At 71.9% G+C, this 57,090-nt stretch carries 52 protein-coding genes (1 of these 52 cut by a window edge); 19 read left to right on the top strand and 33 right to left on the bottom strand.

Features of this window, described 5'->3' with window-relative positions:
* The 3 genes from FS825_RS13990 to FS825_RS13980 all read left to right on the top strand — a co-directional run.
* Positions 1-799 carry the 3' portion of an acyltransferase family protein gene (locus tag FS825_RS13990; RefSeq protein WP_144714042.1) on the top strand. The gene continues 305 nt to the left of window position 1, outside the view, so only the last 799 of its 1,104 coding nucleotides appear in the window; the start codon falls outside the window, past its left edge; the stop codon is at positions 797-799.
* A gap of 73 nt (positions 800-872) precedes the next feature.
* Positions 873-2,987 (top strand): acyltransferase family protein, encoded by a 2,115-nt coding sequence (locus FS825_RS13985; RefSeq protein WP_186377248.1) that lies wholly within the window; start codon positions 873-875, stop codon positions 2,985-2,987.
* Entirely contained in the window at positions 2,984-4,681 is a 1,698-nt protein-coding gene (locus FS825_RS13980; protein ID WP_144714038.1) for a hypothetical protein, read from the top strand. The genes FS825_RS13985 and FS825_RS13980 overlap by 4 nt, the downstream gene beginning before the upstream one ends.
* Here FS825_RS13980 and FS825_RS13975 read toward each other — a convergent pair.
* A complete protein-coding gene (locus FS825_RS13975) occupies positions 4,648-5,826 on the bottom strand; it encodes a glycosyltransferase family 4 protein (protein ID WP_144714036.1) in 1,179 nt (392 codons plus the stop codon). The two genes, FS825_RS13980 and FS825_RS13975, sit on opposite strands and share 34 nt — an antisense overlap.
* A 29-nt stretch (positions 5,827-5,855) precedes the next feature.
* On the opposite strand from FS825_RS13975, the gene FS825_RS13970 reads away from it, so the two are divergent.
* Entirely contained in the window at positions 5,856-6,911 is a 1,056-nt protein-coding gene (locus tag FS825_RS13970) for a lysylphosphatidylglycerol synthase transmembrane domain-containing protein (RefSeq protein ID WP_144714034.1), read from the top strand.
* 57 nt (positions 6,912-6,968) lie between these two features.
* A complete protein-coding gene (locus tag FS825_RS13965) occupies positions 6,969-8,111 on the top strand; it encodes a glycosyltransferase family 4 protein (protein WP_144714032.1) in 1,143 nt (380 codons plus the stop codon).
* 75 nt (positions 8,112-8,186) lie between these two features.
* Here FS825_RS13965 and purE read toward each other — a convergent pair whose 3' ends face one another.
* The 4 genes from purE to FS825_RS13945 form a co-directional block, all read right to left on the bottom strand.
* Positions 8,187-8,699 carry a 5-(carboxyamino)imidazole ribonucleotide mutase gene (gene purE, locus FS825_RS13960; protein ID WP_144714030.1) on the bottom strand — a complete coding sequence of 171 codons (513 nt, stop codon included), beginning with the start codon at positions 8,697-8,699 and terminating at the stop codon, positions 8,187-8,189.
* Positions 8,700-8,708: 9 nt separating this feature from the next.
* Complete coding sequence (locus FS825_RS13955; RefSeq protein ID WP_144714028.1) at positions 8,709-9,845, bottom strand: glycosyltransferase family protein; 1,137 nt, start codon at positions 9,843-9,845, stop codon at positions 8,709-8,711.
* Positions 9,846-9,868: 23 nt separating this feature from the next.
* Positions 9,869-11,890: a glycoside hydrolase family 6 protein gene (locus tag FS825_RS13950; RefSeq protein ID WP_186377247.1), complete on the bottom strand. Its 2,022-nt coding sequence runs from the start codon at positions 11,888-11,890 to the stop codon at positions 9,869-9,871.
* 199 nt (positions 11,891-12,089) lie between these two features.
* Positions 12,090-13,226, bottom strand: a complete 1,137-nt coding sequence (locus FS825_RS13945) for a 5-(carboxyamino)imidazole ribonucleotide synthase (RefSeq protein WP_144714025.1) — start codon at positions 13,224-13,226, stop codon at positions 12,090-12,092.
* Between the two features lie 141 nt (positions 13,227-13,367).
* Between FS825_RS13945 and FS825_RS13940 the strand changes: the two genes are divergently transcribed.
* Entirely contained in the window at positions 13,368-13,922 is a 555-nt protein-coding gene (locus FS825_RS13940; RefSeq protein WP_144714023.1) for a GtrA family protein, read from the top strand.
* Positions 13,923-13,972: 50 nt separating this feature from the next.
* The gene (locus FS825_RS13935; RefSeq protein ID WP_144714021.1) at positions 13,973-15,535 is read left to right on the top strand and encodes a DUF2142 domain-containing protein; all 1,563 of its coding nucleotides are present in this window, start codon (positions 13,973-13,975) and stop codon (positions 15,533-15,535) included.
* Positions 15,536-15,701: 166 nt separating this feature from the next.
* Here the strand turns inward: FS825_RS13935 and FS825_RS13930 are convergent, their stop codons facing one another.
* From FS825_RS13930 to FS825_RS13920, 3 genes are read right to left on the bottom strand one after another with little or no spacing between them, the layout of a single operon-like run.
* Positions 15,702-17,009, bottom strand: coding sequence for a UDP-glucose dehydrogenase family protein (locus FS825_RS13930; protein ID WP_144714019.1), 1,308 nt, complete (start codon positions 17,007-17,009; stop codon positions 15,702-15,704).
* A gap of 36 nt (positions 17,010-17,045) precedes the next feature.
* Positions 17,046-17,594 carry a PH domain-containing protein gene (locus FS825_RS13925; RefSeq protein ID WP_186377246.1) on the bottom strand — a complete coding sequence of 183 codons (549 nt, stop codon included), beginning with the start codon at positions 17,592-17,594 and terminating at the stop codon, positions 17,046-17,048.
* Between the two features lie 4 nt (positions 17,595-17,598).
* On the bottom strand, positions 17,599-18,399 hold the full coding sequence (locus tag FS825_RS13920) for a biotin--[acetyl-CoA-carboxylase] ligase (RefSeq protein ID WP_144714015.1): 801 nt from the start codon (positions 18,397-18,399) through the stop codon (positions 17,599-17,601).
* Positions 18,400-18,473: 74 nt separating this feature from the next.
* Between FS825_RS13920 and FS825_RS13915 the strand changes: the two genes are divergently transcribed.
* Both FS825_RS13915 and FS825_RS13910 read left to right on the top strand, forming a co-directional pair.
* Positions 18,474-20,069, top strand: a complete 1,596-nt coding sequence (locus FS825_RS13915) for an acyl-CoA carboxylase subunit beta (protein ID WP_144714013.1) — start codon at positions 18,474-18,476, stop codon at positions 20,067-20,069.
* Positions 20,070-20,103: 34 nt separating this feature from the next.
* Entirely contained in the window at positions 20,104-20,370 is a 267-nt protein-coding gene (locus FS825_RS13910; protein WP_144714011.1) for an acyl-CoA carboxylase subunit epsilon, read from the top strand.
* 453 nt (positions 20,371-20,823) lie between these two features.
* Here FS825_RS13910 and FS825_RS13905 read toward each other — a convergent pair whose 3' ends face one another.
* The 4 genes from FS825_RS13905 to FS825_RS13890 all read right to left on the bottom strand — a co-directional run bounded on the left by FS825_RS13905 (position 20,824) and on the right by FS825_RS13890 (position 25,317).
* Positions 20,824-21,873 carry a hypothetical protein gene (locus FS825_RS13905; protein WP_144714009.1) on the bottom strand — a complete coding sequence of 350 codons (1,050 nt, stop codon included), beginning with the start codon at positions 21,871-21,873 and terminating at the stop codon, positions 20,824-20,826.
* Entirely contained in the window at positions 21,870-23,183 is a 1,314-nt protein-coding gene (locus FS825_RS13900) for a sensor histidine kinase (protein WP_144714007.1), read from the bottom strand. The genes FS825_RS13905 and FS825_RS13900 overlap by 4 nt, the downstream gene beginning before the upstream one ends.
* Positions 23,184-23,188: 5 nt before the next feature.
* Positions 23,189-23,902 carry a response regulator transcription factor gene (locus tag FS825_RS13895; protein ID WP_144714005.1) on the bottom strand — a complete coding sequence of 238 codons (714 nt, stop codon included), beginning with the start codon at positions 23,900-23,902 and terminating at the stop codon, positions 23,189-23,191.
* A gap of 155 nt (positions 23,903-24,057) precedes the next feature.
* Entirely contained in the window at positions 24,058-25,317 is a 1,260-nt protein-coding gene (locus FS825_RS13890) for a class I SAM-dependent RNA methyltransferase (protein WP_144714003.1), read from the bottom strand.
* Positions 25,318-25,331: 14 nt separating this feature from the next.
* Here FS825_RS13890 and FS825_RS13885 point away from each other — a divergent pair, with 14 nt between their 5' ends.
* Together FS825_RS13885 and FS825_RS13880 are read left to right on the top strand one after the other, a co-directional pair.
* Positions 25,332-26,123: a Maf family protein gene (locus tag FS825_RS13885; protein ID WP_144714001.1), complete on the top strand. Its 792-nt coding sequence runs from the start codon at positions 25,332-25,334 to the stop codon at positions 26,121-26,123.
* Positions 26,124-26,202: 79 nt separating this feature from the next.
* Complete coding sequence (locus FS825_RS13880) at positions 26,203-27,975, top strand: acetyl/propionyl/methylcrotonyl-CoA carboxylase subunit alpha (protein WP_144713999.1); 1,773 nt, start codon at positions 26,203-26,205, stop codon at positions 27,973-27,975.
* Positions 27,976-28,070: 95 nt separating this feature from the next.
* On the opposite strand, the gene FS825_RS13875 is transcribed toward FS825_RS13880, so the two are convergent.
* From FS825_RS13875 to FS825_RS13805, 15 genes are all read right to left on the bottom strand, one after another.
* On the bottom strand, positions 28,071-29,009 hold the full coding sequence (locus FS825_RS13875; RefSeq protein WP_144713997.1) for a hypothetical protein: 939 nt from the start codon (positions 29,007-29,009) through the stop codon (positions 28,071-28,073).
* A 193-nt stretch (positions 29,010-29,202) separates the two neighbouring features.
* The gene (locus tag FS825_RS13870) at positions 29,203-30,864 is read right to left on the bottom strand and encodes a phospho-sugar mutase (protein ID WP_144713995.1); all 1,662 of its coding nucleotides are present in this window, start codon (positions 30,862-30,864) and stop codon (positions 29,203-29,205) included.
* Complete coding sequence (locus FS825_RS13865) at positions 30,861-31,688, bottom strand: purine-nucleoside phosphorylase (RefSeq protein WP_144713993.1); 828 nt, start codon at positions 31,686-31,688, stop codon at positions 30,861-30,863. Before FS825_RS13865 ends, FS825_RS13870 begins: the two co-directional genes overlap by 4 nt.
* A 21-nt stretch (positions 31,689-31,709) precedes the next feature.
* Complete coding sequence (locus FS825_RS13860) at positions 31,710-31,988, bottom strand: PTS sugar transporter subunit IIB (RefSeq protein WP_144713991.1); 279 nt, start codon at positions 31,986-31,988, stop codon at positions 31,710-31,712.
* Positions 31,985-32,440, bottom strand: a complete 456-nt coding sequence (locus tag FS825_RS13855) for a PTS sugar transporter subunit IIA (RefSeq protein WP_144713989.1) — start codon at positions 32,438-32,440, stop codon at positions 31,985-31,987. Before FS825_RS13855 ends, FS825_RS13860 begins: the two co-directional genes overlap by 4 nt.
* Positions 32,441-32,443: 3 nt before the next feature.
* Positions 32,444-33,556 (bottom strand): adenosine deaminase, encoded by a 1,113-nt coding sequence (locus FS825_RS13850; RefSeq protein WP_144713987.1) that lies wholly within the window; start codon positions 33,554-33,556, stop codon positions 32,444-32,446.
* Positions 33,557-33,612: 56 nt separating this feature from the next.
* Positions 33,613-34,902 carry a thymidine phosphorylase gene (locus tag FS825_RS13845; RefSeq protein WP_144713985.1) on the bottom strand — a complete coding sequence of 430 codons (1,290 nt, stop codon included), beginning with the start codon at positions 34,900-34,902 and terminating at the stop codon, positions 33,613-33,615.
* Between the two features lie 5 nt (positions 34,903-34,907).
* Positions 34,908-35,390, bottom strand: a complete 483-nt coding sequence (locus FS825_RS13840; RefSeq protein WP_144713983.1) for a cytidine deaminase — start codon at positions 35,388-35,390, stop codon at positions 34,908-34,910.
* 16 nt (positions 35,391-35,406) lie between these two features.
* Entirely contained in the window at positions 35,407-36,687 is a 1,281-nt protein-coding gene (locus FS825_RS13835) for an ABC transporter permease (RefSeq protein WP_186377258.1), read from the bottom strand.
* Positions 36,688-36,692: 5 nt separating this feature from the next.
* On the bottom strand, positions 36,693-38,051 hold the full coding sequence (locus FS825_RS13830; protein ID WP_395886237.1) for an ABC transporter permease: 1,359 nt from the start codon (positions 38,049-38,051) through the stop codon (positions 36,693-36,695).
* A complete protein-coding gene (locus FS825_RS13825) occupies positions 38,048-39,568 on the bottom strand; it encodes an ABC transporter ATP-binding protein (RefSeq protein ID WP_144713981.1) in 1,521 nt (506 codons plus the stop codon). The genes FS825_RS13830 and FS825_RS13825 overlap by 4 nt, the downstream gene beginning before the upstream one ends.
* 74 nt (positions 39,569-39,642) lie before the next feature.
* Positions 39,643-40,716, bottom strand: coding sequence for a BMP family lipoprotein (locus FS825_RS13820; RefSeq protein WP_144713978.1), 1,074 nt, complete (start codon positions 40,714-40,716; stop codon positions 39,643-39,645).
* 251 nt (positions 40,717-40,967) lie between these two features.
* Complete coding sequence (locus FS825_RS13815) at positions 40,968-41,363, bottom strand: hypothetical protein (RefSeq protein ID WP_144713976.1); 396 nt, start codon at positions 41,361-41,363, stop codon at positions 40,968-40,970.
* Positions 41,364-41,494: 131 nt separating this feature from the next.
* A complete protein-coding gene (locus FS825_RS13810; protein WP_144713974.1) occupies positions 41,495-42,013 on the bottom strand; it encodes an alpha/beta hydrolase in 519 nt (172 codons plus the stop codon).
* 45 nt (positions 42,014-42,058) lie between these two features.
* Complete coding sequence (locus FS825_RS13805; protein ID WP_144713972.1) at positions 42,059-43,174, bottom strand: mannose-1-phosphate guanylyltransferase; 1,116 nt, start codon at positions 43,172-43,174, stop codon at positions 42,059-42,061.
* Positions 43,175-43,429: 255 nt separating this feature from the next.
* Here FS825_RS13805 and FS825_RS13800 point away from each other — a divergent pair, with 255 nt between their 5' ends.
* From FS825_RS13800 to FS825_RS13775, 6 genes are all read left to right on the top strand, one after another.
* On the top strand, positions 43,430-44,668 hold the full coding sequence (locus tag FS825_RS13800) for a glycosyltransferase family 4 protein (RefSeq protein ID WP_260981188.1): 1,239 nt from the start codon (positions 43,430-43,432) through the stop codon (positions 44,666-44,668).
* Between the two features lie 78 nt (positions 44,669-44,746).
* Positions 44,747-45,196, top strand: a complete 450-nt coding sequence (gene sdhC / locus FS825_RS13795; RefSeq protein ID WP_144713968.1) for a succinate dehydrogenase, cytochrome b556 subunit — start codon at positions 44,747-44,749, stop codon at positions 45,194-45,196.
* An 11-nt stretch (positions 45,197-45,207) separates the two neighbouring features.
* Positions 45,208-45,654 (top strand): succinate dehydrogenase, hydrophobic membrane anchor protein, encoded by a 447-nt coding sequence (gene sdhD / locus FS825_RS13790; protein WP_144713966.1) that lies wholly within the window; start codon positions 45,208-45,210, stop codon positions 45,652-45,654.
* A gap of 71 nt (positions 45,655-45,725) precedes the next feature.
* A complete protein-coding gene (gene sdhA / locus FS825_RS13785) occupies positions 45,726-47,519 on the top strand; it encodes a succinate dehydrogenase flavoprotein subunit (protein ID WP_144713964.1) in 1,794 nt (597 codons plus the stop codon).
* 1 nt (position 47,520) lies between these two features.
* Positions 47,521-48,294 (top strand): succinate dehydrogenase iron-sulfur subunit, encoded by a 774-nt coding sequence (locus FS825_RS13780; RefSeq protein WP_144713962.1) that lies wholly within the window; start codon positions 47,521-47,523, stop codon positions 48,292-48,294.
* A 23-nt stretch (positions 48,295-48,317) separates the two neighbouring features.
* Positions 48,318-48,959 (top strand): TNT domain-containing protein, encoded by a 642-nt coding sequence (locus FS825_RS13775; protein ID WP_144713960.1) that lies wholly within the window; start codon positions 48,318-48,320, stop codon positions 48,957-48,959.
* Positions 48,960-49,027: 68 nt separating this feature from the next.
* Here the strand turns inward: FS825_RS13775 and FS825_RS13770 are convergent, their stop codons facing one another.
* The 6 genes from FS825_RS13770 to ptsP form a co-directional block, all read right to left on the bottom strand.
* Entirely contained in the window at positions 49,028-49,633 is a 606-nt protein-coding gene (locus FS825_RS13770; protein WP_144713958.1) for a DUF805 domain-containing protein, read from the bottom strand.
* Positions 49,634-49,722: 89 nt separating this feature from the next.
* Positions 49,723-50,655, bottom strand: coding sequence for an NADP-dependent oxidoreductase (locus tag FS825_RS13765; RefSeq protein ID WP_144713956.1), 933 nt, complete (start codon positions 50,653-50,655; stop codon positions 49,723-49,725).
* Positions 50,656-50,765: 110 nt separating this feature from the next.
* Positions 50,766-51,923 (bottom strand): mannitol-1-phosphate 5-dehydrogenase, encoded by a 1,158-nt coding sequence (locus tag FS825_RS13760; protein ID WP_144713954.1) that lies wholly within the window; start codon positions 51,921-51,923, stop codon positions 50,766-50,768.
* Positions 51,920-52,357: a PTS mannitol transporter subunit IIA gene (locus FS825_RS13755; RefSeq protein WP_144713952.1), complete on the bottom strand. Its 438-nt coding sequence runs from the start codon at positions 52,355-52,357 to the stop codon at positions 51,920-51,922. Before FS825_RS13755 ends, FS825_RS13760 begins: the two co-directional genes overlap by 4 nt.
* Positions 52,358-52,443: 86 nt before the next feature.
* Positions 52,444-53,985 carry a PTS mannitol transporter subunit IIBC gene (locus FS825_RS13750; RefSeq protein WP_144713950.1) on the bottom strand — a complete coding sequence of 514 codons (1,542 nt, stop codon included), beginning with the start codon at positions 53,983-53,985 and terminating at the stop codon, positions 52,444-52,446.
* 65 nt (positions 53,986-54,050) lie between these two features.
* Positions 54,051-55,706 (bottom strand): phosphoenolpyruvate--protein phosphotransferase, encoded by a 1,656-nt coding sequence (gene ptsP, locus FS825_RS13745; protein WP_144713948.1) that lies wholly within the window; start codon positions 55,704-55,706, stop codon positions 54,051-54,053.
* Positions 55,707-55,969: 263 nt separating this feature from the next.
* On the opposite strand from ptsP, the gene FS825_RS13740 reads away from it, so the two are divergent.
* Together FS825_RS13740 and FS825_RS13735 are read left to right on the top strand one after the other, a co-directional pair.
* Positions 55,970-56,740 (top strand): DeoR/GlpR family DNA-binding transcription regulator, encoded by a 771-nt coding sequence (locus FS825_RS13740; RefSeq protein ID WP_144713946.1) that lies wholly within the window; start codon positions 55,970-55,972, stop codon positions 56,738-56,740.
* 71 nt (positions 56,741-56,811) lie between these two features.
* Positions 56,812-57,084, top strand: coding sequence for an HPr family phosphocarrier protein (locus FS825_RS13735; protein ID WP_144713944.1), 273 nt, complete (start codon positions 56,812-56,814; stop codon positions 57,082-57,084).
* Positions 57,085-57,090 lie beyond the last annotated feature (6 nt).

Here is a 57,090-nt window from a genome sequence, read left to right as displayed (position 1 = left end):
CGTCACCGCGTCCTTGCTGGTCGCGCTCGTGCTGTTCCTCCTCGTGCCACGGACGACCGACCCGCACCAGGCCCTCTGGGTGAACGCGCACGACCAGGCGCTCACGCTCCGCAGTCTCTTCGACGACTTCACGCTCATCTCCCCCACCCTGCTGAACAGCCCGCTCTGGTCGCTCACGTGGGAGGTCCTGTTCTCGGTCCTCGTGCCGCTCTTCGTCTCGGTGGCCGCCGTCACGGTCCGTCGCTGGTGGCTGACGGCGATCGCGGGCGTCCTCCTGTCCGCGCTCGGCGAGTACCTGCACGTCCAGTGGTTGATCTACCTCCCGATGTTCCTCATCGGTTCCGCGCTGGCCGCCGGGTGGGAGCGCATCCGCGCGGTCCCGCGCGGCGCCGGGTGGGTCCTCCTGGTCGCGAGTCTCCTCGGCATCTCCAGCCCGGCGTGGTTCCCGCCACCCTTCTCGCACCCGGTCGTCGTGCAGGTCGTGGTCCTCGCGTCGTCGTTCACGATCGTGCTGCTCGCCGGCAAGTGGCTCCCGGCGGAGCGCTTCCTGCTCGGGCCGGTGCCCCGCACGCTGGGGCGGATCTCGTTCAGCCTGTACCTGACGCACGAGCCGATCGCGGTGTCGCTCGCGAACCTGCTGCCGATCGGGTGGTCGCCCTGGTTGACGGTCGTGGTGACGATCCCGCTCGCGATCGGGATGGCGTTCCTCTTCGCCCGCTTCGTGGAGCTGCCCGCCCACCGCCTGGCGAAGGCGATCGCCAGGCACCTGTCCCGAGGGCGGGCCACCGCACCCGCGTGATCGCCCTCGTGCACCCCCGCCCGTGGCGCGTCGGAGTTTCGAGGATCGCGCACGGACTCGTAGAATCCTGCCAGTGAGCACTGCAGCAGGGGCGGCCCGGGGTCCCGCACACCGCGCGAGGGACACGACCCGCTGGGACATCCAGGGGCTGCGTGCGTTCGCCGTGCTCGCCGTCGTCGTGTACCACCTCTGGCCGAACCGGCTGCACGGCGGCTTCGTCGGCGTCGACGTCTTCTTCGTCATCTCCGGGTACCTCATCACCGGGCACCTCCTGCGGGAGCAGCTCTCCCGCGGCGGCATCCGCCTCGCCCAGTTCTGGTCGCGGCGCGCGAAGCGCCTGCTGCCCGGGGCCTTCCTCACGATCCTCGCCACCGGCGCCGCGGTGCTCCTGGTCGTCCCGAGCGCCCTCTGGACGCAGTACGGCCGCGAGCTGATCGCGTCCACGGTCTACGTGCAGAACTGGGAGCTCGCGGCGAGCGCGGTCGACTACCTGGACGCCGACAACCAGGCCTCGCCGTTCCAGCACTTCTGGTCGCTGTCCGTCGAGGAGCAGTTCTACATCGCGCTGCCGCTCCTGCTCCTCCTCGTCACCCTTCTCGTGCGGAAGCGGGTGTCGCCCGTCACCACCGCGCGGATCCTGCTCGGCACGGTCGTCGTGCTGTCACTCGTGTGGTGCATCGTCCAGACCCGCACGAACCCGGGCGTCGCGTACTTCTCCACCGCCACCCGCGCGTGGGAGTTCGCGCTCGGCGGCCTCGCGGCGACCATCCGGCTGCCCGCGGCCCGGACCACCGTCGCGCGCGGAGTCCGGTCCGGGGCCGCCCTCGCCGGTGCGGTCGCGCTCGTGGCCTCGCTCGTCGTGATCACCCCGGCGACGCCGTTCCCCGGCATCGCCGCGGCGCTCCCGGTCGTCGGTGCGACGCTGCTGGTGACGTTCGGCGCCGGGACCGCGTTCGAGCTGCTCGGCTCGGTCCGCCCGATCGCGTTCGTCGGTCGGATCTCGTACTCGCTCTACCTGTGGCACTGGCCGCTCGTCGTGATCGTGCCGATCTGGCTCGCGCACCCCCTGGGGTGGAAGAGCAAGCTCGCCGTCCTCGTCGTCTCGCTGGTGCTCGCCGCGGCCACGACGGTCTGGTTCGAGGAGCCGCTGCGGTTCTCCAGCTGGGTCCGGACGCTCCGCCCGCTCCGGGTCGCGGTCGTCGGCGCGGTCTGCACGGTCCTGGTGGCGGCACTCGGAGTCTCGACGCTGACCGCGGTGCACGTGCAGGAGGTGCAGGCGGCCACGTTCACCAGGGAGCTCTCGCAGGGCAGCGCCCCGTGCTTCGGCGCGGCGGCGGAGATCAGCGCCCCGAAGCCGTGCGTCAACCCGAAGCTCGCCGACGTCCGGGTGCCGGCACCGGCCGCTGCGAAGGAAGACGACCCGAACCGTGCGGCCTGCTGGAGCGGGAAGTTCCAGCCGTGCGTGCTCGGCAAGGCGACCGGGTACTCGAAGCGCCTCATCGTCATCGGCGACTCGCACAGCAACACGCTGCTCCAGGCCTACGACGACATCGGCAAGCTCCACGGGTGGCGGATCGACCTCGCCGGCACGGGAGGCTGCTACCTGACCACCGCGCAGCAGGACGCCGTCAACGACTCGGGGCTCCGCACCTGCAACCACTGGAAGCAGCTGGCCATCGCCTACGTCAAGTCCCACCGGAGCGAGGCCGATGCGCTGGTCGTGGTGCACTCGACGACCCAGATGCCGGTCACCGCGCCCGCGGGCCCCACCCGCGACGCCGCCACGCTGGCCGGCCTCGTCGACGCCTGGAAGCAGGCCGCCGGCGACGAACTGCCGGTCATCGCCATCCGGGACAACCCCGTGCCGCGTCGTGACGTGGTCGCGTGCGTCAGCGCGATGACCGGACCGACGAACGCGTCGTGCGACCAGCCGCGGCAGGCCGCCCTCGGGCAGACCGACTCCTCCGCCGAGGCCGTCAAGGAGTTCACCGCCGGCGGCGGCCGGGCCGCCCTCGTGGACCTGACGCGGTACTACTGCACGGACTCGACGTGCCCCGCCGTCATCGGCGGCGTGCTCGTCTACCGTGACACGAGCCACATCACCGGGACGTGGGCGAAGACGCTCGAGCCCTACCTCGACCAACAGCTGCGCGCGACGCTCGCATCGTTCGACCGGAAGACGACATGACCAACCCGATCCGCCGCACCTGGACCGGCCTGGCCCGCTGGTCGACGACCACCCCCTGGTCGAGCCTCACCGTCTGGGCCGCCCTGGTGTTCGTCCTCGCCGCCTCCGTCGCGCGTGCGTTCACGTACCCGCCGCTGGGCAGCGCCGACGAGCCCGCGCACCTCGACTACATCGTGACCGTCTGGCACGGGCACCTGCCCGTGTTCGAGAACGGGCTCACCTACAAGGTGCCGTGGGGCGTGCAGGTGCCGGTGCAGTGGGTCGCTCAGCACCCGCCCCTGTACTACGTGCTGCTCGCCCCGATCGTCGGGCCGCTCTGGGACAGCGGCCACACCCTGACCGCGGTGATGGCTGGCCGGATGGGGAGCGCCGTGCTCATCGCCGTCGCGGTCCCCGCCGCGGCCTGGGCAGCGTCCCGGTGCTTCCCCGGCGCGCGCCGTCTCCCCGGCGCGACGGCCGTGGTGACCGCGTTCGCCGGCATCGTCATCCAGCAGGGGTCCTCGATCTACAACGACGCGCTCTACTACCCGCTCGTGGTGCTCGCGTGCGGCATCGCGGGCGCTGCGCTCCGCGACGGCATCACCCGGCGACTGCTCGTGGCCGCGACGCTGGTGGTCGCCGCCGGCATGACGACCCGGCTCTCGTTCGGTCTGTGGGCGGTCGCGGTCGTCGTCGCGATGCTCCTCGCGCGGGACGTCCGGCTCGGCCGCGGCGGGGCCGCCTCGCGCGGGCGGTCGGCGCTCGTCGGCCGGATCGTCGCCGCCGCGGCACCGATCGTCGCCGCCGCTGCCGCCTCGGGTTGGTTCTACGTCCGGAACAAGGCCATCACGGGCAACTTCAGCGGCCGCCAGGCGCAGTGGGGCATCGAGCACGCCAAGCGCCACGTCCGCCCGATCCAGGACATGGCGGTGGACGGCGGGGTGTGGCGTGGTCTCTTCGGCATCTACCGCGGTGCCATCGACCCGATGGACTTCCCGACCTGGCTGATCCTGCTCGTCCCGCTCGTCCTCGGCCTGGCGGTCGGGGTGGTCGTGGCCGTCCGCCGGCCCCACCGTGGCCCCACGCTCGCGCAGGACGCCGACCGTCGCGCGCTGCGGCCCCACGGGCTCGCGGCGGCCGACCGTCGTCGTGACCGCCTCGCCGGGACCCTCGTGGTGCTCATGTTCGTCGCCGTCAGCGTGCTGTTGGTGGTCACGCAGCTCGACTACGTCGCGGGCGGCGGATCACCGAACACCCGCTACTCGATGACGGTCCTGCCGATCATCACGATCGTCATGGCCGCCGGGCTCACCGCGTGGCGTCCGGTGTCGGGCCTCCTCGTGACGGCGTGGATCGTCGCAGCGGCGTTCCCGTACTGGACCCTCGTCGACCTCCACGTCACCGGGATGGTGCCGCACGCCGCCGCGATGGTGCGGCTCGCGTTCGCGGTGTCCGTCGTGGCGGCCGTCGGGTGCGCCGTCGGCGCGTTCCTCGACGCCCGCCGGCCCCGCCCAGCCGACGCTCGTGGCCCGCGCCCCGACCAGGACGGCCCGACCGACACCGACCGTGCGGCGGACCGGGACGCTCAGACCGACACTTACCGTTCAACGACCACGAACACGGAGACGGACGCGGACAGGGCCACGGCCAGGGCCTCGGCCACGGCCACGGCCACGGACGGTCAGGCCCGCGCCGCCGCCAGCAGTTCCCGGTAGCGGTCCCCCACCGCGTCGACGGTGTGCGCCGCCGCGGTCTCGGCCGCCGCACGACCGAGCCGCTCGGCGAGCACCGGGTCCGCGAGCAGCCGGTCGACGGCCGCGGCGAGACCGGCGGCATCGCCCGGTTCGACGAGCAGGCCGTTCACGCCGTCCTCGACGACGTCGACGATCCCCGGCACCGCCGAGGCGACGATCGCGCAACCGGCGGACATCGCCTCGAGCAGGGCGACGGGCAGGCCGTCGCGGTCACCGTTGGCGGCGGGCACGGACGGGTAGAGCGCGATCGAGGCCTTCGCGTACTCGGACGCCAGGTCCTCCTTCCCACGCGCCCCGAGGAACGTCACCGCGGATCCGGCCCGCGCCTCGAGCTGGGCACGGAGCGGGCCGTCGCCGACGACGACGACCTCGGCCGGTCGCTCGGTCATCCGGTCGAGTGCGTCGAGGAGGACGATCGCGCCCTTCTTCTCGACGAGGCGTCCGACGAAGAGCACCCGGCCGGGCACCCGGGTCTCGCGGTCGACGGCCCGGGTGATCGGCTCGAGGTCGACGCCCATCGGCACGACGTGCACCTGCTCGTCGCGTGCACCGAGCTTGCCGAGTTCGCGCGCCATGTCGGTGCTCATGCAGGTCACCGACGCGGCGCTGCGGATGACGGACCGCTTGACGGCCTGGAGGAGCGGGTTGCGCAGTGCGTACAGGTCGCCACCCAGCGTGGTCACGACCCGCGGCAGGTCACCGAGCACGAGTCGGCCCACGGCACCCTGCGGGATGATCCAGTGCAGGAGCGCGACGTCCGGCTGCGAGCGGCGTCGTTCGCGGCGGAGCGCCGCGGCCATCGACACGAAGAAGAACGGGACCTGCAGCCAGCGGGCCTTCTTCGCCTTGAGGTTGTCCACGATGGCGCCGTCGGCGAGGTCACGCCAACGCGCCGGGAAGTAGCCGTACCGCCGGACCTCGACGTCGCCGATCCGCTGCGTCGCCCTGGCGCCCTTCGTCATCGGAGCGACCACGACGACGCGGTACTCGTCCGAGAGTGCCAGCGCGAGGTCGAGCACGAACCCGGGCGTGCCGTCGCCGGCTTCGGCCGGGAACGTCGACGCGGCGACGAGGAGGGTCGGACGGAGATCCGGATCGGGTCGCATCCAGCGGGCTCCCTTAGAGTTGTCGGTCGATGGACGCACAACAGCCTACGGGGTCGGCCGCAGGGTCCCCGGACCCGCTCGACGCCCCTGCCGACGCCGTGACGGGCGCCGTCCCGACCACCGGTCGGCGCGCCCGCGTGCTCACGACGGTGAAGTGGGCGGCGGCGATCGTGGCCGTCGCGTTCCTCGTCTGGAGCATCGCGAAGCAGTGGGACAAGATCGTCCACGACTTCGCCAGCCTTGACGTCACGACGGTGACCGTCGGCGTCGTCTTCACGATCGTCGCCCTCGTCGCCAACATGCTCTCGTGGCGGGCGATGATGGCGGCCAGCGGCTACCGGGTCCGGCTGGCCGCGGCAGCGTCGATCTTCTTCGTCGGGCAGCTCGGCAAGTACATCCCCGGCGGGGTGTGGTCGATCGCCGCCCAGGCCGAGCTCGGTCGCGCGCACGGGCTCCAGCGCACCGGGAGCGCCGTCGCCGCCCTGGCCTCGATGCTCGTCAGCATGGTGACGGCCGCGATCGTCGGCATCGTCGCCGTCCTGCTCGCGTCGTCGACGGGCTTCGCGACGTTCTGGTGGCTCATCCCGGTCATCGTGGTCGGGCTCGTCTGCCTGACCCCGCCCGTGCTCGGCCGGCTGATCGCCATCGCGTTCCGCGTGCTCCGCCGTCCGGCGCAGGACACCACGCTCACCTGGTCGGGCACGCTGATGTCGCTCGTCTGGTCGCTCGTCATGTGGCTGGCCTACGGCGCGCAGGCGACCGTCGTGCTCAGGGCCTTCGGCGCGGACTCCCCCGCGCTCTTCCCGGTCGCGGTGGGCGCGTACGCCGTGGCGTGGCTCGTCGGCTTCGTCGTCGTCATCGCCCCCGCCGGCATCGGTCCCCGCGAAGGCATCCTCGTGCTGCTCCTCGGCAGCGTCGCCGGCGGCTCGGCCCCCCTCGCGCTCGCGGTGATCAGCCGCGTGTTCATGACCATCGGGGACGTCGTCCTGGCAGGTGTCGGCGCCGTCCTCGCCGCGCGGCACCGCCGGGTCACCGCCGCAGCAACCCTCCGATCGGGCGCCCCGGTCCCTCCCCGAACCGACTGATATGGTCGGCATCCGACCGCGCAGTGCGCACGGCAGCACCACGAGGAGGCGCACCGCATGACCACACTCCACGTCGTCGTGGACCAGATCGTCGCCCCCGTCCCGGGCGGGATCGGCCGCTACGCCGAAGAGCTGACGCGGCACCTCATCGACAACGCACCGGCGGGCTGCGAGGTCGCCGGCATCGTCTCCGCCGTCAGCAAGGACGAGCTCGCGCACATCCGCACGCTCCTGCCGGGGCTGGCCGACCTCGACCGGTTGGCGCTGCCCCGCCGTGAGCTCTCGCTCGCCTGGCAGGGCGGGTTCGTGGGCAGCGTCGCGCAGGGCATGGTGCACGCGCCGAGCGTCCTGGCACCCCTGGTGAAGCACGACCGGTTCCGCGACGTCGGCCGGCAGACCGTCGTCACCGTGCACGACACCGTGCCGTGGACGCACCCCGAGACCCTGACGCCGCGGGGCGTCCAGTTCCACCGTGCGATGGTGAAGCGCGCGTGGAAGCACGCCGATGCCGTCGTGGTCCCGACCCACGCCGTGGCCAGCGCCCTGAACGCGATCCACCGCTTCGACGAGCGGCTCCGCGTGATCGGCGGCGCTCCAAGCGGGCGGCTCCGCACCCCGGTGGACGCGGACGTCCGCGCCGAGCGCCTCGGGCTGCCGGAACGGTACGTGCTCGCGGTCGGCACCCTCGAGCCCCGGAAGGGCCTGCGCTTCCTCATCGAGGCGATGGCCCACCCGGACGCACCGACGGACATCCCGCTGGTCATCGCCGGCCCGGACGGCTGGGGCGACGTCGACGTGTACGGCACCGCGGAACGCGCCGGTCTCGCCCGTGACCGGGTGAAGGTGCTGGGCCGCGTGGACGACGCCGACCTCGCGGTGGCGTACGACCGAGCGACCGTGTTCGTGTTCCCGAGCCTGGCGGAGGGCTTCGGTCTCCCCGTGATCGAGGCGATGAGCTTCGGGACCCCGGTCGTGCACTCCGACGACGAAGCCGTGCGCGAGGTCGCGTCCGACGCCGGTGTCACCGTCGCCCGGGACCCCCGAGACTCGTACCCGGAACGACTCGCCCAAGCGGTGTACCAGGTCGTGAACGATCCGCTGCTCGCCGGTCAGCTCGCCGTCGCCGGTCCGGACCGGGCGCGGATGTACGACTGGTCGGACTCCGCGGCCGAGACCTGGCAGCTGCACGCCGACCTCTGAGCCAGCCGACCACCGAGCCAGCCGACCACCGAGCCAGCCGACAACCGCGTCAGCGGGAGCCCCGCGCAGCGCGGGTCAGAGCGAGTCGCGGAGCCGCGCTGCCTTCTCCTCGACGAGCCGTTCGAGTCCCTCGGCGTACTCGGCCAGACGAGCGGCCACGCCCGGGTCGGCCGACCCGATGATCCGCGCCGCGAGGAGTCCGGCGTTCGCCGCACCGTTGATCGCCATCGTCGCCACCGGGATGCCGGCCGGCATCTGCACGATCGACAGCAGCGAGTCGAGGCCGTCGAGCCGCGCGAGCTGCACCGGGACGCCGATCACCGGGAGCGTCGTCATCGACGCGACCATGCCCGGCAGGTGCGCGGCCCCACCGGCGCCGGCGATGACCACGCGGATCCCCCGGTCGGCGGCGGCGCGTGCGAACCGGGTCATCTTGTCGGGCGTGCGGTGCGCCGAGACGACGTCGGCCTCGAACGGGATGCCGAGCTCGGTGAGGATGTCCGCCGCGGCGCGCATGGTGGGCCAGTCGGAGTCGGACCCCATGATGATCGAGACGAGCGGCTGCCCTGGTGCTGGGGTGTCGGTCACGCGACGAGCCTAGCCGAGGAGGACGCGCCTCCAGGCTCCGTCGTCGCGTCCGATGGTGCGGTCGGCGGCGACCCACGCGACGGCTGCCGGGTCGGCGTGTCCGCGGTCCACCGCGGTGGCGACCGCGGCACGCCAGGCGGCGGGGTCGTCCGGCACGGCGACGACGCCGAACGTTGACGCCGCTCGGTACGAGGGCCGGTCGGACACGACGGCCGGGAGGTCGAGGGCGGTGTACTCGAGTGCCTTCAGGTCGCTCTTCGCGCGGTTGAACTCCTCGTCGCGGAGCGGTGCGACCCCCGCGCGCCAGCGGTCCCGGTGCTCGACGAGCCAGCGGGCGAAGGCCGGGTAGTGGCCGTCGGGCACCTCGACGCTGCGGTACCAGTCGGCGGTGGTGTCGTCGGTGATGCCGATCACCTCGAGGCGGATCGGGGTGCCGTCGGTGGCGACGAGGTCGGTGAAGACGTCCCGGAGGAGTTCGAGGTCCGAGGCGTGCGTGAGCGTGCCCATGTAGAGCACGCGGTACTCGTGCGGCGGGAGCACGTCCGCACCGTCGTCCGCACCGGTGCCCGGGTCGGCGCGCGGGGTCCACAGCTCGGGGTCGAGGGCGTTCCGGACCACCGCGACCGAGCGGGCGAGCGGCCGCACGACCGCGGCGAGTTCGTCGGTGCTGACGACCACGGTGTCGGCGCCGCGGACGAGGGCGTCGATCGACGCGAGCCGGTCCGGGTCGTACTCGGCGCGTGCCAGCCGCTGCCGGCCGGACGCGGTGAAGAAGTCGTCGTCGACCTCGGCGACCACACGGACGCCCCGATCGGCGGCCGCGGCGAGGAACGGGTCGACCGTCGCACGGGGCAGGATGTCCCGCTGCACGAGGACGGCGGCGTACGGCGTGGTGTCCCGGCCGTCGACGAACGACTCCGGATCGACCTGCTGCACCGTCGCCACGCCCGACGCCGCGAGGTGCTCGGTCCGCCGCACGACCCGGACGTGGGCCGAAGCGGGGTGCGCTCCCCCACCGCCGGCGACGACGTAGCCGACGACGGGCAGCGGGACCGCGGGTGCCCCGGGCGCGGACGTCGCGACCGGCGTGCCGGTCACCGTGCGCCGCAGACGACGGACGGCACGGCGGACGAGATCACGCGGCATGCCGACCATTCTGGTGCACGGCCTCAGCGCACCGCGACCGTGCTGCAGCCCAGCGACCGGTCCCCGCCACTGCCGACGCCCACGGCCGTCAGGCACACCGATCGCTTGCCGCTCGCCGCCGCGACCGTCCCGGAGAACCCGTGCGCCGGGCCGCCCCCGTGGGCCCGGTCGACGTCCGCCCGCGTGCGGTTCGCCAGGAGGGTCCCGGCGCTCCGACCGTCGACGGTGACCCGGACCGTCAGGGCCTTCCGCGTGTCGTCCCGGTCGAAGGTCCACCCCTGGACGGACACCCGCTTCGCAGTGGTCGAGGTCACGGCGTCCCGGTGGCCGACCGGTGCCGATGCCGGCACCGTCAGGGTGCGGCACGGCGTGGACTGCCGGTCGGCGCCGGCCCCGGTGTTCCGGGCGACGACGCAAACGGTGTGCCGTCCGGCGCCGCCGGCGACGGTCGCGGTGAAGCCGTGCTGCGCGCCGGCACCCCACGAGGCGCCGACGTCCGTGCGGGTCCCGTTCGCGGTCGTCCAGGCGACGGTCCGACCGTCGACCCGGACCGCGACGCTCGACGCCGAGGCAGCGGCGTCGCCGTCGAACGCCCAGCCCCGGACCGCGATGCCGGCGGTGGCCACGGTCGCGGCCTCGAGGGCGACGTACGGGTCGTGCCGGTACGCGCGGACACTGCGGCACCCGAGGCCGGTGTCGTCCCCTGCGCCCAGGTCGACGGCGGTCACGCACACGCTGTGCACGCCCTCGGTCACCGGGACCGTCCCGTCGAAGCCGTGCGTGGCGCCGACCCCGTACGTGGTGTCGACGTCCGGTCGGGACGCCCCCGCCGACACCGAGGCGACCACCTTGCCGTCGACGCTGACCCGGACGGTCACGGGCTGGGTGGGGTCGTCCTCGTCGAACGCCCACCCGCGCAGGCGGATCCCGCCGCCCGTCCCGCTCGCGACCTCGATCGCGCCCCGCGGCGCGGTCGACGCCGTCGGCACGCCGAGCTGCGCCTTCGCGACGAGCGTCTGCGCGAACGACGAGAACCACGTGCCGGCCGTCGGGCCGCCCTGGCACGTGCCGTCGCTCGCCCCGGGCGTCTTCACCCACAGCAGCGCGTCGAGCGCGGTGCCGTCGGACACCACGCGGGGGGTCGTCCCGAGTCCGGCGCCGGGGCCGTTGCACCAGGTCCCGCGCCAGCCCTGCCCGTTCCGCGAGGTGTCGATCACGTAGTGCGATCCGCCGGTGGCGGCCGACACCTTCTGCGCGTACGCCTGCTCCTGGGCGGTCGGGTAGTAGTTGGCGACGTTCGTGAAGAAGCCGCGCGCCTGCCGGACGCCGGCGCTGTCGAGACGCGCCGCGATCACGGCCGGCTGGACCCAGTTCGAGTTCCCGGCGTCGAGGTAGGCCGGGACGCCGGCGGCCGTGAACGCGGCGACCTCGCGGGACAGGATCCGGAAGCGCTGCTGGTCGAGGACGGTGCTGCACGCGGTGTTGCTGAGCATCGCGAGCGAGTCCGGCTCGACGATGACGGCCGCCGGGTGCCCGGCGAGCCGTGCCGCGATCTGGTCGACCCACGCGTCGTAGGTCGTCTCGTCGAACCCGCCGGCGGAGTACCCGCCGCAGTCACGGTCCGGGATCGCGTACGTGACGAACACCGCGGTGGTGCCGGACTGCTCGGCGCCCGCGACGGCCGCGTCGATGGTCTTCGCGAGGGTCGTGCCCTGCGTCCAGTCGCCGAGCCAGGTCGCGACCGGGTACCGCGCGATCGTGGTCGCTGCCGCGGCACCGGCCGGGTCCGACCCGGCGAGCGCCGCCGCGGCCTTCGCGGCCTCGCTCGTGGGCGACCGGTACGGGCCGGCACCGTAGAGCGAAGCGGCGGTGGCCGCCCGCATCGCCGACGCGGTGGTCGGCGACGAGCGCGTCGCGGCGGCAGCGACGGCCGGCTCGGCCGGCTCGGCCGCGAGGACCGGCTCGGCGGTGCCGACGACGAGTGCGGCGACGGCGCCGAGCACGAGGGTACCCACGAGCGCGGTGCGCGACGGACGGCGGTGCATGACGGAACTCCCTGGACGATCGACCCCTGACCGATCCATGGCAACACGCGTCGCCGACGCCCGCCAGCCGCCAGAGCGGGTGCCACCCGAGTGGGCGTGGGCACTTGTGCGGACAACTGCGCCCGGACGGACGGGAGGCGCGTGGCGGGCCCGCCACGCGCCTCCCGTCCGTCATCCGCTCACGCGACGGACCGCAGCCTCAGTCGTCGAAGTGCGCGGCCGCGGCACGCGCGCGGTAGGTGACGTCGTCGAGGTCGTCCCCGATCACCGTCACGTGCCCGATCTTCCGACCGGGTCGCGGCGCCTTGCCGTAGAAGTGGTACTTCGCCTCGGGGAAGGCCTCGAGCGCTCCGGGGTACCGGGCGGCGAGGTCGCCGTCGGCCGGCCCGCCGAGCACGTTGATCATCACGGACGCCGGCGCGTGCGCGCCGGTGGCACCGAGCGGCAGGTCGAGGACCGCGCGGAGGTGCTGCTCGAACTGGCTCGTCGTCGCGCCGTCGATCGTCCAGTGCCCCGTGTTGTGCGGGCGCATCGCGAGCTCGTTGATGAGGATGCGCTCGTCGTCCGTCTGGAACAGCTCCACCGCGAGCACGCCCGTCACCCCGAGCTCCGTGGCGATGCGGACCGCGATGTCCTCGGCCATGTCGGCGATCCGTCCGGCGCTGTCCGGTGCCGGCGCGAACACCTCGGCGCAGACGCCGTCGCGCTGCACGGTCTCGACCAGCGGCCAGGCGACGACCTCGCCGGAGGGCCGGCGGGCGACGGACTGCGCGAGTTCCCGGGTGAAGGGCACGAGTTCCTCGACGAGGAGCGCCTGGTCGCCCGCGGCCTCGGCGACGGCGATGAACCAGTCGGCGACGTCGGCGGGGTCGGTGACCACGCGGACCCCCTTGCCGTCGTAGCCGCCCCGGGCCGTCTTCACCACAGCACGACCGCCGTGGTCGTCGAGGAAGTCCTGGAGCTCGTCGGGGTCCTGGACCGCGGCCCAGTCCGGCACGGGCAGGCCGAGCTCGGTCAGCCGCGTGCGCATCGTGATCTTGTCCTGCGCGACGGCGAGCGGCTCCGGGCCGGGGCGGACCGCGACGCCGGCGTCGACGAGCGCACGGAGGACGTCCTGCGGCACGTGCTCGTGGTCGAAGGTGACGACGTCGACGTCACGGGCGAACGCGAGCACCGTGTCGACGTCGTGGTAGTCGCCCTCGGCGGTGGCGGCGATCGACGCCGACATGTCCGGGCCCTCGGCGAGCACCCGGATGTCGAGGCCGAGCTCGACCGCTGCGGGCACCATCATCCGTGCCAGCTGACCTCCACCGATGACCCCGACGCGCAACGCCATGCTGTGTGTTCCTTCCGTCGTTCACACCGTGCGGCGAGAACGCGCTGTCTACAATCGCTGTTCGGGTCGCAGTCCTGTTGCGACCACTGGTCGGCCGTGCGGCGCACGACCAGCCACAACTCTACGGACCCTGGAGAACCCGTGCGGCGACTGGTAGCCCAACTGGCACGCTTCGGCGTCGTCGGCGCGGTCGGCTTCGTGGTCGACACCGGCATCTTCAACCTGCTGCGGGCGACCGTGTTCAACCCGGACGAGGTCCACTCCGGTCCGTTCTGGGCGAAGGTGGTCTCGACCGTCGTCGCCATCTTCGTCAACTGGATGGGCAACCGGTACTGGACCTTCCGCGACCAGCGCCGCGCCGTCGCCACCCGTGAGGGCATCGAGTTCGTCGTCGTCTCACTCGGCGGCATGGTGATCTCCCTCGGCTGCCTCGGGGTCTCGCACTACGTGCTCGGCCTCACCTCGGCACTCGCCGACAACGTGTCCGGCAACGTCATCGGGCTCGTGCTCGGCACCGCGTTCCGCTTCTGGCTGTACAAGGTCTGGGTGTACCACCCCGAGCGGGGCGGGAAGCGACAGAGCGTCGAGACGCACGTGCCGTCGCCGACGACCGCGGCAGCCCCGGCCCCGGCCGCGGCCCCGGCCCCGTCCGCGGCCCCGGCAGCCGGGACCGGCCCGGTCCGCTCCGGCCACTAGGCTCGTCGGGCCGCCGACCGGGCGGCGCCGCCGAACCGGGAGCCCGCTCGATGCCGCACGCAGCACACCCTGTCGTCTCCCGGCGCGAGGGGCTGTGGGTCGCCGTCCTGACGGCCGTGTTCGGCCTGTGGCTGGTGGTGTGGGCGCTCGTCGTCCCCGCGTTCCAGGCTCCGGACGAACCGGCCCACTTCGACGCCGCCGTGCACGTCGCCACCGGGTCGGGCTGGCCCGCGCCGGGCACCCTCCACGTGTCGAACGCCGTCCAGGCCGCGCAGCAGGAGCAGGCCGCCGGCGACGCCTCGACGTGGTCGACGACGAGCGAGCTGCTCGCGGCGCACCCCGGCGACTCCGCCACGGTGAACCAGATGACCCAGCACCCGCCGACCGCGTACGCGCTGGACGCCCTCGTGCTCCGGGCGGTCCACTACGGCTCGCTCCGCTGGGACCACGCGCTCCTCGCGCTCCGGCTCGTCGACGCCCTGCTCGTCATGCCGCTCGCACTCCTCGCCTGGGCCGCCGTCCGTCGCGTCACGCGGTCGCCCCGCGCGGCGCTCATCGCCCCGCTCGCCCTCTTCGCGACGCCACAGCTCGCCTCGATCGGTGCGTCCGTCACGAACGACGCACCGGTGCTGCTCCTCGGCGGCGTGGTCGTGTGGCTGGCGACGCGTCTGCTCACGGGCGACCTCCGGACGCGGACCCTCGTGGCGCTCGGCGTCGTCACGGCGGCGCTCGTCTGGACGAAGGGCACCGGCCTGCCCGCCGTGCCGTTCACCGCCGTGGTCGCGCTCGTGTCCGGCGCCGGCGTCCTCACCCTCGGACGGCGAGCCCTGCGCACGGCGCTGCTGCTCGCCACGACCGCGGTCCTCGGGTGCTGGTGGTGGCTGCACAACCTCGTGACGTACCACCGGCTGCAGCCCGACGGGTACGCCGCGATCCGGCCGCACGCCGACTTCCCGCCCGGCGAGCACCCGTCGGTGCTGCACTTCCTCGACGTCAGCTGGGGCACGGTCGCCCGGACGTTCTGGGGCAGCCCGGGTCAGCGTGCCCAGGTCAGCATCGGCGACCTGCTCACCGCCGTCCTGACGATCGTCGCGGTCCTCGTCGTGCTGCTGTGGGCGTTCCGCCGGCCCCGCACCGGCCCGGACACCCGAGCGGCCGCGTGGTCGCTCGCGGTGTTCCCGGCGCTGCTGCTCCTCCTGCAGACCGCGAGCAGCGCCCGGGCCTACCTCGACACGACCCAGGTCGCCGGCACGCAGGGCCGCTACGTGTTCCCCGCGCTCCTCGCGCTCGTCGTGCTCAGCGCGCTCGCGTGGCGGCGGATGCCCCGCACCGCCCGCGGACGCGACATCCTCGCGACGGGGCTCGCCGTCGTGGCGCCCGCGATCGGGCTGTACGGGCTGGCGGTCGTGTCGAGCTGGTTCTGGAACGCCGCTCGCGGCCCGCTGACCGCGTCGGGCATCGCCCGGTACGAGGCGTGGGGGCCGGTGCCGTTCGTCGTCGTCGCGGGCATCGCGGCGCTCGTCGCGGTCGGCCTGGTGGCGTCCGTCGTGCAGGTGGTCCGGACACCCCGTCCAGGAGGCGCGGTGCCGGTCGACCGGTCGGCGCACGTCTGAGCGCGGTCGCGTCGCCCGCGCTCTCGCCCCCTCGCGCCGCCCCGGTCTCCCCCCGCCCCCGGACTCCCCCGCAGCGGAACCTGGTTCCGGACCTCATCGAGCCGGGGCGCGGCGGGTCGGGGCGGGATGGGGTCGCGTCGGGGCGGGTGGGGTCTGGCGGGACGGGTCAGCGACCCATGCCGCGATAGGTGAACCCGGCCGCGGTCCAGGCGTCGCGGTCGAGGCAGTTGCGGCCGTCGATCACGACCGGGTTCGACACCAGCGCGGCGACGGCCTGCGGGTCGAGCTCCCGGAACTCGTTCCACTCGGTGAGCACGAGCACGAGCTCGGCATCGCGGAGCGCGTCCGTGGCGCTCTCGACGTACTCGAGCTCGGGGTGGATGCGGCGCGCGGTGACGACCGCTTCGGGGTCGTAGGCGGCGACGACGGCACCGTGGCCGAGGAGCCGCGCCGCGATGTCGAGCGCAGGGGAGTCGCGGACGTCGTCGGAGTTCGGCTTGAACGCCAGACCGAGCACGGCGATGCGCTTGCCGGTGACGACGCCGCCGAGCACCTCTTGTGCGAGCTCCACCACGTGGTCGCGCCGGCGCAGGTTGATGGCGTCGACGTCGGCGAGGAACGCGAGCGACTCCGGCACGCCGAGCTCGTCCGCGCGAGCCTGGAACGCGCGGATGTCCTTCGGCAGGCAGCCGCCGCCGAACCCGAGGCCGGCGTTGAGGAACTTGCGTCCGATCCGGGCGTCGTGGCCGATGGCGTCGGCGAGCGCCGTGACGTCGGCACCGACGACCTCGGCGATCTCGGCCATCGCGTTGATGAAGGAGATCTTGGTCGCGAGGAACGCGTTCGCACTGACCTTCACGAGTTCGGCGGTGGGCAGGTCGACGACGAGCCGCGGGGTGCCCTCGGCCAACGTGGTGGCGTAGACCTCGTCGAGGAGGGCGACGGCGCGCTCGCCGGTCTCCCCCGACGGGACGCCGTAGACGAGGCGGTCCGGCGAGATGGTGTCCTGCACGGCGAAGCCCTCGCGGAGGAACTCCGGGTTCCAGACGAGCGAGGCACCCGGGACCGCGGCTTCGACCTCGGCGGCGAGGCGAGCGGCGGTGCCGACCGGGACGGTGGACTTGCCGACGACGAACTCGCCGGCGGCCAGGTACGGCGTGAGCGCGGCCACGGCGGCGTTCACGTAGGTGAGGTCCGCGGCGCCGGTCGGGCCCTGCGGGGTGCCGACGGCGAGGAAGTGCACCTGGGCGCCGGCGACCTCGGCCATGTCGGTGGTGAAGCGGATGCGACCGGAGTCCAGGGCCTCGGCGAGGATCTCGGGCAGACCCGGTTCGAAGAAGGGGGCCTCGCCCGCGGCGAGTCGCTCGATCTTGCCCGGGTCGACGTCCACTGCGACGACGTCGTGCCCGAGCTTGGCCATGGAGGCGGCGTGCACGGCACCGAGGTAACCGCAGCCGATGACAGAGATACGCACGGGACGACGGTACCGGGTTCTCGTCGATCTTCCACGTCAGGGGCGGACGTCGCCCCACTGCGGTCGGTCCGTGCCGCCGACGATCTCGTCCCAGTCGGGCTCGCGGTGCCGGCGGCGGGCCTCGTACGCCTCGACCATGTCGTGCAGGACAGCGACCACCAGGTCGGCGTGCGGGACGTCGCCGAGCACCAGGGCGGGCTCGTCCCCCGGGAACACGAGCACGTCGCCGGAGCGGAACAGCCCCTGCAGCCCGCGCCGGCGGACGGTCACGTCGTACCCCCGCGAGTGCAGCAGCTCACGCCGGGTCCGGGTGCCCAGCCCGCGCACGACGACGAGCCGCCGTGTGGTCACGACGTACCGCTCGGACATCCAGCGGAACAGGGGCATCGCGCCCCCGACGAGCACGAGGAGGAGCACGAGCACCGCCACGACGGCGTTCAACCAGGCGAGCTGCGCGCGGAACACCCCGAAGCCGAACCCGCCCGCGAGCATCACCAGCACGACGAACACCGCCGGTCGCACGAGCCGACGAGCGTGCGGCCGCAGGCGTGCGACGACGCGTTCGGGCGGGGGCTCGTCGGTCATGCCGTCATGCATACCGCAGGTGGGTGACGTCCCCCACCGCGACGCCCCTGAGGACACCCTGTCGATCCCGGATCGTGATGCACCCGTCGTCGTCGATGCCGGTCGCGTCGGCCTCCGTGACGGTGCCGTCGGGGAGTTCGACCCGGACGCGCCGCCCGATCGTCCCGCACACGGTCCGGACGTGGGACCGGACCGCCTCGGCAGCCGCACCGCCCGTGACCAGGGCGGCCACCGCCTCCAGGACGGCGCCGTGGAACCGGGCGAGCACCGCGTCGGCGAGCGTCGCGGCGGAACCGGACGCGCCGGCGACGGCGAGCGACGTCGAGGTGGGCGTCGGCAGCCGGTCGGCCGGGATGGTGAGGTTCACGCCGGCGCCGACCACGACGCTGCCGTCGGCGGCGACCTGGCCGAGGATGCCACACACCTTCGCGCCGTCGACCAGGACGTCGTTCGGCCACTTCACGACGACCTCCCGCTCGTCGGGCAGGGTGGGCGCGATCGCGTCGCGCATGGCGGCGCCGGCGACCAGCGGCAGCCAGCCGCGGTCCCGGTCGTCGAGGTCCGCGCGGACGAGGAGGCTCGCCGCGAGCGTCTCGCCCGCCGGCGCCGACCACGTGCGGTCGAGCCGGCCCCGACCCGCGGTCTGGTCGAGCGTCGCGAGGACGCTGCCGTGCGGTCGGTCGGGCGCCCCGGCGAGGAGGTCCGCGTTGGTCGACCCCGTCGTCGGCGGTGCCGCGAACACCGCGCCGACGGCGTCCACAGCGGCTCGGCTCAGCGGGAAGGTCGGCGACGCGGGTGTGGACATGCACGCAAATGTACGGGCAGGAACCGTGGGGGTCCTCCAACCGACCCCGTCGTCGCCGCCGGTAGGGTGAGCGGGTGACTTCAGGAGACACCCCCGATCTCTCGACGACGGCCGGACGGCTCGCCGACCTCCGCGAGCGGTACCACGAAGCAGTGACCGCCGCGGGTGAGTCCGCGATCGCCAAGCAGCACGCCAAGGGCAAGGGCACGGCGCGCGAGCGGATCGAGCAGCTGCTCGACGACAACTCCTTCGTGGAGTTCGACGAGTTCGTCCGCCACCGCACCACCGCGTTCGGCATGGACGCCAAGCGGCCCTACGGCGACGCGGTCGTCACCGGCGTCGGCACGATCCACGGCCGGAACGTCGCCGTGTACGCCCAGGACTTCACCGTCTTCGGCGGGTCCCTCGGCGAGGTGGCCGGCGAGAAGATCGTCAAGGTCATGCAGCACGCGCTGAAGACCGGCGTGCCGATCATCGGCATCCTCGACTCCGGCGGCGCCCGGATCCAGGAAGGCGTCGTCGCGCTCGGCAAGTACGGCGAGATCTTCCGTCTCAACACGCAGGCGTCCGGGGTCATCCCCCAGCTCTCGATCATCATGGGCCCGGCAGCGGGCGGTGCGGTGTACTCCCCGGCCCTCACCGACTTCGTGATCATGGTCGACAAGACGAGCCACATGTTCGTCACCGGACCGGACGTCATCAAGACCGTCACCGGCGAGGACGTCGGCTTCGAGGAGCTCGGCGGCGCGCAGACCCACAACGCGGTCTCCGGCGTCGCCCACTACCTGGCGGAGGACGAGTCCGACGCCCTCGACTACGCCCGGTCGCTCATCGGCTTCCTGCCGGACAACAACCTGTCCGACGCCCCGGCCTACGACGTCGTCCCCGAGCTCGAGACCACCGACGCCGACCACGAGCTCGACGTCGTCATCCCGGACTCGACGAACCAGCCGTACGACGTCACGACGATCATCGAGCACATCGTCGACGACGGCGAGTTCCTCGAGGTCCAGCCGCTCTTCGCGCCGAACATCCTCATCGGCTTCGGCCGCGTCGAGGGCCGCACGGTCGGCATCATCGCGAACCAACCGCAGGCGATGGCCGGCACCCTCAACATCGACGCCGGCGAGAAGGCCGCGCGCTTCGTGCGGTTCTGCGACGCGTTCGGCATCCCGATCCTCACGCTCGTCGACGTGCCCGGCTACCTGCCCGGCACCGACCAGGAGTGGACCGGTGTCATCCGCCGTGGCGCGAAGCTGCTGTACGCCTACGCCGAGGCCACCGTCCCGCTCGTCACCGTCATCACCCGCAAGGCCTACGGCGGCGCGTACATCGTGATGGGCTCGAAGCAGCTCGGCGCCGACATCAACCTGGCGTGGCCGACGGCCGAGATCGCCGTGATGGGCGGCCAGGGTGCGGTGAACATCCTCTACCGTGCCGAGATCAAGCGCGCCGAGGAGTCCGGCGAGGACGTCGCCGCGGTGCGCGCCAAGCTCGCGAACGAGTACACCTACAACGTGGCGTCGCCGTACCTCGCGGCCGAGCGCGGCGAGCTCGACGGCATCATCCAGCCGCACGCGACCCGCGTCTCGGTCGTCAAGGCGCTCCGGGCACTCCGGGGCAAGCGCGCGACGCTGCCGCCCAAGAAGCACGGGAACATCCCCCTGTGAACGCGCAGCCCGGTCGCCGGACGGACGGACGCTGATGGGTCGCCACGCAGCGGCCGTCCCGCCGCTCCCCGCGGACGAGAACGTGTCCGCCGCTGCCGACGTGCACGTGGTGTCCGGCGACCCCACACCCGAGGAACTCGCCGCGGTCATCGCCGTGCTGCAGCGTCAGGCAGACGAGGCCGCTGCGCTCGGACGTGCCGAGGTGACGGTGTCGCCGCGCTCCGGCTGGGACGTCTCGGCGCGCGGTCTCCGTCGCCCGCTCGAGCACGGCGCTGGTGCCTGGGGTCGTTCGCTCCGCTAACCGCGTGATGCGGACCGCTGCTCCTTGCGCGGGCGGGTCACCTCGGGCGACCATGTACCCCTGGGTATCGAACGCACCGAAGCGTTGCAGGGTGCACTTCCCGGTCGGTCTCCCCTCAGACGGGGGACAGATGTCGCCGAGGAACTCCGAATCTGCAGAATTTGTCCCCCATAATGACGACTGACAGACGTGTTGACCGCAGGCATAGTTGTACGTGTTCGGTGTCCTTCAGCGAAGAACATCGCAGGTCGGTGGCCGACTAGGGTACGACGCCACCACCAGCTACGAGTCAGGGCGATATTCGGGTTGTCGCTCAGACTCGGGTCGTGAACGGGCCGGTCGGGTTTCCGACCGGCCCGTTCCCCGTTTCCGGGGCAGGTCCCCACACCGGATCTCCGCCGGGTCCGTTCCCCGTTTCCGGGGCAGGTCGACACGCGCGGGTCCGGGCGCCGCTCAGACGGGCTCGTGCCGCGGGATCTCCAGCCACACCACGACCGAGTCGTCCTCGTCGCCGTCCTCGTCGTCCATGCCCGCCCCGAGCGCTGCCGACTCGCTCGCGGCCAGGTCCAACCGGAGCCCGACGACCGTCACCGCCGACGCCGACCCTTCCGACACCGTGCGCACGATGACGTTGTCGGCCTCCCGCGCCTGACGCAGCGCTTCGGCGATCCGGGCGTGCACGCGTCGCAGGTCGTCGATCTCGAGGTCGTCGAGCCCGCCGTCGTCGTGGAGCTGCACCGTCGCCCCGCGTCGACGCAGCCGCATCACCTCGTCGCGGACGTCGTCCGACAGCAGCGACCGTCCGCGGATCTCGTCGCGGATCGCCTGTTCGAGGTGCAGGCACTCGGCCCGCTCGGCGTCGTCGAGGTCACCGCCGGTGTCGATGATCCGCTGCAGCATCGGCAGCGCCATCCGGGTGGTCTGACTGAGCCGGAACTGCCGCTCGAAGACGTGCGCGTCCTGGGCCGCCTGCCAGTCGGCGGTCTCCTGCTCGGCGCGCACGAAGTCCCGCGTGACCCTGGTCGCGCGACTCATGGCGGCCGCGAACCCCGTGGCGATCGCGACCCACGACACGCTGCCGAGCACCCCGAGGGAGCCGAGCGCCCCGAGACCCGCCCAAGCGACGGTGTGCACGGCGAGGAAGCCGACGCCAACCCACGCGAAGGGACCCCGGCCGCGGACGACGAGCACGACCATCAACGTCCCGACGGCTGCGATCCACCACGTGCTGTACGAGGGACCGGGCTGCAGTTCGACCACCGGGGCGGCGACGACCGGCATCACGACGGCCGTGGCGAGCGAGAAGCACGTCGCCCACACCGGCAGCACACGACCGGGGACGAACAGCGCCACCCCGGTCGCGGCCGCGTAGAGGACCATGCACGCGACGACCGGCCCGACCTCGAGGACCCGGGGCAACGACGTCGCGGCCAGGAGCAGGTGGTAGACGGAGAACAGTGCGGCGAGGCCGATCGCGACGCCGGCCGGGATCGAGACCTTCACCGCTGCGCTCCCGACTGCGGCGCCCAGTCCAGCAGCACCCGCGTGCCGTCACCCGGCGCGGTGACGACCTCGGCGCGACCGTCCACTGCGACGACCCGCTCGATGATCGACCGGCGGACGCCGAGCCGCTCGGCGGGGATCGCTGCGACGTCGAACCCGGCGCCGCGGTCCCCCACCTCGACGTGGACCCCCGCGCCGCGCTGCTCGACGAGGATCCACCGGTCCACGTCCGGACCGCCGGCGTGCTGCACGCTGTTCACGGCCGCCTGCAGGGCCGCCGAGGCGATCGCGTCGGCGACGGTCGCCGGGAGGCGGATCGAGCCGACGTGGCCCTCGTGGACGCGGACCGGTGCTGCCAACGCGCCGACGGCGTCCGCGATCCTGGTCCGCAGGTCGGTGAGCGACACCGGTGGCGCGTCGCCGGGGCCGTCCGACGCAGCGGCCTCGAGGTGGTCGATCGCGTTCCTCGCCATCCGCGCGGCGAGCATCTCGGCGTCGCGGGTCTCCGCCCGGGCGGCGGAGAGCAGGGTCGTGAGCACGCTGTCGTGCACGATGGCGTCGACCTGGACGCGCTCGACCTCGGTCGCGTGCTCCCGGATCGCGTGCGAGTACCGGCGGACCGCGGTGGCCTGCGCGGCGTCGACCGCGGTGGCCGCCCGGCGCAGGACCACCGCGATGACGAGGACCGCGCCGCTGAGGATCGCGGTGTACACGCCGTCGAGCAATGCGCGGACACCGGCGTCGCCGCCGACCGGGGTCAGGCGGATGAGGACGTAGACGGCGGGCACGAGCGCGGTGTACACGGTCGCACGCCAGGACGCGAAGCCCATCGCGGCGGCCGTCGACCCGACCGTGCAGAGCCACCACGGCCACGGCACCTGACCGGACGGGATCGCGTGCTGCACGGTGAGCGGCCACGTCACCAGGGCGACGAAGAACATCAACGCGCAGGTGATCTGCGCGAACTGCGCCAGCCGCGGGACGAAGACCGACGCCCCGACGAAGAGGAACGACGCCGCGAGTGCGCAGACCACGACCGGACCCCACAGCGGGTCGAGGAAGGGCAGCTGGTCGAGCACGGCCGGCACGGTGGTGGCCCCGAAGCCGAGCGCGGCCACGGCGATGAGGATCGCGAACGCACGCTCCACGGACGCCTGGGTGATCGAGGCGCGGACGCTCCGTGCCGGGTCGGCTCCGAACGGCGCGGGCTCGTTCCGGTCCGGCTCGGTCCGACCGGGCTGGACCCGGCCGGTGGCTGGACGCGCCGACGCCGCCGACCCGGCGCCGGGCGCAGCGTCAGCGGTGGCCATGCCGCTCAGCGACCGTCCCCGTCGGGATCGATGCCGGAGTCGAGCCCGGGGAGGATCCCGTCCTCGACCGCACGGCGGAGGAGGTCGACCTTCGTCGGGGCGGGACGACCGACCTCGACGTACTTCACCCGGATCCGGTCGAGGTACTCCCGCGCCGTCGAGTACCCGATGCCGAGCTGCTGCGCCGCCAGCTTGAGGGGCAGGCCGGATGCGTAGAGGTGCAGGATCTCGCGCTCGCGGCGGCCGAGCTGCGCCTTCGCGAAGTCGCGGTCCGCGTCGATGGCGCTCGCCCACTCGAGGTTGTTGAGCACGTCGCCCCGGGCGACGGTCGCGACGGCGGCCATCACCGTCTTCGTCGCGGAGGACTTCGGGATGACGCCGGCAGCCCCTGCCGCGAGCGCTTCCCGGACGTTCGCGACGCGGTCGGCGATGGAGTGCACGAGCACGGCCGAACCGGTGCCCTGCACACCCTTGACGTTCGCGGTCACGGTCGAACCGTCGCCGAGCGACAGGTCGAGGACGACGACGTCGACCTCACGCCCGTCGAGGTTCGCGACGTACTCGGGGACGCTGGCGGCGGTGAGCACCACCTCGAACCCCTCGTTCTGGCATGCCGCCTGGATCCCGAGTCGCACGGACTCGTGGTCGTCGACGATGGCGACACGGACGGGCTTGGTCGCCAGTCCGGTCGTTCCGGTGGTGGACGTGTCTGTTGCCACGATGGCCTCTCTGGTCGATGCGCACCCCCGGCCCCTGAAACCGGGGAGCCATCACCGACCCAGGATACCCAGGTCGGACTCAGGCAGCAGCGCGGATCGTCCGCGACACGGCAACCGGCGTGCCGCACCGCGGCCAGGACGACCCGGGGCCGCCGTCAGCCGACGGGCACCAGGCGCGCCACGGCCTCCAGGTGGTGGGTGTGCGGGAAGAGGTCGAAGGCGCGGAGTGCCTCCAGGCGGTACCCGAGGTCCGCGAAGGTCGCGACGTCGCGGGCCAACGCGACCGGGTCGCACGCGACGTAGACGACCTGGGCGGGCTGGAGCGCGGCGATCCGGACGACGGCGTCGCGACCGGCGCCGGAACGCGGCGGGTCGAGGACGACCGTCCCGGCGCGGAGCCGGGCCCGTTCCGGCTGCGACGCGGTGTCGACGGTGCGCTGCAGCCAGCGGTCCACGCGACCGGTCTCGGCACGGGCACCGATCCACGCCGCGAGGTTCTCCTGCGCGTGCTCGGTGGCGCGGGGCGCGCTCTCCACGCTCGTCAGCCGCGCCTTCGGGCCGACGAGGTCGCCGAGCGCCGCGGCGAGCAGCCCGACCCCGCCGTAGAGGTCGAGGTGCTGGCCCTCGGGATCGAGCCGGTCTTGGTCGACGAGGTCCTGCACGGCGGCGGTCAGCACGGCCGGAGCCGCGCGGTGGACCTGCCAGAAGCCGTTGTCGTCCACCTGGAAGGTGCGCTCCCCCACCACCTCGGTCACGATCGTGGGCTTCTGCTCGTCGACGACGAGCCGTGCCCCCTCGGACCCGGACGGCGCGAGGACGTCGACGATCGAGGAGCCCGGCATCGCGCCGCGGCCGAGCGGGGCGCTCCCCTGCACCGTGGCGGTCGCGAGCGGGAGGGACGTGACCGGCACAACGGTGTGCGAGCGTGCGGCGAAGGGCCCGGCGGTGCCGTCCTCGTCGACGTGCAGGCGGACGCGGGTGCGCCAGCCGAGGCCGTTCGCCGCGTCGTCGCCGGGGGCCGCCTCCACCACGACGTCGTGCCCGAGGAGGTCCTGTAGATCGGTGCGGGCGAACCGCGCGAACGAGTCGACGAGGACGTCGTGCTTCAGGGTGCGCTGGTGGGCGAGGGCGATGTGCCCGAACTCCGCACCGCCGGGTCGGACCGCGGGGTCGCGATCGAGCGCCGCCTCGGGCCAGACGTGGTCCACGCGGTGCTCGCTCGGCTGCTCCACCGACACGGTGTCGGCGCGCCAGAACGACTTCTTCCGGTCCTCCGTCACCCGTGCGGTGACCCGCTCGCCGGGGATCGCGTCCGAGACGAAGACCACGCGCCCCTCGTGCCGTGCCACCGAGATGCCGCCGTGGGCGATCCCGGTGACGTCGAGTTCGAGCAGCGTTCCGACGGATTCACCCATGGTTCGATGTTCCCATGCGTCTGTACCTCGCGAGTACCTCCCCCGCCCGCCGAGCCCTCCTCGCCCAGACCGGGATCGAGCCGGTCCTCGTCGCACCGGGGGTCGACGAGGACGCCGCGGTGGCGTCGGTCTCGGCGGCACTGGGCCGTGACCTCACCGGTCCGGAGCTCGTCGCGATGCTCGCGGTCGAGAAGGCGTCGGCGGTCGCGGACGCGTCGGTGGCCGGCGGCCCGGTGGACGGGTTCGTGTTCGGCGGGGACTCCGCGTTCGAGGTGGACGGCGTCCTGTACGGCAAGCCGCACGACCCGGCGGTGGCGCGGGACCGGTGGCGGCAGATGCTCGCCGCCGGTGGCGGCACGCTCTGGAGCGGGCACTGCGTGATCGACCGGCGCCGGGACCTGGACGCTCCCACTGACGGGCCTGGAGGCGCGGGGCGGGCTGGCGCCGTGCCTCCCGTCCGCCGTGTGGACGCGTCGGAGGGCTGGCCGCTCGGTCTCGCCGGCCACGTCGCGGACGTGGCGCCCGGCGGATCGACACTCGTGCGCGGCGAGGACCGCATCGTGGCCGTCGACAGCGCGGTGCTCACCTTCGCCGACGACGTGTCCCTCGACGAGATCGACGCGTACGTCGCGACGGGCGAACCCCTCGAGGTCGCCGGAGCGTTCACGATCGACGGACGCGCGGCCGCGTACATCACCCGGATCGACGGCGCGCCGTCCGCCGTCGTCGGGCTGTCGCTGCCGGTGCTGCGGTCGATGCTCCTGCGCGGCTTCGGCGTCGCGTGGCACGATCTGTGGGCACTGTAGACATCCGCACTTGTTCCGGGTCGTTCTTTGTGGGTGCCAGTCAATTCGCACCCCCGCCGCACGAATACGCTGACTTACCATGCCCCGTATCAGCAAGGTCCTCATCGCGAACCGCGGCGAGATCGCCGTCCGCATCATCCGCGCGGCCCGCGACGCAGGCAAGGCATCGGTCGCGGTCTACGCCGACCAGGACCGTGACGCGCTCCACGCCCGCCTCGCCGACGAGGCCTACGCGCTGAACGGCACCACGAGCGCCGACACCTACCTCGTGATCGACAAGATCATCTCGGTGGCCCGCCGCTCCGGAGCGGACGCCGTGCACCCCGGCTACGGCTTCCTCGCAGAGAACGCCGACTTCGCCCGCGCCGTCATCGACGCCGGGCTGACCTGGATCGGTCCATCGCCGGAGTCCATCGAGCGACTGGGCGACAAGGTCTCCGCGCGCCACGTCGCCGAGAAGGTCGGCGCGCCGCTCGCACCCGGCACGATCGAGCCCGTGCAGGACGTCTCCGAGGTCTTCGACTTCGTCGACCAGGTCGGGCTCCCCGTCGCGATCAAGGCCGCGTTCGGTGGTGGCGGTCGTGGGCTGAAGGTCGTGCGCGATCGTGCTTCCGTGGGAGAACTGTTCGAATCGGCCACGCGCGAGGCCATCGCGGCGTTCGGTCGCGGCGAGTGCTTCGTCGAGAAGTACCTCGACAAGCCGCGGCACGTCGAGACCCAGTGCCTGGCGGACGAGCACGGCAACGTGGTCGTCGTCTCCACGCGTGACTGCTCGCTGCAGCGCCGCCACCAGAAGCTCGTGGAAGAAGCGCCGGCGCCGTACCTGACCGACGCGCAGACGGAACGGCTGTACGAGTCGTCGAAGGCGATCCTCCGCGAGGTCGGCTACGTCGGCGCGGGCACGTGCGAGTTCCTCATCGGAGCGGACGGCACGGTGTCCTTCCTCGAGGTGAACACCCGCCTGCAGGTCGAGCACTGCGTGTCCGAGGAGGTCACGGGCATCGACCTCGTCCGCGAGCAGTTCCGCATCGCCGAGGGCGGCGTGCTCGACTACTCCGACCCGGCGCCGCGCGGCCACTCGTTCGAGTTCCGCATCAACGGCGAGGACCCCGGCCGCAACTTCTTCCCCGCCCCCGGCCCCGTGCACGCGTTCAACGCACCGTCCGGCCCCGGGGTCCGCGTCGACTCGGGTGTCGTGTCCGGCGACGTCGTCTCCGGTTCGTTCGACTCGATGCTCGCGAAGCTCATCGTCACCGGTGCCACCCGCGAGGAGGCGCTCGAGCGTTCCAGGCGAGCGTTGGCGGAGTTCGAGGTCACCGGCCTGCCGACCGTGCTGCCGTTCCACCGCGCAGTGGTGTCGGACCCGGCGTTCGCGACCGACGACGAGACGCCGTTCTCCATCTACACGCAGTGGATCGAGACGGACTTCGACAACGACATCCCCGCGTGGTCCGGCGCCACCGAGGAACTGCCCGCACCGGCCGCACGCGAGAGCGTCGTCGTCGAGGTGCAGGGCAAGCGCATCGAGGTCACCATGCCGTCGATCGTCGGGGGCGGCGCTGCCGGTGCTCGCCGTCCGGCTGGCCCGTCCGCTCCCCCGAAGCGTCGCTCGTCCGGCGTGCGCGGCGGCCTCGCTTCGACCGGTTCGGTGACGTCGCCGATGCAGGCCACCGTGGTGAAGCTCGCGGTCGAGGAGGGCCAGCAGGTCGTCAAGGGCGATCTGCTCGTCGTGCTCGAGGCCATGAAGATGGAGCAGCCCGTCGCTGCCCCGCGCGACGGCGCCGTGACGGGGCTGAACGCCCCCGTCGGCCAGACGATCTCGTCCGGTCACGTGCTGCTCGAGCTCGCGTAGGCGCGCGCGCCGCGCCCCGCGGAACCAGGTTCCGGACACAGCACCCTGCATCTGCGCGGTGCTGTGTCCGCTTCCCGGTGTCCTCCTCACCGCAATCACCACGCCGGGGTGGTCCGGATCGCCTGAGGGACCGGGAGTCCCCCTCGTCGGAGCGCCGACGGTGCCCCACCACCGGGCAGCACCTCGCGCCAGATCAGCCGCACCACGCTGTCGACCTCGGGGCGAGCGCGCACCGCGTCCTCGCGGAGCTTCTCCGCGACGACGACCTCGTCCGCCGTCCGGCCCGCTCGGAGGAGCTCGTTCCGGTACTTGGCGAGGCCGTCGAACTCCACGACCACCCCGTGTTCCGGGAACCAGAAGTCCGCGCGGGCGACGACCCGACCGTGCTCGACGAACTCGTGCTGGAGCTGCGGCCTCGGAAGGCCGACGTCGTGCATGACGAGGCTCGTCAGGCTCTCGCCCGCTGACTCGATCCGGCCGTCGGCGATCTCGAGGAGTTCGGACACGCGATGGACGCCCCGACGTGTCGACCTGGACTCGAGTTCGGCGACCAGCGCGCGACGTTCGACCCCGCGGCGGAGGACGGCGTCGAGGACGACGAGCGCGTGGCCCCGGTCGGAACGGAGTGCGACGTCGATCGCTGTCGTGGGCAGGTCCGTGGTCTCGATCCCGTCGAGGACGACCGTTCCGACGTGACGCCCCCGAGCGGGTACCTTGTCGGCGAACCGGAGCCGCTGCGCTCGGTCGCGGGACGGGTCGGTGACGATCACCCGCTCGGGGAACGGCCCGAACCACGGGAGGTCGTGCATGACCACCGCCGAGGCGTGCGAGACGATCAACCCGGTCCGTGACACCGCGAGGACGGCCTCGACACGGGCCCGGTGCCGCGCTGCTTCGGAGGCCGCGCGGAAGGCACCCGCGGGCGTCATCACCCCGTGCGCCACGCGGAGCACCTCGCCCCGGTGGAGCGCCCGGCGGACGCTCCGTGCACTCGATTCGTCAGCGGGAGTCGTGGCGAGCAGGAGTCGTTCCATGTCCGGATCGTCGCTGGTGCTCCGTCTCCCTGTGCCCTGCGTCCGGACATCTGTGCACAACTCGCTCCACCCCGGCGCTGTGGAGCGGTACCCGCGCGCGCTCGACACCGGGAAACGGACACAGCACCGCGGAGATGCGTGGTGCTGTGTCCGGAACCTGGTTCCGGGGGCGGCGGGGCGGGGCGGCGGCGCGCTACGACACGAGGGGGCGCACGGCGGCGGCGAGGGCGTCGACGAGCGCCTGGGCCTCGGCGGAGGAGTCGGCGACCGTGTCGATGTACACCTTCACCTTGGGCTCGGTCCCACTCGGGCGGACGATGACCCGGGCGTCGCCGGTGAGGTCGTAGCGCAGGATGTCCGACGGCGGGAAGCCCTCGACCCCGTCGGTGTAGTCCGTCACGGACTCCACGTCGAGCGGGCCGAGCGCCGTCGGAGGGGTCGCCCGCAGCGCCGCCATGATCTCGCCGATGCGCGACAGGTCGTCCACGCGGGTCGCGACCTGCCCGGAGGCGAACGCACCGAACTCCCTGGCGAACGCGTCGAGCTGGTCGGCGATCGTCGAACCGGACGCGGCGAGCTCCGTCGCGAGGTCGAGGAGCGAGAGCGCGGCGGAGATGCCGTCCTTGTCCCGGACGACGTCGGGGTCGACCAGGTAGCCGAGTGCCTCCTCGTAGCCGAAGAGCAGCCCCGGCACGCGCGAGACCCACTTGAAGCCGGTCAACGTGTCGCGGTACTCCAGGCCGTAGCGGGCCGCGACGCGGGACAGCGCCGGCGACGACACGATCGACGCCGCGAGCGTGCCGGTCTCCTCCGCTTCGGCCGCGCGCTCGGCGGCACGCCACCCGAGGAGCCAGCCGACCTCGTTGCCGGACAGCCGCCGGTACGAGTCGCCGGCCGGGATCGCGAGCGCGAGGCGGTCCGCGTCCGGGTCGTTCGCGATGACGAGGTCCGCTCCGACGGCGACACCGCGCGCGATCGCGAGGTCCATCGCCCCGGGTTCCTCGGGGTTCGGGAACGACACCGTCGGGAAGGCGCCGTCGGGGTCGATCTGCTCCGGGACCGTGGTCGGCACGGCGAACCCGGCGGTCTCGAACACCGCGCGGGCGGTCTCCCACCCGACGCCGTGCATCGCCGTGTAGACGACCGTCGGCTGCGCCTCGGGCACGAGGCCCGGGAACGGCACGGTCGCAGCCGTCGAGTCGACGTACGCCTGCACCAGCGTCGGCGCAGCCACCGCGTAGTCGGTCGCACGCGGCAGGTCCGCGATCGAACCGGCCGCCACCGCGTCGATCGCCCGAGCGATGGTGCCGTCGACCGGCGGGACGATCTGCGACCCGTCGTCGTCGCCCCCGAGGTACACCTTGTAGCCGTTGTCCCGGGGCGGGTTGTGGCTCGCGGTGACCATCACGGCGGCCCCGACGTCGAGGTGCCGCACCGCGAACGCGAGCACGGGCGTGGGCAGCGCCGACGGCAGCAGGGTGACCTCGAGCCCGAGGCCGCGCATGACCTCGGCCGAGTCCCGGGCGAAGACGTCGGAGTTCACGCGGCCGTCGTACCCGATGACGACGCTCCGCTCCCGGCCGGAGTCGATGAGGAAGCGGGCCAGTCCGGCGGCCGCCTGGGTGACCACGACGCGGTTCATTCGGAGCGGCCCGTACCCGAGCTCGGCGCGGAGTCCGGCGGTGCCGAACGCCAGCCGGCCGGCGAACCGCGCCGCGAGCTCCTGGACGGCCGGACCGGTGCCGTCCGCGGCGGCGTCGATGGCGGCGGCGAGCTCGGCACGGGTCTCGTCGTCGGGGTCCTGGGCGAGCCAGGCCCGGGCGGTGTCGAGCACGCCCTCGAGGTCGACCTTCACAGCGCCGTCACCACGCGCGCGAGGAGGTCCGCGATGACGGGCTCGGCCTCGCGACCGGCCTCGAGCACCTCGGCGTGGGACAGCGGCGTCTTCTGGATGCCCGCGGCGAGGTTGGTGATGAGCGAGAAGCCGAGCACCTCCATGCCGGCCTGCCGCGCGGCGATGGCCTCGAGCGCGGTGGACATGCCGACGATGTGGCCGCCGATGGTCTTCGCCATCTGCACCTCGGCCGGGGTCTCGTAGTGCGGGCCGCGGAACTGCGTGTACACGCCCTCGTCCAGCGTGGGGTCCACCGTGCGGGCGACCGCGCGGAGTCGCGCCGAGTACAGGTCGGTCAGGTCGACGAACGTCGCGCCTTCGAGCGGGCTGTCCGCGGTGAGGTTGATGTGGTCGCTGATGAGCACCGGCGTGCCCGGCGTCCAGTGCTCCTTGATGCCGCCGGCGCCGTTCGTGAGGACCATGATCGACGCCCCGGTGGCCGCGGCGGTCCGGACGCTGTGCACGACCCGACGGACGCCGTGCCCCTCGTAGTAGTGCGTCCGGGCGCCGATGACCAGTGCGTGCCGGCCGTCGGCGAGGCGGATCGAGCGGACCGTGCCGGAGTGGCCCGGGACGGCCGAGGCGCTGAAGCCGGGGACCTCCGACGCGGGGATCTCGGACACCGTCTCACCGACGAGGTCGGCGGCCTTGCCCCAGCCGGACCCGAGGGTCAGGGCGATGTCGTGGTGGTCGATGCCCGACTTCGCGGCGATGACCTCGGCGGCGTCGCGGGCGACCTCGAACGGGTCGGCGGCGGGGTCGTTCAGCGGGTTCTCCGTGCTCATGCCCCAACTCTAAAGGGCGGGTCAGGGCTCCCCGAGCGCCCGGTCGACCGCCGCCGTGATCTCGTCCTGGTCGAAGTGGTTCCGGATCACGATCACCTCGGCGTAGGTGTCGCCGATCGCCTCGACGAACTCCTGGCTCGTCAGGATCACGTTGGCGTCCTCGGCCGCGTGCCGCACCGACGCGACGTCGGCCGCGACCACCGATGCCTCCAGCCCGAGGGCGACCAGGGCCTTCTCGGCGTTGACCTTGAGGATCCCGCTGGCACCGATCCCGGCGCCGCAGATGGTCACGATCTTCATGCGGAGACCCCCGGGACGCCCATGATCGCGCGGACCTCGTCCGCGGTGGTCGCGTCCGCGAGCCGTCCGGTCACGGTGGCGTCGTTGAACAGGTTCGCGATCTCCCCGATCGACTCGAGGTGCGCCCCGACGCCCGCCACCGCGAGCCCGAGGACGACCCGCACCGGATCGTTGTGCGGGTGCCCGAAGGCCACCGGCGACGCGAGCGTGACCACGGACAGCCCGTCGCGGAGGACCGCGGGCCCCGGTCGGGCGTGCGCGAACGCCAGCCCGGGCGAGATGACGATGTACGGCCCGTGTTCCTCGACCAGCGCGATCATCGCCTCGGTGTAGGGCTCGGTGGTCGCCCCCAAGGCCACGAGGGCACCGCCGGCGACCCGGAGCGCCTCGCGCCACGAGGACGCGGTCGTCCCGAGCACGACGGCGTCGTCGGGCAGCGGCGGCAGCGGCATCCCCTACGCCTCCTGGTACCCGGCGGTGATGGTGGCGATGATCTCCTCGCGGTCCTCGAGCGGCAGGAACGAGCCGAGGGCCGCGTTGATCTGGAACGCCGCGAGGTCGTCGAGGTCGTAGCCGAAGGTGCCGGCGAGCAACGAGAGCTCCTTCGACAACGAGGTCCGGCTCATCAGGCGGTTGTCGGTGTTCACGGTGACCCGGAAGCCGAGCTGGTAGAGCACGTCGAACGGGTGGTCGGCGAGGTCGTCGCCCCACGCGGCGATGGCGCCGGTCTGCAGGTTCGAGGACGGCGAGACCTCGAGCGGGATCTCCCGGTCGCGGACCCAGGACGCGACCTCGCCGAGGGAGGCCAGGGTCGAGCCGTCGCCGGCGTCGGAGAGCGTGACGTCCTCGAAGATGCGGACACCGTGTCCGAGACGCAGGGCGCGGCCGTCCACGAGCGCGGAGCGGATCGAGGCGAGCCCGTCGGCTTCGCCCGCGTGCACGGTGACCGGGAACAGCTCGGACGCCAGGTGGTCGAACGCCGCGCGGTGGTTCGACGCCGGGAACCCGGCTTCCGCCCCGGCGATGTCGAAGCCCACGACGCCGGCGTCGCGGTGCCGGAGGGCGAGCTCGGCGATCTCGAGCGAGCGGTCGGCGTGCCGCATCGCGGTGACGAGCTGCCCGACGCGGATGCGCCCGTCGGCGGCGTCGACCGCTTCCTCGATCCCCGCCTGCACCGCCTCGACCGTCTCGTCGAGCGTCAGGCCGGCCCGCAGGTGCTGCTCCGGCGCCCACCGGACCTCGCCGTAGACGACGCCGTCGGCGACGAGGTCCTCGACGAACTCCTTCGCGACGCGGTGCAGCTGCGGCGCGGTCTGCATCACCGACGTGGTGACGTCGAAGGTCTTGAGGTACTCGACGAGCGAGCCGGAGTTCGACTGGTCGGCGAACCACTGCCCGAGTTCGACCGCGTCGGTCGTGGGCAGCGCCACCCCCGCCTCGGCCGCGAGCTCGATGATCGTCGCCGGACGCAGGCCGCCGTCGAGGTGGTCGTGCAGCGAGACCTTCGGCAGGTCGTTGATGACCGCTCCGGCGTCGGGCAGGCGGTAGGTCGTGGCGTCGGCGCTCATGCACCCAGGCTATCGGTGGTCACCGACCGCGCGCAGGCACCTGTGCACGGTCCGGTTCAGCCGCCGATGCGCTCCCGCACGATCGGCCCGCGTTCCGGCGCAGCAGTCCCGATCGACCACGCACCCTCGAGCGACTCGAGCGCGCGCTCGAAGCGCGCGGGCTCGTCGGTGTGCAGCGTCCACAGCGGCTGCCCCTCGGTCACGGTGTCGCCCGGCTTGACGTGCAGCTCGATGCCCGCGCCGGCCTGCACCGGGTCCTGCGCGCGGGCGCGCCCGGCACCGAGTCGCCACGCGGCGATGCCGAACGGCAGGGCCTCCTGCGTCGCGAGGACGCCGGACGCCGGCGCTTTGACGACGTGCTGCTCGCGAGCGACGGGCAACGCAGCCGAGGGGTCGCCGCCCTGCGCCGCGATCATCCGACGCCAGGTGTCCATCGCCCGACCGTCGGCCAGCGCTGCCGCGGGATCGGCGTCCGGCAAGCCGGCCAGGGTCAACATCTCCGAAGCGAGCGCGATCGTCAGCTCCACGACGTCCGAGGGTCCGCCGCCTTCCAGCACCTCGACCGACTCCCGCACCTCGAGCGCGTTGCCGATCATCAGCCCGAGCGGGACCTCCATGTCGGTCAGCAGTGCCGAGGTCCTCACACCGGCGTCGTTGCCGAGGTCGACCATGGTCTGCGCGAGCTCACGCGACGCCTCGTACGACGGCATGAAGGCCCCCGACCCGAACTTCACGTCCAGGACGAGTGCCCCGGTGCCCTCGGCGATCTTCTTCGACATGATGCTCGACGCGATGAGCGGGATGCTCTCGACGGTGCCGGTGATGTCCCGCAGGGCGTACAGCTTCTTGTCGGCCGGAGCCAGCCCGGAACCCGCCGCGCAGATGACAGCGCCCACGTCATCGAGGACGGAGAGGAGACGGTCGTTCGACAGCGACGCGTGCCACCCGGGGATCGACTCGAGCTTGTCGAGCGTGCCGCCGGTGTGGCCGAGGCCGCGACCGGACAGCTGCGGCACCGCGACGCCGAACGACGCGACGAGGGGCGCCAACGGCAGGGTGATCTTGTCGCCGACCCCGCCCGTCGAGTGCTTGTCGACCGTGGTCTTGCCGAGCGAGCCGAACGACATCCGCTCCCCCGACGCGATCATCGCGAGCGTGAGGTCCTTGATCTCCCGCCGCTCCATCCCGTTGAGGAAGATCGCCATCGCCATCGCCGCCATCTGCGGGTCCTCGACGTAGCCGCGCGTGTACGCGTCGACGAGCCAGTCGACCTCGGCGGTGCTCAGGGCGCCACCGGAGCGCTTCGTGCGGATGAGGTCGACGGTGTCGAACGGCTCGACGGCCATGGGGATCAGTGCTCCTGCTGGTAGGTGGCGAGGGTCCGGGGCCCGAAGGCGTCGGGCAGGACCTCGTCGATGGTGCGGATGCCCGACACGGTCTCGAGGAGCATGCCCTCGGTCGAGTGCTCGAACAGCAGCTGCCGGCAGCGCCCGCACGGCATGAGGGTCGCGCCGTCGCCGTCGACGCACGTGAACGCGACGAGCTTGCCGCCGCCCGTCATGTGCAGCTGCGACACGAGCGAGCACTCGGCGCAGAGCGTCACCCCGTACGACGCGTTCTCGACGTTGCAGCCGGACACGATCCGTCCGTCGACGGTCAGCGCCGCCGCGCCCACCGGGAACGACGAGTACGGCGCGTAGGCGTGCCGCATCGCGGCGGTCGCTGCGGTCCGCAAGGCGGTCCAGTCCACGTCGTCGGACTGGAGGCGCGGGGCTGCGTCCGAAGGGGCGGTGGCGGCGACCACCTGGTCACCCTGGGCGTTCGTGTGGGTCATGTGCCGCGCCTCCCGGCTAGCTCTTGATGTACGGCTTGCCGGACGCGGCCGGACCACGCGACTGCCCGACCAGGCCGGCCACCGCGAAGATCGTCACCACGTAGGGCAGCATGAGCAGGAACTCGCTCGGGACGGGCGAGTTGATCGCGCCGAGCGTGTTCTGCAGGTTCGACGCGAAGCCGAACAGCAGCGCCGCGAGGGTCGCGCGGATCGGGTCCCACCGCCCGAAGATCACGGCGGCCAGCGCGATGTAGCCCGCGCCCGCCGTCATGTCCTTCGTGAACGGGCCGACCGCGTCGAGCGTGAAGTACGCGCCACCGAGGCCGGCGATCGCGCCCGCGAGTGCCACGTTCCAGAAGCGCGTCCGGCTGACGTTGATGCCGACGGTGTCCGCGGCCTGCGGGTGCTCACCGACCGCGCGGAGGCGGAGGCCCCAGCGGGTCTTGAACAGCGCGAAGGTGACGACCGCGACCGCGACGTACGCCAGGTAGACGGTGACGCGCTGCTCGAAGAAGACCGGGCCGATGACCGGGATCTGGTGCAGCACCGGGATCGGGATGATCGGGAAGCGGATGCCGATGTTGAGCGTCGTCTCGTTCGGCGACAGGACCTGCGAGTACAGGAAGCCGGTCAGGCCGGAGATGAACGCGTTGATGACGACACCGACGATGACCTGGTCGACGAGGTACTTGATGCTGAACGCGGCGAGGATGAACGACACGAGCATGCCGGCGATCAGTGCGGCGACGAGTCCGACCCACGGCGAACCGGTGATCGACGCGACCATCGCCGAGCTGAACGCACCGGCGAGGAACTGTCCCTCGATCGCGATGTTCACGACGCCGACGCGCTCCGAGATGACGCCACCGAGGGCACCGAACACCAGCGGGACGCTGAGGCTCAGGGCACCGAGCAGCAGACCCGGGATGGGCAGCGACTTGCCGGCGGCGGCCCAGGTGAGGAACCCGATGACGAAGACGACCGCGAAGACCGCCGTCACCCACATCGGCACGCGGCGGAGTGCCCGCGTCTCGATGACGGCGTACACGGTCAGGAGCGCCAGCAGGACGACGACGACGATCCCGGTGGCGACCGCCGGGAGCAGCACGTCGGGGAGCGCGAAGAAGTCCCCGGCGTTCGCGAGCCGGAAGGTGGTCGTGCCGGTGCGCGGGAGCAGCGCGAACAGCACGAGCGCGAGGACCGTGAACACGCCGTACCCGATCGCGAGCTTCCAGCTGCGGGTGGTCTCGATCGGACGGGTGGCCAGGGGCGACACGCCGGCCGCGGTGGGGCTGATGGTGCTCACGCGGCGACCGCCTTCTTGCTCGGCTTCGTGCTGACGCGACGACGGGCGCCCGGCTGCGGGATCCGGAAGATCGCGCGGACGAGCGGCGGAGCCGCGATGAAGAGGACGATGAGGGCCTGGATGACGCCCACGATGTCGATCGGGATGCCGTTGGCGGCCTGCATGGCGTAGCCGCCGTTCTTCAGCACGCCGAACAGGATCGCCGCCCAGAACACGCCCCACGGCTTCGAGCGCCCGAGGAGCGCCACCGTGATCGCGTCGAAACCGATGCCGGCGTCGATGCCCGAGGTGAACCCGGTCGTGACAGCGCCCTGCACCTGGTAGGCGCCGGCGATCCCGACGAGCGCACCGGAGATGACGAGCACCCAGATCGTCAGCGACGGCACGCTCATGCCGGCGACGCGGGCCGCGCGCGGGTTCTCACCGATGGTGCGGAACCGGAAGCCGAGCGACGACTTGTTGACGAGCCACCACACGACGACGACCGCGATGATCGCCACGATGAACCCGAGGTCGATGCCGTAGCGCACGCCGAACAGGGGCGGCAGCACCGCGCTGTCCTTCGTGGCGGGCGAGATCGGGTTCGTGCTGCCCGGCGCCTGCAGCAGCCCAGGGGTGCGGAGCAGGTAGCTCACCAGGTACAGCGCGACGTAGTTGAGCATGATCGTCAGGACGACCTCGTTGGCGCCGGTCCGGGCCTTGAGGACGCCGACGATGCCGGCCCACACCGCGCCGCCGACGATGCCGGCGACGATCGTGAGCGGGATGTGGATCCAGGCGGGGCCGTCGAACGAGAAGCCGACCCAGCCGGCCGCAGCGGCGCCGATGAGGATCTGTCCCTGGCCGCCGATGTTGAACAGGCCCGCCCGGAACGACAGGGCGATGCCGAGGCCGGCCGCGATGAGCGGGACGGCGTAGTCGATCGAGCGGGTCAGCGGGACGATGGCCTGTTGGAAGCTCGTCGCGCCGAAGTTGAACACGGAGCCCTCGAACAGCGAGGCGTAGGACCCGCCGACCGCCGTGCCGACCGCCCGGAGGGTGTCGGTCGGTCGGGCGAAGAAGTACCCGGCGGCTGCGCGCACGTTCTCGTCGGTGAGCGCGATGAGGATGCCGCACGCGACGAGCGCGAGCACCACGGCGAGGACCGTCACGAGGGCGGAACCGTTGACGATGCCGTGCAGGGCGGCCTGCCACCGGTCGCCGCTGTTCCGGCGTTCGGTGTCCGCGGCGGAGTCCGTCATGAGGTGCGGGGTGGCCTCGACGTCCTGCAGGCGGTCGTCGGTGGGCGCCTCCGTCGGCGCGGTGGTCTGCGGGTCGGTACCCGGCTGGGTGTCGTCTGGCGTGGGGGTGCTCACGCTGCCAGCTCCGTTCCTTCTGGAAGCTCCCCGGCCATCATGAGGCCGAGGACGTCGCGCGGGGTGTCCGCGGGGACGATGCCGACGATCCCGCCGCGGTACATCACGGCGATCCGGTCGGCGAGCGCCGCGACCTCGTCGAGCTCCGTGGAGACGACGATGACCGGGACGCCGGTGTCGCGGGTGGCGACGATGCGCTTGTGCACGAACTCGATCGACCCGACGTCGATGCCGCGGGTCGGCTGCGCCGCGACGAAGAGCCGGAGGTCGCGGCTCAGCTCGCGGGCGAGGACGATCTTCTGCTGGTTGCCGCCCGACAGGCGTCCCGCGGCCGTGGTGCGACCAGGGGTGCGGATGTCGAACTCGGCGATCTTCTCGTCGGCGAACGCGTCGCGCTCGGCCGACCGGATCGTGCCGGCGCGGACGAACTCGGCGTGGTCGGCACGGTCGAGCATGAGGTTCTCGGCGATGGTGAACTCGCCGACGAGCCCGTCCTCCTTGCGGTCCTCCGGCACGAAGCCGACGCCCGCGTCGAGGATCTGCTTGACGCTGCGCCCGGTGAGTTCCTTGCCGTCCAGGACGACGCGGCCGCCGTGCACGGGCTCGAGGCCCAGGATCGCCTCGGTCAGCTCGGTCTGGCCGTTGCCCTGGACGCCCGCGATGGCGAGGACCTCGCCACGGCGGACCGTGAACGAGACGTCGTCGACGAGCACGATGCCGTTCGGGTCGGTGACGGTGAGTCCCTCGACGACGAGGGCGTCCGCGCCGCCGGTGGCCGGCGTCTTGTCGACGACGAGCGAGACGGCACGGCCGACCATGAGGGCGGCGAGTTCGTTGTTCGTCGCGGTGGGCGATGCCTCGCCGACGACCTTGCCCAGCCGGATGACCGTGATGCGGTCGGCGACCTCGCGGACCTCGCGGAGCTTGTGGGTGATGAAGACGATCGCGGTGCCCGCTTCGCGGAGCTGCCGCATGATGCCCATCAGCTCGTCGGTCTCCTGCGGGGTGAGGACGGCCGTGGGCTCGTCGAACACGAGGACCGAGGCGTCACGGGAGAGCGCCTTGATGATCTCGACCCGCTGCTGCACGCCGACGGGCAGGTCCTCGACCTTGGCGTCCGGGTCGACGTCGAACCCGAAGCGCTCGGAGATCTCCCGCACGCGCTTGCGGGCGCCGGCGAGGTCGAGCCGACCGCCGAACGACGTCTCCTCCTGGCCGAGCATGACGTTCTCGGCGACGGTGAACACCGGCACGAGCATGAAGTGCTGGTGCACCATGCCGATGCCGGCGCGCATGGCGTCACCGGGGCCGTCGAAGTCCTGGACGACGTCGTCCAGGAGGATCTCGCCCTCGTCCGCCTGGTACAGGCCGTAGAGGACGTTCATCAGGGTCGACTTGCCGGCGCCGTTCTCTCCGAGGAGGCAGTGGACCTCACCCGGCTCGACGGTGAGCGAGATGTGGTCGTTGGCGACGAGGGGGCCGAACCGCTTCGTGATGCCACGGAGTTCGAGCTTCATGTTTCTGAGTCTGTTCCTGTTGTCGGGGCACGGCAACGCGGGCGGAGGAGGTTCCCCCGCCCGCGTCGACCGGACTACTTGACGGTCGCCTTGGTCTCGACCTTGATGGAGCCGTCGATGATGCCCGACTTGATCGTGTCGAGCTCCTTCGTCAGGCCCTTGTCGACCTTGCTGGCGTAGTCGTGGAACGGCGCGATGCCGACGCCGTCGTTCTTCAGCGTGCCGACGTACGGCTCGTTGGAGAACTTCTTCGCGGCGGCCTGCTCGACGACGTCCTTCGTGGCGGGGCGCATGCCCTTCTCGACGGACGTGAACGCGATGTCCTTGTAGCGGGGGTCGGCCTCGTAGAGGTCGCTGTCCGCGCCGATGAGGACGGAGCCGTTGTCGGCGTCCTTGATCGCTTCGGCAGCCGACTGGTAGATCGGTCCGCCGACGGGCAGGATCACGTCGGCGTCCTGGTCGATGAGGGTCTGCGCGACGGCCTTGGCCTGGGTGCCGGCCTCGAAGCCGCCCGTGAAGGAGCCCTTCTGGCTCGCGACGTCCCAGCCGACGACCTTGACGTTCTTCGACTTCTGCTCGTTGTAGTACTTCACGCCGTCCGCGAAGCCGTCCATGAAGATGGTGACGGTCGGGATCTGCATGCCGCCGAAGGTGCCGACGACGCCGCTCTTCGAGTACGAGGCGGCCGCGTAGCCGGCGAGGAACGCCGCCTGCGAGGTGTCGAAGGTGATCGGCTTGACGTTCTTCGCGTCGATCGAGTTGTCGTCGATGATCGCGAAGTTGGTGTCGGGGTTCGCTGCGGCCTGCTTCTTCGTGGCGTCGGCGAGGTTGAAGCCGACGGTGACGATGAGGTTGCAGTTCTGGCCGACGAGCTGCTCGATGTTCGAGTCGTAGACGGTGGCGTCCTTGGACTCCGCCGACTTGTACGTGGCACCGAGGTCGGACGCTGCGTCCTTCATGCCCTCGAACCCGAGCTGGTTGAACGACTTGTCGTCGAACCCACCGGCGTCGGAGACCATGCAGGGGCGGAAGCTGGTCTTGTTGGCCGAGGCGTTGTCGGACGGGGCGGCCGAGCAACCGGCGAGGACGGCGACGGTGCCGGCGAGCGCGAGCGTGCTCAGCAGGACCTGACGGGTACGAGATGTCACGGGTGGGTTCCTCCGGGGAGCGTGCCCGGACCACGTGCGTTCCGGGCGATCGTGGCGACAGTACACGACCGCCTGGCCGGTGCAGGACGACCTTTGAGGGGACTGTGGATCAGTTACGGGATCGCGACCGCGCCGTAACGCGCCCGTAACGGGAAGTCACGGGCGTACCCCCAGTTCGGGGTACGTCAAGCGCTTTTCGTGGTGGAGCGCTACAGCCGGAGCGATCGTGGCGGGCTCCGTGCACGGAAGCGTCACTCGTCGTCGGTCGGGGAGAGGTCGTCGGCGTCACCCGGGAAGCACAGCGACACCGCCTGGACCGTGTAGTTGCCCGAGTACGCGTAGAAACTGATGGACGCGATCTTCCCGCCCCCACTGCCGACGATCGCCGGACCGTCGCTCGAATCACGCTCGACGATGCTCATCCCCTGCGACCGCCAGTGAGCCGCCATGCGAGCGGCGTCATCCTCGGGAGTTCCCTCGAGCGTGCTCCCCGTCAGGTACCGCCAATGGGCACCCCGCTCGCCACTCGCGAGCGTGCAACCTTCAGGCGCGTCCGGCCCGGTGCGGGCCTTCCAATCGCCGCCGAGACGCCCGGTGGCGTCATCGACGGCGTCGATCATCTGCTGCTTCGCGGTCTCCGCGTCCACGGGTGGCTCCGTTCCTCGTGTTGCTCCTGCGTCCGGTTCGTGCCGGACACAGCCCGCGAGCACGGCGGCGAGGGCCGTGACAGCGAGCAGGGTCAGGATGGCTCGTCGAGCTGGGTTCCGGTGGCTGCCGGTCATCGTTCTCCGATCAGGGGGTCGAGCCGATCGAGGAGTGCCCTGTCTCGATCGGTCGGCGGCTTGGGGCGGAACGGGGTGGCGTCGCTGTCGTGACCGGTGGTCACCCGGCCCACGTGGTAGACGGACTCCGTGTCCGCGTCCAGGTAGCCGGACCCATCGCTCGTGAGCGGGTCGTGGTTGAGCACTGGCCGTTGCTCCGCGGCATCCGCCGCATTGGTGTCCGTGCCGAAGGTGGTTGCGCCGAAGACCTTCGTGGCCGGGTCGACGTGGTGACCTGGCGCGGTCCGACCGAGTGCTGCCAGTTGGTCGCCCTGACCGGCTTCGTCCGGCAGGACGTTCCGCGCCTGTCCGACGTACACGTGCTCGGCGTGCAGCTTCCCCGCTGAGTCCACGGCGTTCGGCATGCCCGCGGACCCCAGCGCGACGAAGCGGTCCACGTGCGCGCCGGTCGTGGAGAGCGCCACTGCAGCGGCCGTGGTGCCGTACGAGTGCGCCACGATGTTCGTGGTGGGCATGTCACTCTCCGGCGCTGCGCCCAAGGCGAAGCGCCGCGCGGCCCCTCAGAGCACGTCGCCGCGACCGCTGATCTTCAGCGCGTCCACCACGCTCTTCACGCGCTGCGCGTGCGCGCTCGTGGTCACGAGCAGGACGTCGGGGGTGTCCACCACGACGATGTCCTCCACTCCGATGAGCGAGATGAGCCGCTGGCTGTGCGCGACGACGATGCCGCTCGACGAGTCCGCGAGGATGCGCGCCCCGTCACCGAGCACGGCGAGGTTGTTCGCCCGCCCGCCTGACTGCAGCTTCGCGAGCGACGCGAAGTCGCCGACGTCGTCCCAGTCGAAGTCGCCGGGGACCACGGCCATGCGCCCTGCTGCGGCAGCGGGCTCGGCGACGGTGTAGTCGATCGCGATCTTCTCGAGCGTCGGCCAGACCGCGTCCACGACAGCACCGCGCGCCGAGGTGTCCCAGGCATCGGCGAGCTCCTCGAGCCCGGCGAGGAGTTCCGGCTTGGTGCGACCGATCTCCTCGAGCAGGACGTCGGCGCGGGCGATGAACATGCCCGCGTTCCAGAGGTAGGAGCCGTCCTCGAGGTATTCGGTCGCGGTCTCGAGGTCCGGCTTCTCGACGAAGGACTTCACCGAGTGCACGTTCGCCGCGCCCTCGATGCCGAGCGCGACCCCGTCCGCGTGGATGTAGCCGAACCCGATCGCGGGCTCGGTGGGGGTGATGCCGATGGTGGTGATGTACCCGGCGCGGGCCGCGACCACGGCCTCGCGCACCGACCGGCGGAAGCCGCGGGCGTCGCCGATGACGTGGTCCGCGGCGAAGGACCCGATGACGACGTCGGGTTCGCGGCGACGGAGGATCGCGGCGGCGAGACCGACGGCGGCCGTGGAGTCCTTCGGCTCGCTCTCGAGCACGACGTTGTGGTCCTCGACCCCGGGGAGCTGCGCTTCGACGGCCAGACGGTGCGCGCGGCCGGTGACGACCATGATCCGTTGGTCGCCGGCGAGCGGCGCGAGCCGGTCCCACGTCTGCCGGAGCAGCGAGGTGCCGGATCCGGTCAGGTCGTGCAGGAACTTGGGCGCGTCCGCACGCGACAACGGCCACAGCCGCGATCCGATGCCGCCGGCGGGGATGATCGCGTAGAAGTCCTCGAGTGCGTCTGCCACCCGCTCACCGTACCGGTGCCGCCCGGCGCGACCTGGGCGTGGTCCGCACGTTCCCCGCACGACCGGTGCGGGACCCCGCACACCGTCGGCCGCGGCCGCACGCTCGCGCGCGTCCGTGCGCCGGCCCGATGCCGACCGCCGCCCGCCCGCCGGAGCCGAGCCGCGCCTCCCGTCCGTTCGTTCACCACCCGCCTGCCGGGCGTTCACGCGGACCGCCCCGCCCGGTCACACCGTCCGCGGACCATGGGCAGCACCATGAGCGCACGCAGCGTGGAGCGGGGCACGTCCCAACGGACCGTCGCCGTCGTGACCGAGAGCTTCCTGCCCACCCTCAACGGCGTGACCACCAGTGTCCTGGCGGTCCTCGACCACCTGGAGCGCCGCGGTCACCGCGCGGTCGTCATCGCACCGGACACCCCCGGCATCGCCCAGTTCCGCTCGCGCACCGAGGTGGAGCGCTACCGCTCCTTCGACGTCCACCGCGTCCCCGCCGTCGCCTACCGGCAGTTCCCGGTCGCGCTCCCCCACCCGGTGCTCGACACGATCCTCGCCGCCTCCGGCGCGGACGTGCTCCACGCGGCGAGTCCGTTCCTGTTGGGTGGGCGCGCGATCACGGCAGCCGGGAGGCTCGGCATCCCCTCCGTCGCCGTCTTCCAGACCGACGTGGCCGGGTTCGCCCGCCGCAACGGCCTGACCGCGACCGTCCCGTTGGTGCGCCGGATCCTCGGGCGCATCCACGCGGGCGCCTCGTTGACGCTCGCGCCGTCGTCCGCGACGGCCGCGATGCTCGCGGAGGACGGCGTGCCCCGGGTCGCGCGCTGGGGCCGTGGTGTCGACACCGAGCTGTTCCACCCGGACCGGCGCGCCTCGGCGCACGTCCGCGCGCTGCGACGGCGCATCGCGCCGGGCGGCGAGACCATCGTGGGGTACGTGGGTCGGCTGGCACCGGAGAAGGAGGTCGAGCGGCTCGCGGAACTCGGTGGCATCCCGGGCATCCGGGTCGTGGTCGCAGGAGGGGGTCCCTCCAGGCCGGTGCTCGAACGACGGTTCCGGCACCTCGACGCCACGTTCACCGGTCCGCTTCGCGGCGACGCACTGGCCGATGCCTACGCGTCCCTGGACCTGTTCGTCCACACGGGTCCGGCGGAGACGTTCGGCCAGACCCTGCAGGAGGCGCACGCGAGCGGCCTGCCGGTCATCGCCCCGGCGTCGGGCGGACCGCTCGACCTCGTCGCTCCCGGGCTGGACGGCGAGCTGTACGACCCGGACGCGCCGCAGGCCCTCCGCCGCGCGGTCCTCCGCCTGCACCACGACCGCGCACTCGCCGAGCGGATGGGGTCCGCCGGACGCCTGCGGGTGGAGGGGACGACGTGGGAGGCGATCGGCGACCAGCTCCTCGCGCACCACGACACGGCCCGGACGATCGGCGCGCCGCCCGCCACGGCACGGGGTGCCAGGGCCGGGTGGCACGAGAAGGTCAGCGCACGCGCATAGGATGGTCCTGTTCCGACACGAACACGAACGGCAAGGGCTCGCCGATCGGGCGAGCCCGTCCTATGGGAGGACGAGCTCATGGCCGAGCAGACCGGAGGGGGTACGGCGACCGCCGTGCCACAGGTGACGATCGAGGCGCCACGCGCTTCTCGGACACCACAGGGGACGCTCTACCGGGGCTCCACCGGCATGTGGTCCTGGGTCCTGCACCGCATCACCGGTGTCGCGATCTACTTCTTCCTGCTGGTGCACATCCTCGACACGGCGCTCGTCCGGCTCTCACCGGAGGCGTACAACGCGGTCATCGGCACCTACAAGACGCCGATCATGAACCTCGGTGAGATCGCCCTCGTCATGGCGATCGTCTTCCACGCCTTCAACGGGCTGCGCATCATCCTCATCGACTTCTGGTCGAAGGGCCCGAAGTACCAGCGGGCCATGTTCTGGATCGTGATGGTCCTCTGGGTCGTCGCCATCGCCGGCTTCCTGCCGCGCCAGCTCATGAACCTCGTCGCGGACTTCAACTAGGGGTACTGAAGATGACCACGCAGACCATCGAGCCGCCGCGCTCGGCAGCAGCAGCCCGCCGCACGACCAACTGGGAGAAGTGGGGCTGGATCTACATGCGCGGATCGGGCGTCCTGCTCGTCGTGCTGATCTTCGGGCACCTCTTCGTCAACATGGTGGCGGGCGAGGGCGTCAAGCAGATCGACTTCGCGTTCGTGGCCGGCAAGTGGGCCTCGCCGTTCTGGCAGGTGTGGGACTCGCTCATGCTCGTCCTCGCGCTCGTCCACGGCTCGAACGGCATGCGGACGATCATCAACGACTACGTGTCGAAGCCCGGCATCCGGAAGACCCTGCTCGTCGCGGTCCTCATCGCGTGCGTCGTGCTCGTCGTCCTCGGGCTCCTGGTCTGCTGGACGTTCGACCCGTGCCCCGCCGGTGCCGCCGCCGCGGACCTGCCGTCGTTCTGCCCGGCCCAGTAGCCGCCGCGCCCTCAGCACACCGCCGCCCGGCGCACCCCTGCCGGCGTGCCACCCACTCCTGAAAGGCCCCAGTGACCGAGACCACCGTTCACCACCACCAGTACGACATCGTCATCATCGGCGCGGGCGGGGCCGGCATGCGTGCCGCCATCGAGGCCGGACCGAAGGCGAAGACGGCCGTCATCTCGAAGCTCTACCCGACCCGCTCGCACACCGGTGCGGCGCAGGGCGGCATGGCTGCGGCGCTGGCGAACGTCGAAGAGGACTCGTGGGAGTGGCACACCTTCGACACGATCAAGGGCGGCGACTACCTGGTGGACCAGGACGCCGCCGAGATCCTCGCGAAGGAGGCGATCGACGCCGTCATCGACCTCGAGAACATGGGCCTGCCGTTCAACCGCACACCAGAGGGCAAGATCGACCAGCGGCGTTTCGGCGGCCACACCCGCGACCACGGCAAGGCCCCGGTCCGCCGGGCCTGCTACGCCGCCGACCGCACCGGCCACATGATCCTGCAGACGCTGTTCCAGAACTGCGTGAAGCTCGGCGTCGAGTTCCACAACGAGTTCTACGCGCTCGACCTCATCATGGTCGACGTCGTCGGGGACGACGGGGTCACCCGCAAGCAGCCCGCCGGCGTCGTCGCGTTCGAGCTCGCCACCGGTGACCTGCACGTGTTCCACGCGAAGGCGATGATCTTCGCGACCGGCGGCTTCGGCAAGATGTACAAGACCACCTCGAACGCGCACACCCTGACCGGCGACGGCGTCGGCATCGTGTGGCGCACGGGTCTCCCGCTCGAGGACATGGAGTTCTTCCAGTTCCACCCGACCGGGCTCGCCGGGCTCGGCATCCTCCTGACCGAGGGCGCCCGCGGTGAAGGCGCGATCCTCCGCAACGCCTCGGGCGAACGGTTCATGGAGCGCTACGCCCCCACGATCAAGGACCTCGCCCCCCGCGACATCGTCGCCCGGTGCATGGTGCAGGAAGTGGCCGAGGGCCGGGGTGCCGGCCCCAACAAGGACTACGTGCTGCTCGACTGCACGCACCTCGGTGCCGAGGTCCTCGAGACCAAGCTCCCGGACATCACCGAGTTCGCCCGCACCTACCTCGGTGTCGACCCGGTCGTCGAGCCCGTCCCGGTGATGCCGACCGCGCACTACGCGATGGGCGGCATCCCGACGAACACCGACGCCGAGGTCCTGTACGACAACACCCGCGTCGTCCCCGGGTTGTACGCGGCCGGCGAGTGCGCCTGCGTGTCCGTGCACGGCTCGAACCGACTCGGCACCAACTCGCTCCTCGACATCAACGTCTTCGGCAAGCGCTCCGGCAACAACGCCGCCGAGTGGGTCAAGACGGCCGAGTTCCTCCCGCTCCCCGAGCACCCCGAGGCGGCCGTCCGCGACATGCTCGACCAGCTCCGCGCCTCCACCGGCACCGAGCGCATCGCCGTCCTCCGCAAGGAACTGCAGGACGAGATGGACAAGAACGCGCAGGTCTTCCGCACCGACGAGTCCCTCGCCCGCGTCACCGAGACGATCCACTCGCTCCGGAACCGCTTCCTGCAGGTCTCCGTGCAGGACAAGGGCAAGCGGTTCAACACCGACCTGCTCGAAGCCGTCGAGCTCGGGTTCCTGCTCGACCTCGCCGAGGTCGTCGTCTACTCCGCCCGGAACCGCAAGGAGTCCCGCGGCGGCCACATGCGCGACGACTTCCCGAAGCGCGACGACGAGAACTACATGCAGCACACCATGGCGTACCTGACGGGCGATCCGCACTCGTCACTCGCCGACGACCACATCACCCTCGACTGGAAGCCAGTCGTCGTGACGCGGTACCAGCCGATGGAGAGGAAGTACTGAGATGACCGACACCCTGGTCTCCGACGCACCCCGCACCGACACCGTGCAGGACGCCCCTCCCGGATCGTTCCCGGTCACGTTGATCGTCCGGCGCTTCGACCCGGACGTCGACGACGAGCCGCGCTGGCAGGACTTCGACGTCATGATGCTGCCGACCGACCGCATCCTCGACGCCCTGCACAAGATCAAGTGGGAGCAGGACGGGTCCCTGACCTTCCGGCGCTCCTGCGCGCACGGCGTGTGCGGGTCCGACGCGATGCGCATCAACGGGCGCAACCGGCTGGCGTGCAAGACCCTCATCAAGGACCTCGACGTCTCGAAGCCGATCTACGTCGAGGCGATCAAGGGCCTGCCGCTCGAGAAGGACCTCGTCGTCGACATGGAGCCCTTCTTCAAGTCCTTCCGCGAGGTCCAGCCGTTCCTCCAGGCCAACTCCGTCCCCGAGAAGGGCAAGGAGCGCGTCCAGTCCGTCGCCGACCGCGCCCGCTTCGACGACACCACGAAGTGCATCCTCTGCGCCGCGTGCACGTCGTCCTGCCCGGTGTTCTGGACCGACGGGCAGTACTTCGGCCCGGCCGCGATCGTCAACGCGCACCGCTTCATCTTCGACTCGCGCGACGACGCCGCGAACGTGCGCCTCGACATCCTCAACGACAAGGAAGGCGTGTGGCGTTGCCGCACCACCTTCAACTGCACCGACGCCTGCCCGCGCGGCATCCAGGTGACGAAGGCGATCTCGGAGGTCAAGCAGGCGATCATGCGAGGAAAGGCCTAGGTCGGGCCGATAGGCTCCCCGCCATGACGTTCGCGGACACCCGCCCCATCCTCGACCAGCTCGGCTACACGATCCGGTACGTGCAGCTCCCCGGAGAGACCCTGCACGAGCCGCCCGTGGAAGGCGCGCTCCGCATCGTGCCGACCGAGCAGGGCGACTTCGCGCTCGAGGTCGTCGACTACGGCACCGCTCGCCGGCTCGCGACGGCCCGCGGCGAAGAGGACGCCGTCGAGATGCTGCGGCGCTTCCTCAACCGCCCGTTCCCCGCGCCCCGGGACATCCCCCGGTACGAGCTCGACGGGCTCCGCGACCGCGCGGCGTCGACGTACCCGCAGCTCGCGCAGCAGGTCGCCCAGGCCGGCGAGCAGGGCCTCACGATCCAGATCCCGGCCGGCGTCCCGGTGGACCGCACCGGTGGCCCCGACGGCTACCTGCTGCACCCCCTCGACACCCCGCTGCCGCAGCGATCGCTGCCGCCGCACGTGTCGCAGGCACCCGAGACGCACCGCTACCTCGTGGAGCGACCGTTCCTCGTCACGGTCCGGTTCGTGCAGCCCTGGTTCGACCAGCCAGGAGGCGCGCTCCGGTTCCAGACGGCCGATCCGTCCGTCACGGTGCGGGACCTCGTCGTGGACGGCTCGCTCTCCCGCCTCCGGGTGGTCTGAGCGCCCCAGGACCGACACGAAGCGGCCCTCCCCTGTCGGGGAGGGCCGCTTCGTCGTGGTGCCGGTGGTCAGACGCGCTGCGGCTGGTCGAACCGCGCACCCTCGGGCTTCGAGGGGAGCAGGTACATCACGAGCAGGATGATCCCGCCGACGAACGGGATGAAGCCGAGGAAGAAGAACGGACCGGCGAAGTTCCCGTCGTGCAGTCGTCGCCACGCGAGGGCGATGGACGGCACGAGGATCGCGAGGCTCCAGACCACGAGCAGGATCCCACCGATGACGTACAGCGGCGACGGGCTCTCGATGACGGACGCCGAGGAGTACCCGGTCGACACCGTGCGGTGCTCCGAGACGGCTCCGCCGATGCCGAGGATCGTGTAGAGGACGGCGTACACGATGAAGTTGGCGAGGTACCACCACCAGAACTCGCTCCGGCTGGCGCGCCCGTCGAACCGGGCGTACTTGCCGAAGAACCGCTTGATCGCGTTGCCGAACGAGATCCCGTACCACGGGGCCCAGAGGGGCGGCTCCCCGTTCGGACCGGTCGGCGCCGGCTGGCCGTACTGCGGCGTCTGGCCGTACGGCTGCTGCCCGTACGGCTGCTGCCCGTACGGCTGCTGCCCGCCGTCGGGCTGCTGCCCGTACGGGTTCTGGTTCGGGTACTGGTCGCTCACTGGATCCCCCTCGTGGTGTGTGAATGCTGAGTGCGACCCAGATTCAACCAGAATGCGCGGGGACCCGTCACCGTGTGACCCCGGACCGCTCAGGGGATGAGCGCGAGCTTCCCACCAGGGTGCTGCGACTCGAGCAGCTCCGCCGCCGCCTTCGCCTCGGCCAGCGGGAACGTGCGGGCGACCGGCACCTCGAGCTGCCCCGCCCCGGCGAGGTCGATCAGCCGCTGCCGGACCGAGTCCCGGAACGCCTTGCTCTCGGGCTGCCCGCCGCCGACGGCACGGAAGCCGTCACGCGCGGCGCGACCCTGCGCCGCGATCGTCACGATGCGGTCCCGGTCGGCGACCAGCGCGAGCGACACGTCGACGGCCTCGTCGGTGCCGACGCAGTCCAGTGCCACGTCGACACCGGACGGTGCGAGTTCCCGGATCCGCGCCTCCAGACCGTCGCCGTACGCGACCCACTCGCCACCGAAGCGTCGGACGGTCTCGGCGTTCCGTTCGGACGACGTGCCGATGAGCCGCGCGCCCAGCGGGCGGAGTAGCTGGAGGAGGCTGACGCCCACCGCTCCCGAGGCCCCGTGCACGACGATGGTGTCCCGGCCCTCGGCCCGGGTGACGCGGATCATGTCGGCGGCGGTGGCCGCGGCGAGCAGGAGGTTCGCCGCCTCGGGGAAGGAGAGCGAGGCGGGCTTGGCGAAGACGTCGGCGGCGGGGACCGTGATCCGCTCCGCCCACCCTCCGGCGACGCGGAAGGCGAGGACCTCGTCCCCGACCGCTCCTCCGCCCGAGGCGATCGCGGTGTCCGGGCCGACGGCGCTGAGGACGCCAGCGACCTCGTAGCCGATCGGGATCGGCAGGTCGGACGGGTCGCCCTGCCGGGTGTGCTTCGTGTCGGCGGGGTTCATGCCGGCGGCCCGGACGTCGATGGTGACCTCGCCGGGGCCGGGGGCCGGGACCTCGGTGTCGACGAACTCGAGGACTTCGCTCCCGCCGAACCGCGGCGCAACCCAGTGCTTGCTCATGCCGTCGACGCTACGCGCGCTGGCAGAGCGGGAACCAGAGACGGACGGGAGGCGCGGTGCCAGCTGGCACCGCGCCTCCCGTCCGACGGACCGTCAGTCCGCACCCGGTGTCAGGCGCGCGCGGCGCGCACCCGGTCGGCGAAGGCGGCGTGCAGCGGGTGCTGCTCGTCGAGCCCGGTGATCGTCGTCACGACGGACCCGTCGGACGCATCGGAGGCGAGGAGTGCCTGCAGCTCGACGCTCTGCTCGTCGTCCGCGACGTCGAAGCGGAGCGCGGCGCCCATCGCGTCGAGGAGCGCCGTCGGCTCCGTGCCGTCCTCGGCGAGGGCGGCCGCGGGCGAGACGAAGCGCTCGTCGCGGGACAGCTTCCGGAGCGGCTGCCGACCGACCCGCGTCACGGTGTCGGGCAGGTGCGGGTTCTCGAACCGACCGATGATCGCCTGCACGTACGCGCGGTGCACCTCGGGGTCGAGCTCGTGGCGACGGACCAGCAGGTCGCTCGTCTCGGCGAGCACCGACTCCAGTTCGGAACGGACGGCCGGGATCGCGATCGCGTCCGAGATCTTGTCGGCGCCGGCGAGGAAGCCGTGGTACGCGACGGTGGCGTGGCCGGTGTTCACGGTGAAGAGCTTGCGCTCGATGGACGCGGCGAGGCCGTCGACGTAGTGCGCGCCGGGGAGTTCCGGCTCGGCGCCGCCGAACGGCGTGCGGTCGATGGCCCACTCGAAGTAGGTCTCCACCGTGACGTCGAGACCGGCGCCCTCGGGCTGGGCCGGGACGATCCGGTCCACCGCGGTGTTGGCGAAGACCGCCTTGGCGAGCGTCTGGTCACGGACGTCGGACGGCAGGGCGTCGGCGATGAACCCGCGGAGGCGGTCGGTGGCGTTGAGCGCGTTCTCGCACGCCATCACGGCGAGCGGAGCGGCGTCGGCCGGGCGGGCCTGCAGACCCGCGGCGATGACCGGGGCGATGAACTTGAGGACGTTCGGTCCGACGGCGCACGTGACGATCTCGGCGGCCGCGATCTCCGCGACGACACCCGCTTCGTCCTGCGCGCTGTTCAGTGCCCGGAACCCGGTGACCTCGTGGTCGCGCGCGTTCGCCCCGACCTCGTGCACGGTGTACGAGTCGGCGGCGGCCAGGGCGTCGATGAGCGGCGCGGCGACGTCGGCGAAGACGACCTCGTACCCGGCCTCGTGCAGGAGCAGGCCGACGAACCCGCGCCCGATGTTCCCGGCGCCGAAGTGGACCGCGGTGCGCTCGCTCACTCGTTGACCTCACCCAGGATCGACAGGACGCTCGCGGTGTCCGGCGCGTCGGTCAGCTTCTGGACCTCGTCCTCGTCGGAGAACACGATCGCGATCTTGGAGAGGATGTCGAGGTGCTCGTTGTTCACCCCGGCGATGCCCACGACGAAGCGCACCGGGTTGCCGTCCCAGTCGATCGGGGTCGCGTAGCGGATGAACGACAGGGCCGAGGACTTGATGGCGTCCTTCGCGTCGTTCGTGCCGTGCGGGATGGCGAGGAAGTTCCCCATGTAGGTCGAGACGCTCTTCTCGCGCTCGAGCATCGCCGGGTAGTAGTCGCCCGTGACCGCGCCCGCAGCCTCGAGGATCTCGGCCGCCTCCTTCATCGCCTCCGACTTGGTCGGTGCGGTGTCCTCGGTGTGGATCCGGATCTGGCTCTCCTGCAGGACGGGCATCGGGGTTCTCCTTGCTTCGTGACGTGGCGTCGTGGACGTGGTGGAGGGGACGGGCCGTGGCCCGTCCCCTCCGATACTGCACTTCGTTACTGGTTCTTGAGCTGTTCGACGACCTGGTCGTACTGCGGGGCGTTCATGAAGTTGCCGACCGACACGTGCTGTGCGTTCGGGTTCTTCTGCCGGGCGCGGTCCGTCAGCTCCTCCTGGGTGATGATGAGGTCCTCGTCACCGGACAGGTTCGCGATCGCCTTGTTCGAGACCGTGACGCCCTCGATGCCGGCCTTCTTGATCTTGTTCCGGAGGACGCTGGCGCCCATCGCGCTCGACCCCATGCCGGCGTCGCAGGCGAACACGAGGTTCTGGACCCGGGTGGCGGTGGCGGTGCCACCGACCGACGCCGCTGCCTCTTCGTTGTTGGCCGGGGCGTTGGTGCCGAGGAGACCGGCGGTCGCGGCGTTGACGTCGCGGCCCTTGTTCGCCTGGAGCTTGGCCATCGCGGCGCTCATGTCGCCGCCGCCGTTCGCCAGGTCGCGCTTGCGGGTCGCGATGAGGAAGAACGAGGCCACCGCGAACGAGACCGCCGCGGACAGGAGGACCGAGAGGATGACGCCGAGGAAGCTGTCCTTCGCCGTCGCACCGAGCACCGCGAAGATCGACCCGGGGGACGCCGGAGCGACGAGGCCGGAGTGGAACGCGACGTTGGTCGCGACGCCCGTGGCACCACCGAGGATGACGGCGATGAACAGGACCGGCTTCTGCAGCACGTACGGGAAGTAGATCTCGTGGATGCCGCCGAGGAACTGGATGATGATCGCGCCGGGAGCGGTCGAGCGGGCGATGCCGACACCGAAGAAGGTGAAGGCGAGGAGGATGCCGAGGCCGGGGCCGGGGTTCGCCTCGAGCAGGAACAGGATGCTCTTGCCGGACTCCTGCACCTGCTGCGCACCGAGCTGGTCGAGCACACCGTGGTTGATGGCGTTGTTGAGGAAGAACACCTTGGCCGGCTCGATGATGACGCTGGCGAGCGGCAGCAGGGAGTGCTGGACGAGGAAGTTCACCACGTCACCGAGGCCCTCGGCGATGAGCTTGAACAGCGGGGCGAGCCAGAAGAAGCCGGCCATCGCGAGTCCGAAGCCGAGGATGCCGGCCGCGTAGTTGTTGACGAGCATCTCGAAGCCCGGGCGGATCTTGCCGTCCCAGATCTTGTCGACCTGCTTGATGAGGTACGCGCCGAGCGGCCCGCAGATCATCGCGCCGAGGATCATCGTGGTGCCGTTCGCACCGATGATGACGCCCATGGTCATGATCGAACCGACCACCGCACCGCGGGTCTCGTAGACCATCCGGCCACCCTGGATCGCGATCGCGAGCGGGATGAGGTAGGTCAGGATCGGGCCGACGAGGCCGATGTTTGCGACGCCGCCGGTCTCACCGAACCCGCCGAGGATGCCCACGGGCGTCCAACCGGTCTCGATGAAGAAGGCGGTGATGATGCCCCACGCGATGAAGATCGCGATGTTGGGCATGACCATGCCGGAGAGGAACGTGCCGAACTTCTGAACGGCGACGCGTGCGCCGCCCCGCGACTTCGCGGGTGCGTCGGGCGCTGCAACGGACGACGTTGTCATGTGCGGTGACTTTCTGTGAGGGGTGCTGCTGCGGTGGTGGAAGGGGTTGGTGCTGTGGGGGCGGCTCAGGCGGCGTGCGCTGCGGCCGCGGCGGACTTGGCAGCCGCCGCCGTGCTCGCAGCGAGTGCTGCCGTCGCCATCTCGCGGGCCTGTTCGAGCGTGTGCCTGCCAAGTTCGGCGCGCACGTCGGCCAGGGCCGCGGGGGTCATGGAGAGGGTGGTGGCGCCGAGGCCGACGAGCACCACGGCGAGGAGCGGGTCGGCAGCGGCCTCGCCGCAGATGCCGACCGGCTTGCCCGCGGCCGCGCCGGCGCTGCCGAGCTGTGCGACGAGGCGCAGGACGGCCGGGTGCCACGGGTCCTGGTAGGACGCGACGGTGCCGAGCATGCGGTCGGCGGCCATCGTGTACTGCGTGAGGTCGTTCGTGCCGATCGAGACGAAGTCCGCGGTCTGGAAGACCTGCTCCGCCATGAGCGCGAGCGACGGGACCTCGGCCATCACGCCGGCCGTGCGGATGCCGAGCTCGCGGGCGAGGTCGACGAAGTAGACGGTCTCCTCGGCGTCGGCGACCATCGGGGCCATCACCCAGAGGTCGGCCTCGGTCACGGCGTCCGCCTGGGCGAGCGCGGTGAGCTGGTCGCGGAGGACCTCGGGGTGGTTCCGGAGCGCCCGGAGGCCGCGGCGACCGAGCGCCGGGTTCTCCTCGTCCTTGTCGGTGAGGAACGGCAGGGGCTTGTCGGCGCCGGCGTCGAGCGCGCGGACCACGACCTTCTTCCCGGGGAACGCCTCGAGCAGCTGCCGGTAGGACTCGGTCTGCTGCTCGACCGTCGGCGCCTTCGGGGAGTCGAGGAAGAGGAACTCGGTGCGGAAGAGCCCCACGCCCTCCGCACCGAGAGCAACGGCGCCCGCGGCGTCGGCGGGGCTGCCGAGGTTCGCGAGCAGGGGCACGGCGGTGCCGTCGGCGAGCGTGCCGGCGGTGAGGGGCGCTGCGGCCGCGGCGAGGCGGTCGGCGATGCGCTGGTCGACCTCGGCCACGAGGGACTCGGACGGGTCGGTGACGACGGTGCCGGCGGCGGCGTCCACCACGACGTGCAGGCCGTCGGTGAGCTCGTCGGCACCGGTGACACCGACGATCGCGGTGATGCCCTTGGCGCGGGCGAGGATCGCGGTGTGCGAGGTCGGGCCGCCGTCGCGGGTGACGAGCGCGAGGACCTTGTCGAGGTCGAGGAGCGCGGTGTCGGCCGGGGCGAGGTCGCGGGCGACGAGCACGAAGGGGGTGTCCGACTCGGGGACGCCCGGTGCCGGGACGCCGCGGAGCTTGGCGACGATGCGCTGGGCGACGTCGTCGAGGTCGGCCGCGCGCTCCCCCATGTAGCCGCCCATCTGGACGAGCAAGTCGCGGAACTGGCCGAACGCTTCGAACACGGCGCGCTCGGCGTTGGTGCCGCCGTCGATGCGGGCGTGCACGTCGTCGAGGAGCGTCGGGTCCTGCGCCATGAGCGCCTGCGCCTCGAGCACGGCCTGGGCGTCGCCACCGGCGAGCTGCCCACGCTTGTTGAGGTCGTCCGCGACGGCGGCGAGCGCCGTGGCGACGGCCTGCTTCGCGTCGTCCGCCGAGCCCTCGAGTGCCGCGGTCGACGGCTCGCCGAGCGGGTCCGCCATCCGGAGCACGTGGCCGTGGGCGACGCCGCGGCCGACGCCGGTTCCGAGCAGTTCGGACATTCGAGACTCCTTCATCTCACACGCGCTTGCGGTGGGGTGGTTCGTTCGGTGCGCGCGGCGCGGAGACGGGACCCCGCCGGTGCGGCTGAGCAGCACCATACCCCGATCCGCGTTGACAAACAAACACATCCGGGGATAAAAATGCAGAAACAGATGCCCGTTTGCGTCTGGCGGCCGAACCGATCGGTTCGTGTCCGCCGAGCGCGTGCCCGAGCATGTCCGTTCCGTTCCGACTCCATCGCTCCGAGACGACGAGGCCCACGATGTACGCACCAGAGCGCCACCAGCGCATCGTCGACGAAGCGCGTGCGCACGGCCGGGTCGACGTCAAGGACCTCGCCGAACTGCTCGCCGTGACCCCGGAGACGATCCGCCGCGACCTGACCTCGCTCGAGCGACGCGGACTCGTGCGGCGGGCCCACGGCGGCGCGATCCCGGTCGAACGCATCACCCTGCACCCCGGGGTCGGCGACCGCGGGGGCATCAACCAGACCGAGAAGATGGTCATCGCCGAGGCCGCACTCGACGAGCTGCCCGAGAACGGCTCGGTCATGATCGACGCCGGCACCTCGACGATTTGCCTCGCCGAGCTGCTCCCCACCGACCGCGGACTCACCGTCGTGACGCACTCGCTGCCGGTGGCGATGGCCGTGGCGAACCGCCCGGGGATCGACCTGCACCTGCTCGGCGGCAACATCCGGAGCGACTCGCTCGCCGGTGTCGGCACCTGGACCCACCAGCTCATCGGCATGGTCAGCGTCGACGTCGCCTTCATCAGCATCAACGGCATCACGCCCGAGCGCGGTCTCACGACGCACAACATGGCCGAGGCGGCCGTGAAGAGCGCCATGATCAAGTCCGCCCGCCGGAGCATCCTCCTCGCCGACCACACCAAGTTCGGCCGCGAGGAGTTCGGCCGCGTCGCGCCCCTCGCCGCGATCGACACGATCATCACCGACCCGGCCGTCAACGCCGACCTCGTGCGCGAGGTCGAGGCCGCCGGCACCGAGGTGTTCTGGCCCGGTCGATCCTGACCGCTGCCGGTACCGTCCCACCCGGCGCTCGCTACCATGAGCGCCACCACCCCATCGACAGGAGTCCATCGATGTCCGAAGCCACCCGCACCGTCACCGTCGCCAGCGCGTCCGGCCTGCACGCCCGCCCCGCCTCCCTGTTCGTCCAGACCGTGACGGCGTCGGCCCACCAGGTCACGATCGCGAAGGGCGACAAGTCCGGCAACGCTGGCAGCATCCTCGCGCTCCTCGGCCTCGGCATCGAGAACGGGGACGAGGTCACGCTCACCGTGACCGGCGACGACGCCGAGACCACCGCGGACAGCCTGGTCGAGTTCCTGCAGACGGACCACGACGCGGCCTGACGCGAC

The organism is Curtobacterium pusillum (assembly GCF_007680845.1).
Taxonomy (GTDB): Bacteria; Actinomycetota; Actinomycetes; order Actinomycetales; family Microbacteriaceae; genus Curtobacterium; species Curtobacterium pusillum_B.
Note: the sequence above shows the minus strand (reverse complement) of the source record. Positions and strands in the feature narration are given on the sequence as shown.

Excerpts from the sequence above, each read along its gene's own strand:
- FS825_RS13970 (WP_144714034.1), top strand. The coding sequence starts at position 5,856 with ATGGACGCACAACAGCCTACGGGGTCGGCCGCAGGGTCCCCGGACCCG.
- FS825_RS13925 (WP_186377246.1), bottom strand. The coding sequence starts at position 17,594 with ATGACCGACGAGCCCCCGCCCGAACGCGTCGTCGCACGCCTGCGGCCG.
- FS825_RS13800 (WP_260981188.1), top strand. The coding sequence starts at position 43,430 with ATGAGCGCACGCAGCGTGGAGCGGGGCACGTCCCAACGGACCGTCGCC.
- FS825_RS13755 (WP_144713952.1), bottom strand. The coding sequence starts at position 52,357 with ATGCCCGTCCTGCAGGAGAGCCAGATCCGGATCCACACCGAGGACACC.
- sdhD (WP_144713966.1), top strand. The coding sequence starts at position 45,208 with ATGACCACGCAGACCATCGAGCCGCCGCGCTCGGCAGCAGCAGCCCGC.
- FS825_RS13850 (WP_144713987.1), bottom strand. The coding sequence starts at position 33,556 with ATGAGCGCCGACGCCACGACCTACCGCCTGCCCGACGCCGGAGCGGTC.
- FS825_RS13840 (WP_144713983.1), bottom strand. The coding sequence starts at position 35,390 with ATGACCCACACGAACGCCCAGGGTGACCAGGTGGTCGCCGCCACCGCC.
- FS825_RS13950 (WP_186377247.1), bottom strand. The coding sequence starts at position 11,890 with ATGCACCGCCGTCCGTCGCGCACCGCGCTCGTGGGTACCCTCGTGCTC.
- FS825_RS13740 (WP_144713946.1), top strand. The coding sequence starts at position 55,970 with ATGTACGCACCAGAGCGCCACCAGCGCATCGTCGACGAAGCGCGTGCG.
- FS825_RS13765 (WP_144713956.1), bottom strand. The coding sequence starts at position 50,655 with ATGAGCAAGCACTGGGTTGCGCCGCGGTTCGGCGGGAGCGAAGTCCTC.
- FS825_RS13780 (WP_144713962.1), top strand. The coding sequence starts at position 47,521 with ATGACCGACACCCTGGTCTCCGACGCACCCCGCACCGACACCGTGCAG.
- FS825_RS13965 (WP_144714032.1), top strand. The coding sequence starts at position 6,969 with ATGACCACACTCCACGTCGTCGTGGACCAGATCGTCGCCCCCGTCCCG.
- FS825_RS13935 (WP_144714021.1), top strand. The coding sequence starts at position 13,973 with ATGCCGCACGCAGCACACCCTGTCGTCTCCCGGCGCGAGGGGCTGTGG.
- sdhC (WP_144713968.1), top strand. The coding sequence starts at position 44,747 with ATGGCCGAGCAGACCGGAGGGGGTACGGCGACCGCCGTGCCACAGGTG.
- FS825_RS13855 (WP_144713989.1), bottom strand. The coding sequence starts at position 32,440 with ATGCCGCTGCCGCCGCTGCCCGACGACGCCGTCGTGCTCGGGACGACC.
- FS825_RS13900 (WP_144714007.1), bottom strand. The coding sequence starts at position 23,183 with ATGGCCACCGCTGACGCTGCGCCCGGCGCCGGGTCGGCGGCGTCGGCG.
- FS825_RS13955 (WP_144714028.1), bottom strand. The coding sequence starts at position 9,845 with ATGCCGCGTGATCTCGTCCGCCGTGCCGTCCGTCGTCTGCGGCGCACG.
- FS825_RS13860 (WP_144713991.1), bottom strand. The coding sequence starts at position 31,988 with ATGAAGATCGTGACCATCTGCGGCGCCGGGATCGGTGCCAGCGGGATC.
- FS825_RS13750 (WP_144713950.1), bottom strand. The coding sequence starts at position 53,985 with ATGACAACGTCGTCCGTTGCAGCGCCCGACGCACCCGCGAAGTCGCGG.
- FS825_RS13975 (WP_144714036.1), bottom strand. The coding sequence starts at position 5,826 with ATGCGACCCGATCCGGATCTCCGTCCGACCCTCCTCGTCGCCGCGTCG.
- FS825_RS13775 (WP_144713960.1), top strand. The coding sequence starts at position 48,318 with ATGACGTTCGCGGACACCCGCCCCATCCTCGACCAGCTCGGCTACACG.
- FS825_RS13865 (WP_144713993.1), bottom strand. The coding sequence starts at position 31,688 with ATGAGCACGGAGAACCCGCTGAACGACCCCGCCGCCGACCCGTTCGAG.
- FS825_RS13735 (WP_144713944.1), top strand. The coding sequence starts at position 56,812 with ATGTCCGAAGCCACCCGCACCGTCACCGTCGCCAGCGCGTCCGGCCTG.
- FS825_RS13875 (WP_144713997.1), bottom strand. The coding sequence starts at position 29,009 with ATGGAACGACTCCTGCTCGCCACGACTCCCGCTGACGAATCGAGTGCA.
- FS825_RS13945 (WP_144714025.1), bottom strand. The coding sequence starts at position 13,226 with ATGGCGTTGCGCGTCGGGGTCATCGGTGGAGGTCAGCTGGCACGGATG.
- FS825_RS13910 (WP_144714011.1), top strand. The coding sequence starts at position 20,104 with ATGGGTCGCCACGCAGCGGCCGTCCCGCCGCTCCCCGCGGACGAGAAC.
- FS825_RS13810 (WP_144713974.1), bottom strand. The coding sequence starts at position 42,013 with ATGCCCACCACGAACATCGTGGCGCACTCGTACGGCACCACGGCCGCT.
- ptsP (WP_144713948.1), bottom strand. The coding sequence starts at position 55,706 with ATGTCCGAACTGCTCGGAACCGGCGTCGGCCGCGGCGTCGCCCACGGC.
- FS825_RS13920 (WP_144714015.1), bottom strand. The coding sequence starts at position 18,399 with ATGTCCACACCCGCGTCGCCGACCTTCCCGCTGAGCCGAGCCGCTGTG.
- FS825_RS13825 (WP_144713981.1), bottom strand. The coding sequence starts at position 39,568 with ATGAAGCTCGAACTCCGTGGCATCACGAAGCGGTTCGGCCCCCTCGTC.
- FS825_RS13980 (WP_144714038.1), top strand. The coding sequence starts at position 2,984 with ATGACCAACCCGATCCGCCGCACCTGGACCGGCCTGGCCCGCTGGTCG.
- FS825_RS13845 (WP_144713985.1), bottom strand. The coding sequence starts at position 34,902 with ATGGCCGTCGAGCCGTTCGACACCGTCGACCTCATCCGCACGAAGCGC.
- FS825_RS13890 (WP_144714003.1), bottom strand. The coding sequence starts at position 25,317 with ATGGGTGAATCCGTCGGAACGCTGCTCGAACTCGACGTCACCGGGATC.
- FS825_RS13880 (WP_144713999.1), top strand. The coding sequence starts at position 26,203 with ATGCCCCGTATCAGCAAGGTCCTCATCGCGAACCGCGGCGAGATCGCC.
- FS825_RS13885 (WP_144714001.1), top strand. The coding sequence starts at position 25,332 with ATGCGTCTGTACCTCGCGAGTACCTCCCCCGCCCGCCGAGCCCTCCTC.